Below are 57315 nucleotides of genomic sequence, written 5' to 3'. Positions count from 1 at the left end.
ATATTTTTACTTTCTCTACTTAAGCGCCCGGCTAATCATGCCAAAGTGGCGGCCGATTTAATCAATGGGTACATCCTTACTTTGGATGAGCCACACTACCAAGGGATAGCTCATTATTTATTTAATGATCTATTTGATGTCGATGATTATTCGCCTCACTTACAGCAAAATATTATTACCTATCTGACTCCGATGATTTCAAATTGGACAAGCGCACAAAAATCTCTCGCTATTCATTACTTTTTTGACCTAGATGACACAACCAAAACGGCAAAATTACTTAAACGGTCTAAAGGAGCGCACCAAATAGGGTCTCTATTAGTAATAAATAACCCCACCACGAATTCTGAGGTCCTAAATACACTGTTACACAACAACAATACTGCAACCTATCAATTGCCTACAGGTGGTGAATCTCAATTTGACGATTTCAATCTCAAATTACTCGTCATTAATGAATTGATGTATGTCCAAGAAACATTAACACCTAAGTTTATATTAAGAGATTTTGTCCAAGAATATGACCATCGAGAAATATCTCTTTCCCGAGTTTATGACATTATCCCTGAAGCAGCTAACTATATGAAAGGGATATATATTCCGCCAACACTTTTAGAAACAATTACGGAATTAACCTATGACGGCGCAAACGAGATATACGAGCACCTTATCCCATATTGGGATTGGGATGGTGAAGACGATGTCTTTGAGGTTAATTCATTGACCGATCTCGATAAACTAATTCACCTTAATAAATTACGGGGAATTGACTGGGCACTTACAGATGACGTTTGTGACTACCTCACAAAGCGGTGTATTGAAGTGGAAGATATATGGTGACAACTCGATTAGATAAAAGGCGTTGACCGCCTTCTATCATTCGCTTTTTAATTCATGATCAATGTGGAGGCATACAAATTTCATTACGACCCGAATAACAATTATCTCCTGTCATACAGCCTAAATAAATTGCAGTATCACAACCAAAAGAACAGTTACCCCATGTATCAACCTGCCCACCTGCAACCAAAGGTGTTGCCTGTTGCCCTTTAAACTCTGCCTGTTGAGACAAATTTTTTATTTTTTTCTTATTAAGTGTTATTTTCATTTTTCTATCCTTAAATAAAGTTGAGAACAATTTCTCACCTTCAAACTACCACCTGAAGTACATATTTAAAACAAAAAACACACTTAGTCACAAACAAAATTAACAATAACACCTAAATAGCTGCTTTTTAGCTACAATCATAGCCACCATACGCACAAACGGCTTTTTATTAAACGGCACAAAAAAAGGCGTACTCCCTGTACGCCTTGCTTGCTTAACATTATTCTTGGTATCAAATCATCAGATTAAATCGCCGTATGGATTCGTTGGACAAAGCTGTATGCTTTGCTCGAACCCAGGAATGGCTAACTCTTGCTGGCTTAAATTCAATTCAGACTCGTCAATCATGCCATTGCCAAAACGATAAATGAGCTCGTATTGGCCATAATCGGCCGCTTGCTGATATGCAACTTGTCTTTGTGTTGTAATGGCAAGTTGTTGCTCGTAACTTGCAAACTCAGCTTGGCTATAACGCTTGCTTAGTAGCTGCTTCGTAAACTTCGGAGAAAATACCGTTGCCGTTGCATTGTTACCACCAAAGCCCTTGGAGTTTATAAAGGCGATATCCATTGGCTCGCACTCATAGTGCTCGGTACGAATATCTAAATGCTCGGCGTGAACATCTTCTGCTACTGCATTGATTGTAGTGATCCCTGGCATAATATTGTATTCGAACACCCCAAGTGCCATCGCAAGCTGATCGCCAGACGCCGGCGCGATGGTATGACCAACATAGGCTTTTGGCGCCGCCACTTTCCAACCATTAATCGCAAAGGTTTCTGCAATTCTGTGGTAGATAAACGACTCTGTAACCCGGTTTTGTGGTGTACTTGAACCATGTGCCAAAATAAAGCTGCGTTTTGTTAATGCCTCAGTACCTGCGATTTGCTGAGCTAGCGCGACCGATTTTGCCATGGTAATGTAGTTGCCAGGTCCAGGTGCCGTAATCGACTTTTTCACGCCGTCTGCATTGACATATACGTCGGCCACAGAGCCCATGATCTGCGCGCCAAGCTCGAGTGCCAAGGCGTCATCCATCAAAATCGCCACTTGTGCGCCTTCGCCAATGGTAAAACCACAGTTTTCACCAAACGGACGGCTGGTTTTGCGATAATCTACATGCTCAGTGTTATCTAGTTTGCGCAAGCCTTCTTCGTTTGCAAGTGCGCCCATATTGCCAAAGCCTTCGATGATCTCTGGTGTAATAGCACATTCAACACTGGCTACAATCGCCACTCGAGTACAGCCAGCCTGAATATCATTCACTGCAGCGCGAAGGTTATATAGAAACGTAGCGCAGGCACCTGATGTCGTAAACGTAGTGCCAACGCTTCCGGTCACATAGGCGTTGATAAAGTCGGTGGACATAGTGTTTAAGCCTAGTGCTAACTGTTTGGTGCTTACTCTGTCGCCACGTAAACGACTACGCACTAAACCACCTAAGCCTTCATCATTCATTTGCCCTACAACCGAGGCTGAGTAAGTTCCGATCTGATCTGGGCGCACACTATTCATCACTTTATCCCACTCAAGACCCGTTGAGCGGATAGCGTCGGTGGCAGCAAAAATGGTCGCCTGTAATCCACGAGGCTGGTAGCGACTGTTATACATCAAAGATGGCTCAAAACCGGTTGGTAATTGGCCCGCAGCCTTGATGGGGTTATCTCTGTGACTATCATGCTTAACTTCAATCTGGTCCGCAATCGTTACTTCAACCGTTTTTGGATCAAGCTCAATCACTTGCCAAGCTGCAGGAACAGGCTCTGGTAAGTCACGTTTACGACAATTAAATACTATCTTGCTGTCATCATTTGCTTTCATTGTGAGCTTTTGCTGCCAAGGAGTCGCATCTACATCAAAATGGTTTTTTTCGATTTTACGGATCAACGTTCCCGCTAAGATCTGCTCACCAAAACGCAACTCAACCTCCCCCTCTTGAACGACTTGGTCGTTTTGGTCAATCAGGTGGCCATCTTCATAACGCACTAAGTTCATTAAACTCGCAAGGCCCAAATAAGTCTCTTGTCGGTCTTTAGCATTAAGTTTATCAAGTACAATACGTTTGTAGCCTTGATGGAAAGAGGTGCGCCCCGCGGCGTTAATCCCCCCCATTCCTACAATAATTGGCAATGCTGTCATGTCGTTCCTACTTCTGAACTAAGATAATGACTTGATTTTAATTGCATTCTAATTTAAGTTTTTACAAAATACGCCACATATAAATCATTTTTCGCCAAATCAAAGAGGTCGGAGCAGATGAAATCTTGTACAAAGGTCGCCATTGTGCTTTACAAGCATATGCTCGTTACCAGTGTCACCCTACCGCTAGAAATGCTCAAAGCCGGACAAGCCTTTGCTAAAGTGCATCTAAAAGAGGCTTATGTTCCTTTAGAAGTTATACTTTGCAGCAGCCAAGGCGAAGCAGTCAACGCCGATAATTACATGACACTTGAAGCACAAAGTGACTTTAGCTCATTGCCTTTGTATGACTACATTATTGTGCCAAGCATATGGCGAAATCCACGACCAATTGTAAGACAAAACCAAGCGCTGAGTGAGTCACTTGCGGATGCATGGGGGGCAGGAAGCACATTGATAGGTGTTGGCACGGGTGTTTGCTTTTTAGCAAATTCAGGCCTGATTGACGGGCATTCAGCAACGACCCATTGGCATTTTGCTAAACAGTTTTCCCATCTATATCCCAATGTTGAATTAAAACCGGATTACTTTATCACTCAATCAGAGCGGATCTACACTGTAGCCAGCTTAAATGCACTGGCCGATGTGATTGTTCATATAATTGAATTACTTTACGGAATAGATGCAGCTCACCATGTTCAACAAAACTTTTCCCATGAAATTCGTAAACCTTACGAAGAACAGCGCTACTTAGAAGGTGCTGTAGACCGTCATGCCGACGAGCAAATTGCTGCAATTCAATTTTGGCTTAAAAATAATGCCGCATCAGAAATCTCTTTACCCGCGGTCGCGGCGCAATTTGATTTGAGTTATCGCACCTTTAACCGCCGCTTTAAACAAGCGACAGGACAAACTGCCGTTGCCTACTTACAACAGGTGCGTATTGAAATGTCCAAAGAGCTGCTCGCGAGCAGTAACCTCTCCATTCAAGATATTGCCCTCGCTTCTGGATTTAATTCACAAGGGCAATTAAGCAGAGTGTTTAGGCAATTAATGGGAAAATCACCAAGCACATATCGGGCAATAGTAAGAAAGAAATTGTTCTCGTAAACAGGCCCTAGGTTAAACCACTCTACAGTATTTGCATCACAGTTAACGTTTGCTGCTGGCCATTGAAGAAAAACGAAATATCTTCGTCTACCGCTAACCCTTTTAGGCGCTTGCCAAGGGGCGCATCAAACGTTAACACCAACACTGGTGTTTCTTTATATTGGATTTTTAGCCCGCCTTCGCAAGGCGCAAAATAGAACCAATGACAATCGCCCTGCTCGTCTTCAATTTCAACTAGTGCATTATGTGTAATTGTATTGCCCACAGCTAGAGTCAATTGATTTAATATCGTTTGTTTTGCCAAATGCATGGCATCAACGCGTTCACTTTGTCCTTCGGCTAAATAGCCATACTCGATACTCAACGAGTCGTATTGCGTTTCGGCTGCACTTTGTTCATGGGTAGCGTCAGCACGTGCACTGTTTGCCGCTTCAGTGGCTTCAATCAGCTTTTGTTCAAGTGCAAATTTGAGATATTCGATAAAAACAGATTTATTCATTGGTAGTTTACAGCTATTGGGTGACTGGTAGTAACAGACAGGCCGTTAACGGTTAGCGCTAAACGTAAAATCCAACGCATAGATTTATCCGTGCATACACCGACCATGGTTTTTGCTATCAGTGTATTTTTGTCAAAGAAAACCGGGATTCTCCCCATATTCATATTTTCTCCCTCAAGCCAAGCGGAAACGACCTCTACTTTAGTCGCACTTTTTAGCCCAATGGTAAACTCTGTTTCAGGTTGAACCAGCTCTGAGCCTAGATAAATCTGCACTTGTGGAGTCAAATCACAGGGCGCTGAAAAATTACAGACATTTCTTGTTACTGAACTTTCACTTTTTTCTGAACTTTCATGTATAATGATAGTCGGGTCTGAACAGGCCACGAGGAAAACACCTAGCAACCCGATTGTTAATTGCTTTGCAATCATGAGGGATTTACCGTCACTTCTGAATCCTGCGCAGTGTACGCAAGTTTCAGGGCAAATGCTAGGTTGCTTAAGAAGCGAGCAAAAAGCGCGTGAAAACTTGATTGATGTCATAATTTTAGGCGTTTTAGGTATCTTTTCATAAGCAAAAAAATTATTATTTCCTCGCAAAAATAAAGGTTTCTCGGGCTGGTTAGGTTTTCACTCTTCTTTTGAGTTAAAACATGACGGGCTTGAAGAAATATAACTAGGGCCTGTAATTCAGGTAATTCATTTCTAATCGCAATAAATTGCAGCGGAATCCAGAAAATGAGCCAAACAGTAGCATCACAAACTGAGTACAATTATAAAGTTGTACGCCAATTCGCTATCATGACAGTGATTTGGGGCATTGTTGGCATGGGTGTAGGTGTATTTATCGCAGCGCAACTTGCGTGGCCTGCGTTAAACTTCGACATTCCATGGTTAACTTACTCTAGACTTCGTCCGTTACACACGAACGCAGTAATCTTTGCATTTGGTACAAGTGCACTATTTGCAACCTCTTACTATGTTGTTCAGCGCACATGTCAAACGCGCCTGTTCTCTGACAAACTTGCCACATTCACCTTCTGGGGTTGGCAAGCCATTATCGTAGCAGCGGCTATCACGCTTCCTCTAGGCATGACTTCTTCAAAAGAGTACGCTGAACTAGAGTGGCCGATTGATATCGCAATTGCGGTAGTATGGGTTACTTATGCTGTCGTATTCTTTGGTACTCTTATCAAGCGTAAAGTGTCACACATCTATGTAGCAAACTGGTTCTACGCTGGTTTCATTATCACTGTTGCAGTACTTCACATTGTAAACAGTATGGCTATCCCTGTATCACTTACTAAATCTTATTCAATCTACGCAGGTGCAGTAGATGCGATGGTTCAGTGGTGGTATGGCCACAACGCAGTAGGTTTCCTACTTACAGCAGGTTTCCTTGGTATGATGTACTACTTCGTACCTAAGCAAGCTGGTCGTCCGGTTTACTCTTACCGTCTATCGGTTGTTCACTTCTGGGCACTTGTTTCTCTATATATTTGGGCAGGTCCTCACCACCTTCACTACACAGCATTACCTGACTGGACACAGTCTCTAGGTATGGTGATGTCAGTTATCCTATTCGTTCCTTCTTGGGGCGGTATGATCAACGGTATCATGACGCTGTCTGGCGCTTGGCATAAATTACGTACTGACCCAGTACTTCGTTTCCTAGTTGTGTCACTATCGTTTTACGGTATGTCTACGTTTGAAGGCCCGATGATGGCTATCAAATCTGTAAATGCCCTTTCACACTATACAGACTGGACTGTAGGTCACGTTCACTCTGGTGCACTAGGCTGGGTTGCGATGATTTCTATCGGTGCAATTTATCACCTAATCCCTGCCCTATTTGGTCACGGTAATATGTACAGCATCAAGCTAGTTAACACACATTTCTGGCTACACACAGTAGGTGTTGTACTTTATATCGTTGCAATGTGGATCTCTGGTGTAATGCAAGGTCTGATGTGGCGTGCAGTAAACGCTGACGGTACATTAATGTACAGCTTTGTTCAGTCACTAGAAGCTTCTAAGCCTTTCTATATCATGCGATTCCTAGGCGGTGTGTTCATCGTAGTCGGTATGCTGGTAATGGCTTACAACGTGTTCCGTACGGTTACTGCAAAAAGTGGTCAACTTACCACTGATGCAAACCCGCAAGTGGCTTAAGGGGTATTGAGTATGAGCAACAACAACTCAACAAACAAACACGAAATCGTTGAAAAGAACGTTGGCCTGATGGCTATCTTAACGGTATTCGCGATTAGCTTCGGTGCACTAGTTGAAATTACTCCACTAATGTTCCAAAAAGATACCACTCAACCAGTAGAAGGCTTGCGCCCACTAACTGCACTTGAAATGGAAGGCCGCGACATTTATGTCCGTGAGGGTTGTTACAACTGTCACTCACAAATGGTTCGTCCATTCCGTGATGAAGTTGAACGCTATGGCCACTACTCTGTAGCGGGTGAATCAGTATGGGATCACCCATTCCAGTGGGGTTCTAAGCGTACGGGTCCTGATTTGGCACGTGTTGGTCAGCGTTATTCTGACGACTGGCACTACGCACACTTAATGGATCCTCGCTCTGTGGTACCTGAGTCAAACATGCCAGGCTATCCTTGGCTTGATAGCACGAAAGTAGATACCACTTATACTCTGAAAAAATTACAAGTGTTCCGTGATGCATTTGGTATTGATAAGTCGTCAGACCGCTACAATGGCAAAGGCTACGGTGATGATGCTGAGCTACAAGCGCAAGTGGATGAAATCCATGCAATGAACGATGGCGAAGGTGCAACAGAAATGCAAGCACTTATCGCTTACTTACAGCAACTTGGCACACATTTGAAGTAATTGTTATGGATTACGGCACATACAGAGGCATTTTAACTCTGGTAATTTTGGTACTGTTTTTAGTGATTGTTGTGTGGGCATATAGCAAGCGGTCTAAGCGCCGTTTCGACGACGCTGCTAATGCCATTTTTGAAGACGAGAAAAAACACAACAACACTATCTCTAACGAGGAAAAGGAGTCTGAAAAATGACTAGCTTTTGGAGTATTTGGGTTATTGTACTAACCCTAGCATGTCTAGCTCTGATTTTCGGCCTGCTGATTTGGAACCTGAAAAACTATGTGGGTGTCAAAGAAGGCGAAAGCTGTGGTCACGAGTTCGACGGAATTGAGGAACTAAACAATCCACTACCTAAGTGGTGGACTTACATGTTCTTCGCAACGTTTGTTTGGTCAGTATACTATCTGGCTGCTTATCCAGGTCTTGGTAACTTCGCTGGTTTCTTAAACTGGACGAGCTCTAACCAAGGTATTACTACCTTAGCTGAGTCTAAAAATGCGATAGCTGAAGCACATGAAAGTGGTCAGTGGGTACAGCTTGATAAAGAAGTTGAAGCAGCTGAAGCTCGTTTTGGTCCTATCTTCCAAGAGTTTGCAAAGCAGGATGTACTAACGCTTGCAAAAAATGAAGAAGCACTTGAAATCGGTCAGCGTTTATTCTCGCAAAACTGTGCACAATGCCACGGCTCAGATGCTCGTGGTGGTGCTGGCTTCCCTAACCTAACTGACAAAGACTGGTTATATGGTGGCACACCTGACAAGATCAAAGAAACACTACTTAAAGGTCGTGTTGCTGCGATGCCACCTTGGCAAGATGCGCTTGGTGATCAAGGTATTAAAGAGATGACCGCCTATGTGCTAAGCCTTTCCGGCCGTACGGTTAACCAGAAAGACGCTGATGCAGGTAAAGCTAAATTTGCAATGTGTGCCGCATGTCACGGTATGGATGGCAAAGGCTCTGTTGCACATAATCTGCCATTTGGTGCACCAAACTTAACCGACAATATCTGGCTATATGGTGGTTCTCAACGTGCAGTTGAAGACACACTTCGCCACGGCCGTGCAGGTGTAATGCCAGCGTGGAAAGATATCTTAGGTGAAGATAAAGTACATCTTCTAACAGCTTATGTTTATAGCCTATCACAAGACCAATAAGCTTAGCTTTTAGTATATTATTTGAGATCAAAAAAGCCTCCATTTGGAGGCTTTTTTTTAGGTATTTACTGTAACTTACGGTAGAATATGGGCAAGTTTTATAGCCATGTGAGCAACTATGAACCCTACCCCTTGGTATAAGAATTTTTGGCCTTGGTTTTTAATTTTCTTCCCACTCGTTACTGTTGTTGCCTGTATTTTCCTCATCACATTTGCAGTCGGTAATGGTCCTGATATGGTCGTTGATGACTACTACAAAAAAGGTAAAGCAATCAATCTCGAGCTGAGTAAATTTGATAAAGCAAAGGCACTCTATTTACATGGTGATCTGAAAGTAGCTGAGCAGAAAGTCACCTTTAAATTTACAAAAGGTGATGCTTCTAAAGTACATGCTTTAAAACTCTCCTTTTACCACCGCACCATAGAGAAATACGACTTTTCTGTCACTCTAACCAAAAACGCCAGTGGCGAATTTACGGGTTTATTTGATGAGCCACATAGCGGGGCATTTACCGTATTTATTGAACCTATGGATAGTAGTTGGAAAATGAAAGAGAAAATTCAACTGCCACATGATGGTATTATCGCGGTCACTCCACAGTATAAGTAAGCTGCCATGGCAAATTCGTGTTTTCATTGTTTGGAGCCTATTCCTAAGGGGTTTGTAGGCTCGGTTACCTTTGAGGGTAACGCACAACCGGTTTGCTGTATTGGCTGCCAGGCCGTTGCTGAAACCATAATTTCTCAAGGTATGAGTGACTACTACACTTACCGCACAGAAAGTGCAGGTAAAGTTGAAGAGCTCGTACCTGAGCAACTAAAAATGCTACTCAGCTATGATAATGAAGAGATCCAAGAGGACTTCGTCGAAATTAGCGGTGAGCATAAAGAAGTACTTCTCAGTGTTGAAGGGATAAGCTGCGCCGCTTGTGCTTGGCTTATCGAAAAGCAACTGCTAGCGCTTGGCGGTATCATCCGTGTTGATGTTAATACTTCTACCCATCGCGCCATGATTGTATGGCAAGATAAGCACGTTAAGCTAAGCGATATCATCAAATCCTTAATGGAAATAGGCTATAAGGCATACCCGTTTCAAGCCGATGAAGAAGCCGCACAGAAACAAGCCGTAGCAAAAGCATATATTCGTCGTTTAGGTGTTGCTGGCCTTATGACTATGCAAGTGATGATGTTTGCATTTGCCATGTACTTTGGCATGTTTTCAGGTATGGAAGAGGACTTTGAACAGTACTTTCGTTGGATAAGCCTCGTGCTTGCCTCCCCTGTTATTCTATATTCAGCAATGCCATTTTTAACCAATGCAGTTAAAGGTCTGAAAGCTAAACAACTGAATATGGATCTTCCTGTTTCACTTGCTATATTCGGGGCCTACGGCGCCAGCACTTACGCTACTTTTATGGAAGTCGGCGAAGTCTATTTTGAATCCATCTGTATGTTTACCTTCTTGCTGTTGTTAGGTAAATATCTTGAGTTCAGAGCCAGACTCAAAGCCAGTGAGTTTACAGCGAATCTACAAAAGCTGCTGCCATTAACCGCCAGAAAGGTTGATGAGAATAACAACGAACAACATATTGCCGCCAAGAAGCTAAAACTGAACGAGCTGATATTAGTTAAGGCTGGAGAAACTATTCCTGCGGATGGCTTAGTGATTAAAGGCCATACCACCGTTGATGAGTCGATGATGACAGGCGAACATTTGCCAGTTAAAAAATATCAAGGCCATCAAGTGTATGCAGGAACCGTGAATCATGACGGTGTAATTACGTTAGAGATCAATAAAATTGGGCAAAATACCCTGCTCAACCAAATTATTCGACTACAGCACAATGCACTCACCAAACGCCCTAAGTTGGTGGAAATCACCGATAAAGTTGCGCAATGGTTTGTTGCCTGTCTATTAGTTTTTGCCTCAATTACCGCCATCGGCTGGTACCCTATTTCACCAGATAAGGCGTTTTGGGTCACGATTTCGGTGTTAGTGGCAACTTGCCCTTGCGCATTGAGCCTAGCTATACCAACCGCACTTACCTGCGCCGTTGCATCACTTACGAAAAAAGGAATTTTGATTAAAGAGGCTCATGTCTTAGAAACGGCCACCAAACTGACTCGTGTTGCTTTTGACAAAACAGGTACCCTTACCGAAGGGCGTTTCTCAATTAAACACATTGAGTTACTGCAAACGGAATATAACGAGCAACAAGTCTTAGATTTCGCAGCAGCGTTAGAGCGCTTTTCTGAACACCCAATCGCTCGTGCATTTGCGCATATCACCCCAACCGAAAATCTAGTTCAAGACGTCGAAGTCGTGGCAGGCTCAGGTATTCGTGGTCACTGGCAAGGTGTCAATATTGCCCTTGGGAAGAGCCATTGGTTTGATAACCACGCGTCATTTGCTCAAGCTACCTTGTTCATTAACAACAACGCAGTTGCAGATTTTTACTTCAATGACAAAGTAAAAAACAATGCAGAAACAGTGGTTGAACAGTTACAACAAGCGGGTCTTACATGCCACATGCTAACTGGGGATAGCTCTAATGCGGGCAAAGAGTTATCGCAGCAGTTAGCCTTAAATAGCTACCAAAGTGCTTGCACACCAGAGATTAAGCAACAAGCAGTCGAAGCTTGGTCCAAACAAGGCGAGATTGTCGCTATGGTTGGTGATGGTATTAACGACAGCCCAGTATTCAATAGCGCTCACTTGTCAGTTGCGATGGATACCGGTGCTGATATCTCAAAAAATACCGCAGATGTGGTGCTGTTAAATAGCGATTTAAATGCCATTTTGGCCCTCCAACAGGTTGCTAAACAAACGCGCAGAATAGTAAAGCAAAACCTCACTATATCACTTTTATATAACGGCTCAATTTTGCCTCTCGCTGCACTCGGCCTCATTCCACCTTGGATTGCAGTCATAGGTATGTCAGCCAGCTCGATCATCGTGATCGGTAATTCATTAAGGTTATTAAAGCTATGAGTATCATCTACGTATTAATACCTATCGCCATTTTATTCGTCATTATTGCTATTGGTATTTTCTTTTGGGCAGTAAAAAGTGAACAATTTTCAGATTTGAATAAACAGGGCCACAGTATCTTATTCGATGACGATAAAACACAAACAAGTGATCAACCGTCAAAACCATCAGCAGACAAGAGCAACAACGACAACTACCATGAATGAAATAAGCTTGCTAAGCGCATTTATAATGGGACTTGCAGGAAGTGGCCACTGCTTGGTGATGTGTGGCGGTATTGCCAGCTCGCTACAACTGGCGAGCAAGCAGCTTTCTGCGGTTGTTGTTACTCTGTTTTACAATATCGGACGCGTCTCAAGCTATGCACTTGCAGGCAGCCTTGTCGCCCTACTCGGGGCAAGTCTCGCCAAGCAAAACACATCACTCGCCATTATATTACAATTGATGAGTGGTATTTTTATGGTGCTTGTCGCTATCTATGTAATGCGCTTAGCCAGCACCTTGAAATGGCTAGAGTCGTTTGCTAAAAGCTTAATTTGGCGCCATATTGTTAAGCTCAATCGCTACTTAGTTCCTGTCAATACAAAAACTAAAGCGTTTTGCTACGGAGCCTTATGGGGGTGGCTACCTTGCGGTCTAGTATATTCAGCTTTAACATGGACATTACAAGCCCAATCACCTTTCGAAGGAGCACTTATTATGCTCGCTTTTGGAGCGGGTACAATGCCTGCGCTTATCGCAATTGGACAATCAGCTCAACTGCTACAAAATTTTATAAATCATGTAGCTACTCGTATCATTATGGGTAATTTATTGATTTGGTATGGTGTTTACCTAATTATCATTGCAACTGATAAGTTAGTACATTAACCTATCCCTATCTGAGCAAACTCATCATTTAAGATTATTGGTTAACATTTTGAGATTAGGAGCTCCAATTGATAATCACATTTTCTTTCGCGTGTCATATGAGTTTGTAGCGCTCTGGAACACCAAAGTCAGTATGCTTTGATGTTCAGGTGCCTTAACGTGCGTCATAGACTTATGGAAATTTTATGGACTTAAGTAATCAAAACCGCTCAAAGAGCCAATGCACAATCAGCTGCAATAATTGCAGTATCAGTCAACTTTGTCTCCCGTTTTCGCTTAATGGCAGCGAAATGGACAAATTAGATGAAATCATTGAACGTAAGAAACCACTGCATAAAGGGGATTTCCTTTTTGAGTCAGGCACGCCATTAAATGCCATCTTTGCTGTTCGTTCTGGTTCATTTAAAAGCTACACATTGTCCGAACAAGGTGATGAGCAAATCACAGGATTTCACCTTGCAGGCGATCTCGTAGGCTTTGACGCCATCAATAAAATGCAGCATCAGAGCTTTGCGCAAGCTTTAGAAACTTCCATGGTATGCGAAATCCCTTTTGACACCCTTGATGAATTAGCGGGTAAGCTGCCTAAGTTACGTCAACAGATCATGCGGTTAATGAGTAGTGAAATCAATTACGACCAAGAGATGTTATTATTATTGAATAAAAAAACTGCTGAAGAGCGCTTAGCAACTTTTATCTATAACCTTTCCAATCGCTTTGGCGAACGTGGTTTTTCCCGTAAAGAGTTCCGCTTTACGATGACGCGCGGTGAAATTGGTAACTACTTGGGTCTTACAGTAGAAACGATTAGTCGTTTACTCAGCCGCTTCCAAAAAGCAGGAACAATAAAGGTAGAAGGCAAGTTTATTACCATTATTGATGCTGCAGCCCTAGCTGAAACAGCCGCGATTACATCTTGATTTAGAACAAACTATTTACCGTTAAGACTTTATCCTTAGATAGGATCGGTTACACTCAATAAGGTCAGAGGTGAAAAAGCTTCTGATCTTATTTGTATACCGTTTTAAGGAGATAGTCGTGGATAAAATCAAAAGTATACTCACAGTAATAGATCCAACCAAAGAGCGCCAAAATAGCTTAGAACGCGCTATCAATCTTGCCAAACGTACCGGCGCAACCATCACTGCATTCATGTCTATTTATGACTTCTCCTATGAAATGACCACAATGTTGTCTAAAGACGAGCGTGAAGCAATGCGTGAAGCGGTAATTAAAGACAGAGAAGCATGGCTCGCCGACATGATTAAGGGATTTTCCGATGTGAGTATCCAAACTAAGGTACTGTGGCATAACCGCCCCTACGAAGCAATTATCAAAACCGTGCTCACGCATGATTATGATTTGGTCATTAAATCGACGCATCAACACGATACGCTAAAGTCAGTTATCTTCACCCCGACCGACTGGCATTTAATTCGTAAATGCCCTGCACCACTATTGCTGGTTAAGGATCATGCTTGGCCAGATCAAGGAAATATTATTGCAGCTGTAAACTCTGTCAGCGATAACGAGCAACATCAACAACTCAATAAACGTATCATTACAGACGCTCAGTTTTTGTGTGAGTTGGCCAACGCCAAATTGAGCCTTGTAAATACCTACCCGGCAACACCAGTCAATATAGCGATTGAAATCCCCGAGTTTAACCCATCGCAATACAATGAAGCTGTTAAAAAGCACCATGAAGACGAAACGTTTGCACTCGCAGAAACTTATTCAATAGATAGAAGCGACTGTATCATCAAAGAAGGTCTACCAGAGGACGTTATTCCCTACGTTGCCAAAGATAAAGATGCTGAGCTGGTTGTCATTGGCACTGTCGGTCGCACTGGGCTGAGTGCAGCGCTTGTTGGCAATACTGCTGAGCATGTTATTGATAGCTTAGACTGTGATGTCTTAGCACTAAAGCCAGACGGCTATAAATCCCCATTAGAAGACTGAGCCAGCGCGCAAGTTAATTGAATGTGCGGCTATAATACATAGTCGCACATTCACTTTATGTATACCTGGCAAGCCAGAAATAAAAGTAAAATGCTGATAAGCAAAATATCGGCAATGTCGCCAGCTGTGCACTCGTTATACTTTTAGACTTAGTGCGCTTGTATGTCATCATCACACCGGTAAACGACAGTCCGGTTAATGCGAAGCCAAACACAAACCATATAAGCTTAGAAGTGATCCCCGCAAAATAACCAAAGTGTAATGGATCTGCATACTCGTTAAGATAGTTTCCCCACGCCATATTTTTAGGTTGCTGTATTGCTAAAACCTCTAACGTTGTTGCGTTTATATAAACCTTGTGCGCTCTATCTCGAAGTAAAGGGTTTGTACTCATTCCTTGAAAACGCAGTACCACATTATCTGCTCTTGGCAATTGTATCGTTGTTATCGTCCAATTAGGAATGGCATGCTCCGCCTTCTCAAAAGCGCTTTCAAATCTCTTTGCAGAGAGCATGTTAATGTTTTCTAGCGCTGTAATATGCTCAACTTTTGGAGCCGGAGGCTCCAAACTCGCACCCGCTACCCGTGCAGAAAACTCATATAGATACCAAATACCCGTGATTATTATAAGCGCAGTAAACCACAATCCCCATAAGCCAAAAACCTTATGCAGGTCACTCAAAAATACTCTTGTACCTTGTACCACTCTCAAACGCCAAAGCGCAACTTTCCAATTTCGTGTGGTTTTCAGTCCAGTGTAGACAGAGATCAGTAAAATGAATGCAAAAGCGGTAACAATTGGTAGTCCGGGCATTGCCGGCATAAATAGGTAGCGATGCAAGTCTCTAAAAAAGCGCTGTATTGTGAGTAATGGAATATCACCTGTTACTTCATGGGTCCATTGGTCGACGTGAACATACCTATCACTTTTAGCCTCGAAAGTTACCCTTGCACGATAGGTAAAGTAGTCACTTCCCATTGTGCCCAATGTAATAATTCGGCCTTCAGGATAGCGCTCAGCTATCGACGCATACATGTTTCTCCACGATGCCGCCGTTTGCTCTTTTATCTCTTCGGGCTTTTGACTCGCACGCATTTCGTCAAAAATAAGCCAATCTAATTCATTTGAAATGGTTGCAATTGTGCCCGTTGCGAGGATCACAAACATGACCGCCGCTAATTGAAAGCCTACCCAGGCATGTAAATCATATAGCTTGCGTAGCCGCTTTCTTTGTCTAGCTTTGTCTGCCATCTTGATCCTCTTAAAGGTCGACTTTCATTCCCATAAGCTCGGATAACTTACCGAGCCTCAGGTCAACTTAAGCATTACCAGTTGTAGGTAAACTCCAAGAAAGCATTTCGTGGCTCACCAGGAAAGTGTCCTGTGCGCTCTAAAAAGCCCGACTCTGCATATTCTTTATCGAATACGTTTTCAACTCTGAATAGCACACTGTAGTTATCTAGTTCCCAAATAATGGAGGTGTCAGCGACGAAATAGGAATTTAGAGTTTGACCAGATAAACTAAGTTGCTCATCCACGTAGTTACCGCCAACAGCGAAAGCCAAATTCCACTCAGGGATCTGATATCGAGTCCACACCCCGAACTGATTTTCAGGAGCGTTGGCGAATTTATCACCAACACTATTGCGGATCCCACCAGCGCCATTGTCAGCGGTGATAGTCGCATCATTATAGGCATAGGCTAGGCTTACTACCCAGTCAGGAGTCACGTCGGTGATCAACTCGATTTCTAGACCTTTACTCGTGATTTCCCCAATTGGCGCTAAATTATCAACCCCATCTTGCTCAGGATCTGTACCTGTATTCTGTAGCAAGTTTTGCCTTGTTATCTGATAACCAGCCACTTTTAGCAATGTACTTCCGTTAAATAACTCTGCGTTAAGCCCAACTTCAATGATATCACCTGTCGTTGGCTCAAATGGACCACCCGCTTTTTCATCCTGGCTGGACACGCCTTGAGGTTCGTAAGAATCAGCCCACTGTGAATACAACGAGATATCATAAGATAGCTTGTAGATACCACCAATTCTGAAGCTGACATTGGTATCATCAAACTTACTGCCATTGGCATCGTCTTCAAACTGGTCATAACGAACGCCTGCTACAAACGTTACTTTCTCCCAGGCGAGCTCGTTGAGTACATACGTGCCATTACGCTTTTGTTTTGTTGTACTTTCTGGCGCAAACTTCACATTGTATTGATTTGCCTGCGTTTCTCCATAATTAGGATTGTAGAGAGACAAAGGCAAAATATCCGAGTCTAACGAGGTACCATTTAGGTAACGTGTGACAAAGTCATTAGAGGCTGACGCTCGACCCAACAACGCATCTTCTTGCCCTGAATATATATCTAGTCCAAATGCGGTACGCTGCTCAGCACCAAACATCTGTGTTTCATAAACAAAGTTAGCAGCAAAAGATAGCTGAGACTGGGCTCTTAGTTGATCTCGGAACTCACGTGCGACCAAATCGATTTGACCATCTTTATTGCTATCGATGAGTGCTCTTGGTTCATGATAATTTTGTTCTTGTTCATTATCTATATAGCGGAGCGCAACGTTGTAGCTTAGTGATGGACTTAAATCCCCAACAACACTCGCTTGCAATACATCTGAAGTTAGATTTAAAAAGTCTGTAGGCTCATTATGGTTCCACGATGGTGTAGTTAAAAACTCACCGTCATCGCCAGCGGGGACACCGCGTAAGCGATTCGCGTCCAAGTCCTGCTTGTAATGCGTGTATTGCAAAATCAAACGAGCATCATCAAAATCATAAGCGTAACCTGCGTCTACAATTGCCACTTCGCTGGCACTATTATCACGGTAGGTATCTTGTTGCTCGTAAAAGGCTCCAAGACGAATGCTTTGCGCTTGTGCTACTTCACCTGTCACTTCACCAGAAGCACCATAGCGGCTATCTGTGCCCACAATGATACGGGTGTTTGCACTAAACTCAGATTGCGGCTTTTTAGTTATATAGTTGAATAATCCACCAGGTGCCCCGGGTCCATAAAGCATACCGGCGGGACCTTTTAAAAAGTCGACACGCTCGACATTAAATAACTGCGGGACATTAAACCCCACATATGGGTCGCCTCTTAGACCATCAAAATAGATTTCTTCTTGACGAAAGCCGCGTGCAGTTACCCCTGCGTAACTAAATTGGCTTACCCCCGCGATATTACGATAGAGATCTTTGGCATCTCTTGCTGCTAGGTCACGGATCAGATTTGCATTGAGAGAGGTCACCATTTGGGTCGAGTTAAGTGGGTCAACCGCAAGCTTTCCTGTTGAAGATTCACCATTACGATATAAATTTAATGTACGGCTAACGACGGTTATTTTTTCGATATCTTGGTCTTTAAGCTTATCTTCTGACACTAGCTGCTGAGCTGACGCATGCAAAGACGGATACATAATCGCCAAAGCGATAAGGGATAGTTTTGATATTGTTTTCATTTAGAGTCACAACTTGGTTATTATTAAAGCGCAAGCAAATGATAACAATTATTAATTACACTTAAAATAACCAAGACGCATTTAATTGCGTTTTTTGCAAAATTGAGAGCGAAATATCTCATACTGAGATCATTTCTCCGGCCGTATCTATAAATTAGGTGCGTAGAGTTAACAGGTAATTTAAAGTGAAAAGTTTTTAATCTGTTGGAGAACAAAAGTAGTTAAGTTGTAGAGTACCAATTATTGACTTTTAGACTAGGCCTATCAGACCTAGTCTGGGAAATCATTGTTGAAAATTAAATATTGGTTACATCAATAAACAATGATTCGTCAATGTTTGTCGAGGAAACCACTGCTTCATTAAAGTCATAGGCCTCACGCTCACCGTCTCTATCTAGAGGCAAACTTTCGAAGTCAAAGAGTTCCGTGTCAGCCAGTTGGCTTGGGCTAACATTCTGAATTGATTTGAAAATATTCTCTACTCGACCCGGTGTTTTCTTATCCCACTCCACCAACATAGATTTAATGTTTTGACGTTGCAGGTTTTCTTGTGAACCACATAAGTTGCACGGAATAATAGGAAAATCCTTATGTTCAGCATATTGAATAAGATCTTTTTCACGCGCATAAGTGAGCGGGCGGATCACCACATTACGACCGTCATCAGAGCGTAGCTTTGGCGGCATCGCTTTCATTCTTGCGCCGTAGAACATGTTTAAAAACAGCGTTTCAACAATATCGTCTAAATGATGACCCAGTGCGATTTTAGTTGCGCCAATCTTTTCCGCAAATGAGTACAAAGTACCACGACGCAAGCGTGAACAAAGGCCACAAGTCGTTTTACCCTCTGGTACTTTTTCTTTTACGACTGAGTAGGTATCTTTATCAATGATGTAATAAGGAATGTCTAACGTTTCGAAGTACTCTGGTAAGATATGCTCAGGAAACCCCGGCTGCTTTTGATCCAGATTAACCGCTACCACATCAAAGTGAATTGGTGCCACCTTTTTTAGGCTAAGTAAAATATCTAGCATGGCGAATGAATCCTTACCACCGCTGATACAAGCCATCACCACATCGCCTTCTTCGATCATATTATAATCTTTGATGGCGTTGCCGACATTACGGCGCAGACGCTTTTGCAGCTTATTAAACTCTAAAACTTCTTTGCGATTATCTTGCTCTGTCATGGTGTTAGGTGCCGTATTCATACTTACTCAACTGTGTACTGTGGGCGTTATCGCGCTAGTACATTACTACATCAATTATGGGGCGCCGATTATACGTGAAATTGAGATGAGGTAAAATACAAAAATGGCGCCGTCCTGAGCGCCATTGTTGGGAGCTAATAAATTAGAGGCCGAATACCACTTTTTCACTTTTTAGCATGCGACTGCTCAGGTAAGTGAAAATTGCAAACAGCCCCAGCGTGACCGCGCTCGACAATAATAGTTGCGGTACTGGTATTGCATTGCCTTTAATGATTTCAATCATGGCGTTTTGCTGCGCTGCGATCGGCATCCATTGCATAATGTCGGTAGCAATATCATAGGTCGTAGCCATGCTCATCATTACCGGAATGAACAACGCCATCGCCACATAAGATTGCGCTTCTTTAAATGATTTAGCTAAGAAAGAGATAAATATCAATAAACTGGCAGACATTAACGCAATAGGCAGGCCAATTATAATTGCTGAAATAATAAATTTAGGACCTATGACCACCGTAAAGCCCATCACCTCCCAAGGCACCATATTATATGCAAACTTAGATATTATGGTGGTTAACACTAGGGCAATAATAGAGAAACCTGCGATTGCCCCCACTTTAGCTAACACAATATGCATGGTACTGATCGGGTGGCTAAGTAAAAGCTGTAAAGAGTTGCGCTCTCGCTCCCCTGCACTACTGTCAATTGCCATACCCATCGCCGCATAAAATAGTGAAATAATAATAGATAATGTTGCGATACCTAATACGAAGCCCCCTTTAGAAGTTGGTGTCGCTTGGTCATGAGTTTGGACATCAATCGCACGGGCAATTGTCGGATCGATACCACGCGCGACTAACCGCAATGAAGCAACTTCACTGTTGTATAACATGAGGTTACGCTCAAGTCGGTTAATTGATGAACGTAACTTTTGCTCAGATTTATCAGCGATGATAAATACCGTCGCGCTCTTACCTTGCGTCATATTCTCTTGGTAATCTTCGCTGATCTCCAAGGTAATGGCTTTAACCTCTTCGCCTTCACCATGTTCAATTTCTTTACTCGCTAAAAATTGTACTAAGTTAGGCGCATTCTCTGCGTTATTAATGGTGATTTTGAGTGCATCAGGCGAAGCCATTTGCTTAAACATGACGGTAAATAATACACACATTAGAATAGGTGCACCGATGCAATAGTAGAGGCCAGCCATCACCGAACGTTTGTCACGGCTTGCGTCTAACACTTCTTTTTTAAATAAAACTGAGATTAATTTCATCATGCTGCAATTCCTTCATCTGTACCTATCAGGGTAATGAAAGCTTCCTCAAGCGACGCTTTACCTGTTTGTTCACATAGGGCCTCTGGAGAACCTTCCGCGACGACTTTGCCTTTCGCCATGACCACCACATGATCACAAAGTGCTGCAACTTCTTGCATCACATGGCTAGAAAATAAGACACAGTGACCTTGCGCCTTAAGCATCAACAACAAATCTCGTAATACTCTCGTACTCATTACATCTAAACCGCGTGTTGGCTCATCAAGTACAATGTTTGTTGGTTTATGCACGATTGCCTGCGCCAACGCCGTTTTCATTCTTTGACCTTGTGAAAAGCCTTTACAGCGTCTGTCCGCGATATCCAACATTTGTAGCTTCTCTAACACTTCTTGCGTCGCGGCAGCGGCCGATTTTGCGTCCATGCCACTTAGTTCAGCATAAAACTGGGTATATTCACGCGGTGTCATGCGCTCGTAGAGTCCACACGGGTCTGGGAACAATCCTAATTGTTGTTTTGCTCTGGTTGGCTCTTTAGCAACATCAATACTATCGATAGACGCAATACCTTGATCAGCTTGGAGCAGACCAAATACGGTCCGTAAACAAGTTGTTTTACCTGCTCCATTTGGTCCCAATAGTCCCGTAATTTGACCATCACGAGCGGTAAATGATAGCCCGTCTAGCGCGTTCACTTCACCAATCTTTTTATATAAGTTATCTACTTGGATCATGAGTTACTCCTTATCAGCGGTTGCTGGGCCGTTTATGTTCATAAAGAATTGTTTGCGTGTGTCTTCTTCAAGACAGTTAGTATCAAAGTCTCCCACTGTTTTTTCATCGTAAAACTTAGCAATGAGTTTATTAGCACAGCTTTGCCCTGCGACAATATGCGTAGCCGTTGGCGCAACTAAGTGCGTAGCATTGCTTAATTTTTCCATCGCAACTTCTGCCCACTTAGCAGGCGTTGCTGGATCTAACCCGCCAGAAAGCAGTAAGGTTGGAATATCGGACGCAACGGGTTCATAGTAACTACTTGGCACCGGACTCACATTCCAAATTGGGCACGTCGCATCCAGTCCTGTGATCATCATCTTACCCATATAGTTTTCACTATATTTGGCTTTGTCCGCAGCCGTTAATCGTGGCCAATCTTCCCCACATACAATCGCCTGATGCATCCCCATAGCCAATCCAAGACCGTCCTCACTTGGTGCCATCATGCCGACGAGTGGAGCCAGGTTACCTTTAGCCGCTTCACTAATAGCAAGCGGCACCAATGCACGGAAGGAATGAGAGTAAAGCGCCATCCTAATCGCACTATATAACTTCATTTTAGTCATCGTCATCGCAAGCGGTTTGCTGGTTCTTGGGTGAAGTACAGACGCCTCTATTGGCGTTTGCTCTACTTGATTAAGCAAGCTCTGCCATTGCTGCTTTAGATTCGGATAACTATTTGCACACTTTTTATCGGCTTCACATTGTGCAAAGAGAGCGTTCAATGAGTCTTCTATCGCGCCGCCAATCGCCATTAAACTTTGGTTATTGGGTGCAAGACCATCTAACACGGCCGATGCAACACTATCGGGGAACTGTCTCATATACTCAAGTGCGATGCGTGTTCCATATGAGCCACCATATAAGTGTAATTTGCTATAGCCAAGCGCGTCTCGTACCGCATCAAAGTCTTTTGCTGCTGCAACCGTCGTATAATCGGAAAGATCTGTGTTTAGCTTTTCTTTACACTTAAGGGCATCTTCTTTGTAAAAATCGAGACCCAACAAAGTATCATTAAGCGCAAATTGTTGCTCAAGATCATCCATATCGCATTGCAAAAGATTGGATTTTCCAGTTCCTCTTTGATCAACAAGTATAATGTCTCTATTTTCTCTCGCGTATTTCAGAATTCTTTCAAAGTTTGCTGCAATTTCGGTGGCTGACTGCCCAGGCCCCCCTGCAAACGCAATAATCGCTTCTTGTGGGTAAAGCGGCTTGATTGCTGGAATAACCATAAAATGAATATCAATTTTTTGTTCCGTTTTGCTTTCACTTAATGGTTGCGAGATTTTTCCGCATTGCGCTCTATCGCTGAGGCCTTTTGCATAACAAGCGGATAATTCTGCAGTTGATGTAGCCGCTTGTGCTGGCAATGCAGCTCCTAAAATGAGAGGAAGCAGCGCTAGCTTTACTAAGCTTTTCTTAAACTTAAATGGCTTTTTCATAGTTATTTCCTTGTTGACTCACGGTCAGTATGCTAACTTTAAGTGAGTGTATCAGTGTATTATTGTATTAATACAGTAGAATTAGAGTAATGCTAGATCTTATTCATGTCAACCCCAACAGCGCAGAGCCAATTTATAAGCAGCTATTTGATCAGATAGTGCGTTTGATTGTGTCTGGTAAAGCGCAAGCCGGAGAAGAGCTACCTTCTGTAAGAAAGCTAGCTGAGCACTTCTCGGTAAATCCGATGACCGTCTCCCGGGCTATCGGGCAACTTGTTGATCAAGGTTGGCTTGAACGAAGACGCGGCCAGCCGACACGCGTTGCACCGCAGCAAACTACACAACAGACCGATAATCTACTCCATAAAAACCTAGATATTTTAATTAGTGATGCGAAACAGCTTGGGATCAGTAAGACTGAATTAATATCATTGATTGATAAAAATTGGGGACAAGAATAATGACAAGCCCACTACTACAATTCACTAAAATCCATAAAAAATTTGCCGACAAGTCGGTTCTAGAAGACATAAACCTTATTATTGAGCCGGGCATGGTTATGGGTTTACTAGGACGAAACGGAGCCGGTAAAACGACACTTCTGCGGATTGCACTTGGGTTAATCGCACAAAATAGTGGTGAGGTTAGCTGCCTCAACAGCAGCAACCTAGAGCTGAGCCCTACATGCAAGAGCCAAATTGGCTATGTGCCACAACAGCCCTGTGGCTATCAAGGCTTTAAAGTCAAAGACGCCCTCGCACTGCATCGCAGCTTTTATCCAGATTGGGATATTACGCTTGAGCAGGAATGGTTTTCTCGCTTCGAGTTAGACGAAAACAAGCTAGTAAGTAACCTTTCAGTTGGCCAACAACAAAGCTTAGCGCTGATAATGGCGATGTCATATCGGCCTAAGTTACTGATCCTTGACGAGCCAGTGTCAAGCCTCGACCCCATTGCACGCCGGGAGTTTATGTCGGACTTATTCGAGTTAGCGCTTGAGTCCGGCTCTGGTGTACTTTTCTCCTCGCATATTACATCTGACGTTGAGCGCGTCGCGAGTCATATTGCTATTATTAAAAATGGAAAGGTCTTGGTTACTGGTGAATTAGATATACTGAAGGAACAAATTAGGCTTGTTCCGCATCACCTTACAAGCAAACTGCCATCCGGAAACGTACTTCACCAATCTGAACGGTTTAGCATTTATCAAGCTCAAGACAGTGCAAACTGGTCAGCGGACTTACAGCAAAGCCATAGCAACCTTGAGCAGCTCTTTGTGGAGCTACACGCATGAGTACATTAACTCAGCGCAATTGGTGGACAGGGTTTTCCGGATTTTGGTTGCGAGAGTGCGGCTCAGCAAATTTTTTCATTCCAGGGTTCTTAGCGTCTATCGCTTCACCTTTTTTAACCTTGATAGAAGATCAAAATATACAAGCATTTAGTTTGGTTTTCTCGATCAGTGCTTTATGGATGGCCTTTTGTTGGCAGTTAGTGAAATTACAAGCACAGGAAAGCGCCTTACTATTCCCTGCAATTAAACAGCACGTATACTTGCAAGGTACGATAATTCTAGTCATTGGCTACCTACTCAATGCGCTTGCTCTTATCAACCGCCCCGCGTCAGAAGTTGCTTATGCCATGCTGTTTGCAACGAGTTTTGGTGGTAGTTTCTTTTTACTATGTATTCGAAATAGCGTGTATTTCAAACATAATAGTTACGTTTTTATGCTCGCACTCGTGCTTGCTATGTTTTTTGGTAATAACCCCCAAATTTTAGCACTGCTTGCCGTCCCCCTTATATTAATGGGAACATACCTGTTAGTGAGGCGGACTCATCACTGCCAATGGCATCATTTGGCATATCAAACCTACTTAAATAATATTCAAACTGGGTGGCTCCCGAGCAATACCTTCGTACCAGACTTCCTCACTCGGGGGATTAGACAGTTTTTTATGCCAATGAGCTATTTCGCAGGTAATCTGTTGATACAGACCTGTCAGATATTGCTTGTCTCTGGGCTATTAGCCATTGTGGCAAGTGGCTTATTTGGTGTCACACTCGATTTTGTTATTGGCTTTACCGATATGCTTGTTCTGATGTTCGCTATTTTTGTCAGTTGGTCCAAGCTACAAACTAAAATGACATGGGATCAACTATACCTACTCCCTATCTATTCAAGCCTTAAAACGATACAGCAGGCTTACCACATCTCTGCGGTTAAACTTGGTTTTTGCCTATCCTTGTTTCAACTTCTAGTATTACTAGCTTGTAGCGCCCTTTCCACATTCGAGGCTGTGGCTTTCTACTTAGTGATATTTACGGGCTCTGTAGTCGGGTTTGTTCTTTGCATTGCGCTAGGGAGTATAATTAAAAGCGCCCTTACGTTGTCGCTTTCATGCATGTTCGTAGTCATTTTACACAGTGCATTTAAATCTTACCTGTTAAATCACGAACAATCAGCAACCACCCTATATCTATTATTAGGTTACGTTGTGATAGCCATGTCACTGCTTTTTTACAGTAATAAGAAGCTTGATTAAGAAAGGTGTAATTCGCATCGCAAAGACGTGGCGCAAAAGCGCTTAAACAACTAAAGACAGCGTTATTAAGAATAACAGAGTGATAGTGAGCATAAGTCGATTATCACTCATTTCTAACAGCTATATTTAATGGGAGTGGGTTCGACTATTAATAAAGTCGGTGACCGAAAACAACACTCCAGAGATCACGAACGTAATGTGTATGCCCACTTTCCAAGCTAGCTGCTCACTGGTTAAATCTTGAGAATGGATAAAAACCTTGAGCAGCTCTACGGCAGATATCGCTACTATGGCGCTGATCAGCTTAATTTTGAGCCCTGAGAAGCCAACTTTCCCCATCCAAGTCGGTTTATCTTCTTGTGGTTCGACATTAAGCTTAGAAACAAAATTCTCGTAGCCACTAAAAATAATGATGATCAATAACCCGGCCAGTAAAGCCGTATCAACCAATGTTAAGATGCCAATGAGTAACTCTTGATTTGTCGCTGTAAGCGCACTGATGGTCATCACATAAAGCTGTTTAAAAAACTTAAGTAATAGCAACACAATCGCGAGTAGTAGGCCAACAAAAAAAGGCGCTAGCAGCCATCGTCCTTTAAATAAGGTTCTTTCTAGTAGATATTCATAACGATTAAATTGCTCATTCGCAGACTTAGTTTCTTGCTCCATGTTTTTGATTTTCACCATGTTTAATAAGTTTGATTGAACCCATAAATGTAGCATCAACGCTTACATTTCTCACTATTTATTGACGTAAATTTGAATCAATTTTCTGCTCTTTAAGAGAAAATTAATTCGTTTTCCTTATTTTAAATTTTGCTTTAAAACATGCTTGTTCTTTCAACTAACAGGTAACACGAATGAAAACCTTAGTTTCATCATTAATCGCTCTATCTCTTTTTGCTTGTGTACAAGTACAAGCCGATGAAGAGTTACCAGTCGCGCCTGCAGATTTGGTTCAAGAGTTAACTCAAATGTGCCTTGATTGGGCAAAAGATGATGATGTGCAAGCATCTGAGATGAAAAAATATGTTTTGAATTGCGTTAACGACGAGCTAGAAGCTACTGGCTATCAACAAGTCAAAGACGTGGACATTAAGTAATACCAGTTCGCTTAATTAAGTGATGGTATTCATGATGAAAAGGCCGCTCAACACGTTGAGCGGCCTTTTATTTTCAATAACATTTTAGGCAAAACATCCAATACATCTAAAGACACTTATCGATATTTAGCTAGCCGTTACGCTTTCTTTTTCCTGGTAGTTTTCTCTTCTTCTACCCATTTACCATTGCTATACGTCGCTTTCCAACCCGTCGCTTTACCATCCACTTCTGTCATCACATATTGTGTCTTGGTTTTTCTAGAGTAACGAACAATCGCTGGATTTCCATCCGAGTCTTGCTCAGGCGCATCAGCCAGATAATAGAATTTAGGCGAAATTCTATCTCTAAAGCGTTTTAGCTCTGATACTTTCGGAGCTCTTGTCTCACGTGATTTCGGGAATGTGTGCGCCGCTAAAAAAATACCTGAAGCACCGTCTCTAAGCACGAAGTGCGCGTCAGATTTTTCGCACTCAAGTTCCGGTAGCGGAACTGGGTCTTCTTTCGGTGGTGCAGCTTCACCATTTTTCAATAACTTACGTGTATTTTTACAGTCTTCATTTGTACAACCAAAATACTTACCAAAACGGCCTGATTTAAGCTGCATATCCGAGCCACACTTGTCACACTCAATCAGTGGACCATCGTAGCCTTTTATTTTAAATGAACCTGTTTCAATGACATAGCCCTTACATGCGGGGTTATTACCGCATACATGAAGCTTTTTCGTTTCATCAATAAGGTATGAGTCCATTGCCGTTTCACAAATTGGACAACGTTTCATATGGCGGAGTGATTCAGCTTCCGCCTCTTCATCCGCATCTGCGGCAACCGCCTCATCACCTGACACTAAATTAATTGTGGTGGTACAACGCTCTTTTGGCGGCAAGTTATAGCCTGTACAGCCAAGGAATACACCAGTAGAAGCAGTACGAATACCCATCTTACGTGAACATGTGGGGCAATCTATGTCTGTTTCGACCATCACATTTTGTCGCATACCGCCTTCACTTTCATCGCCAGCTGCAATTTCTAGCTGGTTGGAAAAGTCAGCGTAAAACTTATCAAGTACCTGCGTCCATAAACGCTCGCCTTCTGCGATATCATCAAGGCGGCCCTCCATTTTTGCAGTAAAGTCAAAGTCCATTAAATCATTGAAATTCTCAACGAGTCTATCAGTAACAATTTCACCCATTTTTTCAGCGTAAAAACGGCGGTTTTCAACTCTGACATAACCACGATCCTGAATCGTTGAAATAATTGCTGCATAGGTAGACGGGCGACCAATACCACGTTTTTCTAATTCCTTAACTAAGCTTGCTTCACTGAAACGTGCTGGTGGTTTAGTAAAGTGTTGTTTAGGATCAAGCGCGATAAGATCGAGCTTATCGCCAACTGAAACACTTGGAAGCGCCTGCTCTTCTTCATTCTTTTTACGAACGGCTGGTTGTACACGTGTCCAACCATCGAAGCGTAGAACGCGGCCTTTCGCTTTTAACGTGTAATCTTCTGCTGCAACAGTCAGTGTTGTAAGGTCATATTCTGCCGGCGTCATCTGACACGCCACAAACTGACGCCAAATAAGCTCATAGAGCTTTTTAGCATCTGCCTCTACGCCCTCTAAATGACCTGATAAGATCGCAACATCAGAAGGACGAATTGCTTCGTGCGCTTCTTGGGCGTTGCCTTTTGCGGAATAACGCAGTGGTGCTTCTGGTAGATACTTACTACCAAATTCACTATCAATATAGCCACGACACATTTCTAACGCGTCGTTTGATAAATTCGTCGAGTCCGTACGCATATAGGTGATGTAACCCGCTTCGTATAGACGCTGCGCTAACATCATGGTTTTCTTTACGCCATAGCCTAAACGAGTACTTGCCGCTTGCTGCATTGTCGAGGTAATAAATGGCGCACTTGGCTTACTCTTACTTGGCTTTTCTTCGACCTTAACGACTTCATAAGCACTGCTTTCAAGCACTTGTACGGCAGTATCAGCCTGTGCTTTATTTACTGGCTTAAATGCTTCGCCTTTGTACTTAGTAACCGCTAGACGAATGTCATCTTTTGTTGCTTTAACATCAGCGTGAATGTCCCAAAACTCTTCAGGAATAAATGCTTTGATCTCACGTTCTCGCTCAACAAGCAACCTCACCGCAACGGATTGTACGCGACCTGCCGATAACCCTCTTGCTACTTTTTGCCAAAGCAACGGGGACACCATAAAGCCAACAACACGGTCAAGGAATCGTCTTGCCTGCTGTGCGTACACCATGTCAGTATTAAGATGGCCAGGTGTTTCAAACGCTTGGGTTATCGCATTTTTGGTGATCTCGTTAAAGACCACACGCTTATATTTGCTCTCATCGCCACCAATAATCTGCTCAAGGTGCCAAGCAATGGCTTCCCCTTCTCTATCCAAATCGGTTGCGAGATAGATATGGTCAGCATCTTCAGCGAGTTTTTGCAGTTCTTGAACTACTTTTTCTTTACCTGGCAAAATCTCGTAATGTGGTTCCCAACCCTTCTCAGGATCAATCCCCATCCTCGCAACTAAATTTGCATAATCTTTTTGCTTTTTATATTGCGCTTTTTCTTCAGGTGACATTTTACGCACTTCAGCTGGCGACTTAGTTGCCAAACCTTTCGTTTTACCTGCGCCTGAGGTAGGAAGATCTCGAACATGACCAACACTGGATTTAACAATGTAATCCTTGCCGAGGTATTTATTGATTGTTTTTGCCTTCGCGGGAGACTCTACAATTACTAGCGATTTGCCCATAGCTGCCTATTTTTGACCGATTCTGTCTGATGTTTGCCCTTACTTGGGCGCTAAATTACTTATAGGTATATCTACAAACACCTATTGTTACAAGCTAAAAATACTAACTTTTCCCTGATCACCGAATTATTATCCAATTTATGTACAATATTCAGCCAATTTAGGGACACGTTCATATATATAAGGTTAAGGCACGGGAATATAAAGGAATAGAAACAAAAATGCCAACCCGAAAGTTGGCATTTTTCATTTTATCCAGCGTCTGTAACGCTTATTCCTATTGATTGTGTCTTTCGTTCATCGTCACCATCCCCCAGAGCTGGGAAAGTAAATTTGATCCCTAATACACCAGAAAGCTTGTTGTTCGGCTCAGCTTCTCTCGCCAAGGTAACGTTGAAAAAGTTTGGCTTATCACTTGTATAGTTTCCTAAAGTACCAGAAACATTGCCACTGGTTAACTCACCGTTGTTTGTTGAAATCTCGACTTCTGTACCTGCAGGAAGCGGATTACCAAACTCATCAGTGAAATAAATTGTAATAGGAACCGCAGAAGGACTACCTGCTGCCGTAAAATCAACACCAGCGAGATCGCATACCCCCTCTACTCCAGATGGTTCAAGCACCAAGCCATTCCCACTTGGGCACGTGTTCGAACCCGCAAGCGCAGCCGGCACTGTAAACCGCACAAAAGCGTTATCACCAGACATTATCAATTCAAATTGTCTGTATACATTAACTAGCTCTTTCGTACATTCTCCAGCGGCTTCAGCGGCTTCTGAACAAAGCAAGCCATTATATTTGCCGTCCCCTTCAAAGACACCATTACCATCATTATCAAAATCAAAGCGACCATTGTTATTGCTATCCACCCACCAATCATCATGACCGCCATTTACTGTTCCAGTTGGAGAGCAAGGCCCTGTATTTGCAGCAGAATCACAATTCTCTTTATCAAAACGACCATTTTCATTGGTATCAAGGAATGCTTCTGTAAGGTCAAACTCTTGGCGATATTCGCCAATATCGAACCTACCATTACGGCGCTCTACTCCACCGCCTGATTGCTCATCTCTGAAATTTTCTTGGCCTTTAACAAAAGCCAACACACTTACACGCCCCCCCATAACAATTCTTCTAAGTGCTGTTTCAGTTTCATCATTCTGAGAAGCATCCTTTTGTCTTAACATGCCATTAATACATGGTGCAGCATTACCAAAATATGGGTCACAGTTCCAATTAGCTGAACTTTGCTTTTGAGTATCTGATAATGTAGCCGCTAGCCTAGGTGCTACCGCTTCAAAAGTATTCGTATTACCGTCTATATCACCAATGCGGTTACCCCAACGATATTCATAAAAAGGTCTATCTCCTTGGCTACGCCACACCACAGTACAAGCAGCATTATTCGTTCTACAGTCATAGGTGTCCTCAGACTCAGTACTACCAATGGCACCGGCTTCAGCAATCACTGTTGCAGCAACGCCATCAGCATTAAACTGATTGAATTGATCACCGAAGAACAAGGTAATATTTGTTGTTACCCCATTATAATTAAGCGAATTGGTATTGAATGTAACAGGGGAAGCATCAAACGTATCCTGATCGGTAACACCTGAGCTTAAAATTAATCCTGACGATACACCAAATATCTGCTCACTTAACGGAATAGTATGCATTACGCCTGTAGGACAGCGGGCATCGTCGTTTGATGCATCTGCATCGTTACAAGCATTAGCAATGTCCGTCCAACAAGTAATCGCATCCCCCTCAGGCAAATTCACGTAAGATTCTTCTGGGATATAACACGCACTAACGACAAGCGGCCCTGGTACAATACCAGACTTGACCGTCGTTCTTACGATGCCATTTGCGTTAGTATTGCCTGTAATTTGTGTTAGCGAGGCAAGACCTTGTTCGTCTGACAATCTAAAGTCAACTCGCGCTCTTGGAATTGCAAGGTTATCCTCATCTACCAGTTTAAAACTCACAACAGATTGGGTTGGCAGACCGCCTTCGCCGGGGGGTAAAGCAATAAACTGATTAAACCCATCTTCTTCAGGTAAAAATTGTACCGCTTGTGCAAGCGCACTATCCACTTCAATAGTTGTTTCTTGATTTATTGGAGAGCTACCATTTTGGATAGTAACAGAGATTCTATCTTCGCCTTGACAACCTTTAGCACGATATGTCGAGCGAGCGATACCATTTGAGGTATTTACCGTTTCGTCTAGCTCTGCCAACGCAGGGGTGGCTACAGCACACAACGAGCTAAATGCAACTTCAAAAGCACTATTAATTAAAGTGCCATTCTGATCTTTTAGTGTCACAGTAATAACTGTACTTCCACCTGCAGAAAGCTTTTGTTGGACACCATTGCTATCAACCAAACCGTTGTCAATTGTAACATTCAATTGAGCAACACCAACATTAAAATTGATAGCCTGAGTGACATCAACATAATCTGGAGAGTTTACAGTAATAGTACCGGCACCACCTTGGTTACCTGGCTGGAACTTTAGAATTGCAATACCAAAAGAATCTGTTAGCGCGGTACCTGTCGACGGTAAAATCGCGCCTAAGGTAGTTTCAGCACTAACTAGTGCATTTGCAATACCATCGCCAGTTTGATTGGATGTCATCTTGATGAATATATCAGCAGTCTCGTTTGAAGATACTTGATTGACACGAGTACAGCCAGCAGCTATTGGGTCTATCATTGCCTGTTCTCGACTGTCATCCCAGCCTGCCGGGCATTTACTTAGCAGCATTACCTCAAGTTTTGCTGACGTGGTTACATTACCATCATCGCCACCACCTTGAGAGGTAAAATCAAAAGTCTGCGAGACTGTATTATTACCATTAGTATAAGTAGCGGTCAGGCGGCCTGCACCAACAACATTGGTCGCTTGTAACGTAATTGTTGCTTCACCCGCATCATCAGTTAAAACTGAGCCTGAACTCGGCTCCATGGTTGCAAAATCATCGCTTTCAAAAACAACTCGGCTGTTTGCTAACGCGCTGCCATTTTTTGTTAACGTAGCGGTTACCTTCAAAGGAGCATCGGATGACAAGCTGCTAGCGCCGCCTTCTCCAGCAAGTGTAATGGCATAAGTACCATCGCCATTGCCATCATCACCGTTATTTGTGTCTTTTTGGATACTGCCACCGCCACCGCATGCGGTCAGTAAGATTGCTAGCATTATCATGCTAAAATAGCGCATTAAGGGCATTCACCTATCTCCCTAGCTAAGTTAATTTTATTATTGCTCAATAGTAACTCAATTTTAGCGATAAAATCACAATTTTTTATTAGATTAGATAGATTTTCTATCGCGAAATGCTGTTCATCTGCGTCAAGCCTGTTAAGCTTTAGCAGTTTTGAGATATATAGTGTTAGGACAATGTCAGAAAATCAAAAAATGGGCCTAACGGCGCGCATTATGATTGGTATGGTGCTAGGCGTCGCTTTAGGCCTTGCACTCCAAGCCATCTTAGGTAAAAACAAAGAAATACTTATTCCTTTAGGTCTGTTTGACCTGCCCATTAAAGGCTTTTTTGTTGACGGCCTGTTCCATATCGGCGGACAAATCTTCATTGCAAGTTTAAAAATGCTTGTCGTCCCTTTGGTCTTTATTTCTCTTGTATGCGGTACATGCAGTTTGAGTGACCCAAAAAAATTGGGCCGCTTAGGTGGAAAATCTATCGGGTTGTATCTTATCACTACGGCCGTTGCAATTACGGTAGCGATTACACTCGCACTGCTTATTGCACCAGGCGGTGGCGTTGAAATTCCAAGTAGCGCATCATTCGATGCAAAGCAAGCACCAACACTTGTGCAAGTCATAATCAACATGTTCCCGACCAACCCGATTGATGCTATGGCCAACGGCAATATGCTTCAAATAATTGTTTTTGCGTTACTCTTTGGTATTGCTATGGCGCTAAGCGGTGACGCAGGTGCTCGTCTTGCCGCTGTCTTTGAAGACCTAAATACTGTAGTACTTAAGCTTGTGACATTATTGATGAACGTCGCCCCATACGGCGTATTTTGTTTGATGGCTAAGTTGTTTACAACTATCGACATGGGGCTGATTGCCGAGCTCGGCAAATATTTTATGGTGGTGCTAGCCGCCCTGCTGATCCATGCATTTATTAACTACTCGATTTTATTTAAGCTGTTAACAGGTTTGAGCCCAGTTGTTTTCCTGAAGAAGATGAAAGACGCATGTATGTTTGCCTTCAGCACTTCAAGTTCAAGCGCAACAATGCCTGTTACACTTGAGACTGCAACTAAAAAGTTGGGTGCACATAACTCTGTTGCGTCTTTCACAATCCCTCTAGGTGCAACTATTAATATGGATGGTACCGCAATCATGCAAGGTGTTGCGACGGTTTTCATCGCTCAAGTATTCGCCGTAGACTTGACCATCAATGACTATCTTATGGTTATCTTGACCGCTACTCTTGCCTCTGTTGGGACGGCAGGCGTACCTGGTGTTGGTTTGATCATGCTTGCAATGGTGCTTAATCAAGTAGGGTTACCTGTTGAGGGTATCGCACTTATCATCGGTGTCGATAGATTGCTAGACATGACAAGGACAGCGGTTAACATCACCGGTGATTGTATGGTGACTTGTGTAGTTGCTAAGTCTGAAAATGAATTTGATGTTGACGTATTCAACGACCCAGATGCGGCAAAAGAGCTAGAAGAAACCACTTCGAAAGTAGCATATAAAAGCTAGTGCTCTTTGGTTGAAGAGCAGCCACGATGTAGTGGTTGCTCTTTAACGTGTGAGTCCACTTAATTAATTGAACCAATTTCACTAAAGTTGGAGTCATGCCAGGCTAAGCTCTACACTCAATTCAAGCAACCTAACCATACTCTCTTTAGCTCTCCAACCTTAATAACTTTCTTTTACAGTGTACTCAAAGTACGTTTTACAAAAGGTGCTTTGGCCTTACCATATTCATCTTGAGAAGCTAAACCTTGGGCTATTACTTGTCGTTTTTGAGCTTCGTACTCTAACCGTGCTTCAGGGTTTTCCAGCATATAAGCTTTAAACTTTTTCTGCTTAACATGCTCATCGCTACCTTGTTCAATCACATGTGCGTGAACTTGAAACATCTCACCTTGGTACATTACTGCAATATCTTTTCTCGGACGGGTGTCAGGAAAAGGATTATCACTGTGCTGGCTGACAAACCCAAACTGTGTTAGATGCGTCACAGCTTGAGCTAGTTTTCCGGGTTTATACAACACAGAGATATCGATTATCCCTTTACCCGCAACCATAAACGAGCTAGAACCGAAATGTAAAAGCTCAAGTTCAGGGTGCGCTAGTACTCCCATTATTTCGTCAGCAACTTCGAGGAATACCTTGCGCCATGGGTTAAAGCTTGCTGGAACTAATTGATAAGAGACGAATTCGATTTTTGACATACCTGTCCTTATTAACTTTCTGATAAGAATTATATTTGGAGCCAGTGTTTTGCGTGACTAATTATTGTACTACACAATATATCAGTGTCTCCTGAGTGCATCTAAATAATCTGCTTCATTGAGCTAATGACTGAATAGCAGACATTGCACGCTTAGCATCATTTAATGGCACAAAAATATGATCATGATAGAAGCCAGCAATTACATTCGCGCTAATATCAACATTTTTCAGTGCATTAGAAAATGCAGCAGTTAACCCCACAGCTTCCAAGCTCGAATGCACTTGCAAAGTAATTTTATTCATCACACAGCTGTAATCCAATCCGTGCTCGTCTGCCATTTGCTTGGTGACTACCAACGTTAACCCCTCGCGCTCCATAAAGGTCGCAATTGGTTCAAAAATCATGCACTCAGCAAGGCTTTTTTGCACTGTACAAAATATATAAGGTGTTTCATCAAGTGTCGGCGAAATGTCTTTTAATAATTGAGATAAATCACTAATGCCCGTCATAAGTTTCCTTTCAATGTTTTCAATAAATCGCGGCTAGGTTCAAATGCATCGTAACGAGGAAGCGGCGCATCTAAGTCATCCCAATTGGCTTTTGAGGAGACAAAATTATGTGATATTGGCCGCTCTTTGATATCCGAGTCCAAAATGCCAAGCCTCAATCTCACCCTCTTTGGATCGTTTTCGTTCGAACTAAAAATTGGACTTGCACAATGTTTGCAAAAATGGCGCTTTCTTCCAGGTTTAAACTCGAAGATATTTAGTGCCTCCTCGCCACTTAGGATCACAAAATCACTCCACAGCACAAAACCATTGGTCGCATAAGCCGTGCCTGTAGACTTACGACACAAAGAGCAATGACAATGAATGATATCGCTGATAGGCCCACGGATCTCAACCTGAACCGCTTTACACAAACAACTTGCCTTGTAAGCCATACCTACCCCTTTGTGTTTCTGGTGATCCAAGTATCCAATTGATTGGCGAAATTTTGCTTATCAGCTTGAGACAAAGGCGGTGGTCCTTGAGTTTGTACGCCGCTGGCACGCATCGTGTCCATAAAGTCACGAATATTTAAGCGAGATTTTATGTTTTCTTTCGTCAGCAGTTCACCACGCGTGTTGAGTGCGGTGCACTTTTTCTCAATGACTTCGTCTGCAAGTGGAATATCGCCGGTAATAACCAAATCACCTTCAGTAACGCGCTTCACGATTTCGTTATCCGCAATATCAAACCCCTTTGGGACTTGAAGCTTTTGAATAAAAGGAGACGGGGGCGTTTTTAGATATTGATTTGCAACCAACGTAACCGTGGTAGAAGTGCGCACAGCTGCGCGAAAGAGCATTTCTTTTATCACCACGGGACAGGCATCAGCATCAACCCATATTTGTTTTGCCATAACAACTCTTTTAAATTTAAATTGCCTAGAGAATACTAAATTTAGGGATTAGGTTCACGCCTAAAATGAAACTCATGCTCATCGTCATCAAACTGCACAAATCCCAACTTTTCGTATAAACGCTTCGCGGGATTCGCTTTAAGCACGGTCAATATCCAAGGCAATGTTGAGTGGGTTTCTATCAAGCTTTTAATGACTTGAGCACCGAGACCCTTTCCTTGTTGCTGGGGCTCTATTTGCAGCTGAAAGAGGTAATAGTCTTGTTCGCGTTGCTTAAACTTAGCCAAGCCAACACGCTTTTCATTCACGTATATCAAATGTGAACTCGAGTATTCGTATAATACTCGAGCTTTATGTTCAGCCTCAGTCAAAAATAGTCCTGCATTTTCTAAATGCGGCACCATGGTCGCTTTACGCAGCGCCACTAAATAATCAAAGTCACTTTCTTTTGCCTGTATGAAGTAAATCTTATTCTTCATCAATTTCGAATATCCCTTTTGCGTAAAGTACACCAAACCCAGACACGATGACATTCGTATCAGTCACTTCACAAAATAGCTCACCGCCACGCTTTGAAGCCTGGTGTGCATGAAGTTTTTGTTTGTTTAGCGTTTTTGCCCAGTAGGGCGCTAACCCAGCATGAATTGAGCCGGTAACCGGATCTTCATCGCCCCCATTGGCGGGCCAAAAGTAGCGCGACACAAAATCAACGTCATCGCCTTTTGCTGTCACCACAACATCAAAAGGCGCAAGAATTTTCAGTTTGTCGCTGTCGTACTCACAACTACGAACTTGCTGCTCAGTCTCAACAATCACAAAGTATGCTTGACGATTTTTAAGTACCTGCGCCGGTGTTACGTTAAGCCCTTCTAATAGAACGTCGGGAGCTTCAGCTAACTCAGGGGCTAAGCTCGGAAATTCCATCACAATGCGACCATCAGCCTCTTTCTTAACAGTGAGAGTTCCAACTTCTTGGGTTTGAAATTTTATCTCACCTGATTTTCCCTTGTGATTGAAAAGTACATACGCAGCGGCGAGCGTTGCATGACCACAAAAGTCAATTTCAGTTATTGGAGAAAACCACCGGATCTCATAATGATTGTTACCAATTGGCTTCAAAAAGGCGGTTTCGGAAAGGTTATTTTCGATGGCTATCTGCTGCATTAGAGCGTCGCTAAGCCAATTTTCAACTTCAACGATTGCAGCGTTATTGCCACCAAAACGTTTACGCGTGAATGCGTCAACCACAAAATACTCAACTTGCATCTTTTACTCCTTTCAGAAACACCTAAAAACACAGTATAATTTACTGTAATTAGAAGCGAATACAACTTAAATAAACGTGTATTGAGGTTGATCTGTGTGACCATGATGCACGTAGTTAAAATGAGTGGAACCAAGTCGAGGCTTATATGTTTACAGATGCTACCTTATCAATCTTATGTTTATATTCACTAGCAATGTTTATCACCAGCCTGCTAATGATAGCAACTGCCCCAAAAACTGATGATGAGAAACGCAAACAAACCATCACTGAGTACACAATGTTTGCACTTGCATCTGTTGCCGTATTTTTTGTATCGTTTTACACCTTATAAATACCAGCAGGGTCATCTTGATTGATGACCCATGACAATATCCTTGAAGACCTATTTCCCACTTTCAATCATCGTTTTTATCTTTAGCGCCTTTTCGAAGTGGTCTAGTTCGTGAGTTTGTATCCACCAAGTCGCCGCTTCCATAAGTAGTGTAGGGTCCGTGTTTTTATTGGCAAAAAAAGCGTAAAATGATACGCCAACGTTATCTCCTTTTTGTGCGATTTTTTTATCACATACTTCTATTATCTTACTTCTTAGTGCCGCGCGCATTTTTGGTCAAATCCATACATAATGTTCTGCGGTTAGTGTACCACCAACATCACTGCTATTCACCACATCACACAGCTCAACAAATGGTTTATGCTAAGCCCTGTAGGGTTGATTAGCAATTCATCGATGCACTAGATTAACCTTCTTCACAAGCTTCTCTCTCCCTTACGTCTAGTTCGGTGAAACTATTTCTAAACGTAAAGGCATAAGCCGAATCTCCAAAACGACGCAGGTAATCGAGTCTTTCTTTTGCCTCATCTAACGTCGGAATATGGCCCTCTTCAACCCACCACAACACGTAGGTTTCCTGTTCAGCGCGGTGAAACCATTCTTTTTTGCGAGCCAAAAATTCTTTATGCGCGGTTTTAAACATAAAATCTTTGAGCGCTTGCTCCGACTGCCACACAGACATATTCACGATTATATTTGGATCATCAAACGCCTTAATCTCTGTTGCATTACCTGTTTCATCTTTTAAGCGCCAAATAAAGCCTGGGCTTTGCTCTGCGAGTAAATTAATGCGGTCTAAACTTTCTACAAAGTATTGAATTTCTGGCGCATCCATTTGGTATTTAGCGGTGGCTATATTAAGTTGTGCTAATTGCATCGACGGCTTTTCCTTGTGGTGAGTTGCTACATTCTCCCAAACTTCACAATCATACTACTGTTTGCTCGCCGCCAAGTTAAGACAAAATTTAGCCAAATAGAGATTTTTTCACTTTCTACGTTTCTGGGAATGGATGCATATTGATGTATTGCACTATACGAGGTGCGTTTGCTGTATTCGCACTGCCACCATGGGGTAAAAACTGGTGCCAAATCACCATATCTCCTGCATTGGCTGCAATCGCTTTGGAACCCAGTTGATGTAAGTACTCTGTATTTGGTATACATGGATCCCATGGTGCAGATGCAAGCCATGACTCTAGTTTTGTATGAAATCCGGGCACAACTGTTGTAGCCCCCTGCTTTTCTTCAGTGTCTGATAGATACAAAATCCCTTGCGTGCCAAACTTAAGCTGCCTAGAGAAATCTAAATCCCAGTGTAGATCAGGACCTTGAAAACTAGATTGCACAGTTTCAGGCGGGTTGAACCCACACTGATCGGCTGAAACTATCAGTTGTTCGCTCTGCCATAACTGGCTAAAGGCCTTATGAATTCTCATCGAATTCCGATTGTCTTCCAGTGCTTTATGTTGTACCAAATGCACCATACTGCGACTCATTTTTCCTTTGTTAACTTTATACCAAGTCTTTGGATCTGCTAGCTCTATCTCTAAATAGTCTTGGATGGCGTTTCTCGCATTAGCACAGCCTTCAGCACTCACTGCATTTTTAACGATGACATAACCGTTGTCCCGCCAGCATTCCAGGTCATCCTCAGTGAGTACATCCGGCATATTCTGAACTGCAGCTATTTTTTCTTGATAACTGTCGGGACAAGGCATCTGGCAGGTGACGTGTTTTAGCAGTGCTATCTTTTCACTACTTGGCTGAGCAATTGTTACTATTGCATCAATAAAACTATCGTAATCGTGTGCATATTGAAACTGTAACTGATGTGCTTGAGATAAACTTAGGCCCAGTATGTCAAAAGTCGTTTTATATAATTCGAAACTAACTGGCTCTACCTGCTGCTGTTTATTTGTGAGAGTGTTGTTGGCTTGAAGCCAGATCTTTTTGAGTATGGATAAATGATAAAGCGCTAGATCAAGGTTTACATCACACATTATTTAACAACCATCCTTTAAAGTAGAGTTGTGTGTTCCCTCCTTAAAATTTTATTACAAAGACGTTTTTTTTCAATTTTTACCGCTTACACCTCATTACACTATACGTATCACTAAACATGAGGATTCAGAGATGAAAAGAGCAGACTACTTCAATCAGGCACCTGAGCTTATTCAGCACTTATTGGGACAAGAGGAGTTATTAAAACAGCAGGCCCACGCTACTTTTGGAGTCACAATCTGGGAGCTTGTTAAACTTAGAGCATCACAAATCAATCAATGCGCTTTTTGTATTGCAATGCACACTAAACAAGCACTAGAGTATGGTGAGACCACTAATCGTATTATTGGATTAAGTGCATGGCAAGACATGCCGCTATACTCCAATAGAGAAAAACTAGCATTAGCGCTTTGTGAAAAGCTGACAAACGCACAAATGATTGACGACGCTTTTTATCAAACACTCAATATAGAATTTGATGATAAAGAGCTGGCCACGTTAACTATCGCTATTAATGCCATCAACAGCTGGAATCGGATCGTGAAAATGTTTAAGCCAAATGTAGAGTTCAATGAGCACAGATCTAACACTTGAATTAATAAACCCAACAGGTGAAATCGCTAACTATGTGCAAGCTATCTGGCTTGCACAATCACATAAGCGCGGAGAAACTTGGCTTCCAAGCGACGGGGCAACTGGATTTATTTTCCCTCTTCGTGGGCTCGTTAGCTTCAATGACAATCCGCTCACAGCCCCCTTTTATCTGCAACCAATTGCCATTCAGTCTAGCAAAGTCAACTATTCTGAACAGGCATGTTTTTTCGGGATACGGTTTAAACCCGCGGGACTGGCATTTCTGAAAACGCTGCAACATCCTATAGCAAATCCCAATAATATATTACCCTTGTTGAACACGCTGCAAACTAGTGCCAACTTGACAGCATTACTTGGACTACTAGAGCCGATATTGAATACGCCAATTCCTCGCCACAATTCTATCCTACATACCCAAATACTCCTTGAGCATATTGTTTCAATGACCCCTTTAGAGCAAGCATATGCTCAAACTCCGATCGGAAAACGGCAATTAGAGAGACAAGTTAAAACACATTGTGGGATAACCCCTAAACATTTAGCTCGCATTTATAGAGTTCGATTGGCTAAACAAAAACTGAGAGAAACGCCTGACATTAACATCGCTCAACTCGCGCTAGATTGCGGCTACGCTGATCAATCTCATCTTATTCGCGAATTTAAAACTATCTTTCAGATCACACCAGCAAAATACACAAAGCGACTAAAAGCTGCAGACACAACGTTACCTGCAGCTCGGTAAATTTTTCAACGACCAAGAATATAAAAGCAAGGTTAATTCATTACTACTTATTCGCGCAATGTGCGACCAAGGTTTCGCTTAAAAATTGATTTACCTCAGTTTGCACTTTTTTGTTAAAGCTGTAGTGACCCGAGTTAAGTGCGATATGTTTAAATGGATGAGAAAAATTAGCTTCGCGTAAACCAGCTTCAATATATCCGGCCATTTTGTACGATGGCCAAATTTCATCGTGTTTGGCAGAGACCAGCAGCACTGGCCCATTGGTGTTTTCAACCGGGATGCGAGCGGCTGCAATTGCTTCAGGCGTTGCCTCTGCCAATGCAGCCTCAAAGGCAGGTGTAAACTCTCCCGTTACGTTCCCCTTTTGCATTTTCCATGACAACAGGGGTGCATCAATGTAGTCCAGAGCATTACCGCTAAGCGTCCAGCTCGAGCGAGAAGACAAGGTTTTAACAGCATTCCAGCTTACGTGACTAGGCATAACGGACACGACATGGTTTATCTCATCAAAGTGCGCACCGAGTAATAACGCAAGCTCCGCTCCTTTAGAAAAACCATACACCGCTACGCAATTTGGGTTTATCTTTGGGTCTGCACTCAATGCTTTTATCCGTTTGGCTATATCATCCAAAGATAATTCAGCTGCACTGCTCGATGTATTTTCGGTGCCATAATAACCAAGTGCAGCTACTGAGACACCAATATCATTAAATCCATCTAAAAATGGTTTCCACTGAGGATTAGCGAGTGTATTCCCCCCTTCGCTACCACCTAACACCACAACCAACGGATGAGCCTGACCATCATCGATAAACTGACGTTTAACATCTGGTATAGTCGTGTTTGAACAGGCCGCAAGAAGCCCTACCAAAGAAAATGGCATTATAGTTTTCATCATTTTATTACCTTTTTGAGTTAGCTGAGCCCTATGTTGCTCAGTTGTTGTTTGAGTAGTTTTGCACCGCCCCGGCTAGTCACAACTTGTAAATTGCTATCTCGCAACTTGACAAGGTAACCCCCTGTAACCCAGCGTTCAAACGCAGTTATCGCGCTTTGGTTTACAATGGCATTACGGTGAACTCTTAAGAAATGTGTTGGCAATTGCTGTTGGATCTCCTCAAGGGAGCCATCAATGGGATATTGCTGTCCATTACTAAACGCAATGGCTTGACCGTATTCTAGCTTGATAAGTTCGATACTGCTGACATCAATTAGTGAGGTTTTCCCCGCCACCTTACTCGTTAAAGTAGCGGCGAATCCTGTCGCGATAACACGATTGACTCTTGATAGCGCCAACGCTAATCGTTCGGTACTATAAGGTTTGAGCAAATAATCAACAGCGCCGAGCGTAAAGGCCTCAACCGCAAACTCACTGTACGCCGTGGTAAAAATTATCGCACCTGCAAACCCCGTCCCTTGAAGTTTCTCGACCAAAGTAACACCATTGCATTCTGGCAAGTTAATATCGACAAAGACAATATCTATCGCAAGCTCATGATGTGCGTCAAGAAATACTAATGGCGTGTTACAAGTCAGTACCAAGTTGTGCTTGGTGATCTGGCCAAGTTGTTCAGTTAATTTATCAATGGCTGGTTGCTCATCTTCCACAATGGCAATGTTCAACATTCCTTTGCTCCTCGTGTAAGTGAAAAGCTGACAACCGCACCACCTGTGTGCAGGTCGTTACCAAGCCTAAGTTCAGTATTTTCTTCTAACTTTAACCGTGAGCGCGTGATCGAAAGGCCGAGTCCCGCATCTGACGAACCCAATATGTCCTGCTCCTTAAAGCCCACCCCGTTGTCACTTATTTTAAACACTAACTGGTTCGCTAACTTTTTAATTACTACTTCAATGTGAAGCGGCCTGCTGTTGCCATGTTTTACTGCATTTTCTAAAAGCGGCTGTAATATCATTGGCGGTATTGCTTCGCTCAATAATGCATCGTCGATATCAAAGTCGATGATAAGCGCATCCCCAAACCGACTTTGCTCTATCTCGCACCATTGATTTAGTGCAATTAGCTCATCGGCAACAGACACTTTGCTCGGTATTTTTCCGCTTGTCACAGAATGCGTTAATGAATATCTTAATACCGCAGCGAGATTATGAACCAAAGACCGTGCTGCTTCTGGTTGATTTGGTACAAAGGCTGCAATTGTGTTGAGGCTATTGAACATAAAGTGCGGGTTTAACTGACTGTGTAATAACTTAATTTCAGCTAGTTGGCGAAGCTGTTTTTCTTGTTTTAACAACTTTTGGGAAAGGTAGAACTTAATCACCACAAAAATACCGCTAGACCAAGGCAGTGCGATGGTTAGCGCCTCAAACAGTGAAAATGCATAGGTATTTAACATTCCACTTCTGAGTACACCCCAACATAAACAGCCCATTACCATCAGTCCATAAAAGCCGATATATTGCAGCGGCCAATTGCCTATCTTGAAACGGATGATGAGTACGTAACTTATCACCATCGGTAACCAGTAGAGGAACACAACCGCCAAAATAGAAGAAAGCGCGATATTTGCCGACAACAACATGCCCCGCTGCACCCAATCGGTAAGACTGATAGCAAAACTTATTGCGGCAACGATGGCTAAAATTGCGAATTGTTCATTTCGCTGCAATGTGAGATTGACCATAATCAATACAAATAGTGACTGAATACGTTCATGGTACGCATTTAGCGTCGAAAAGCACTCTGAATATTGCTGAATGGTCGCTTTTCAATGCTAAATGGTTATCTGTATTAGTTCACACTTTTACATCCAAGTTAAAGTACTAAGAAATAGATTAACTTGCTTTAAATCTTAAACACTTGAGGCTGCTTTGCTCATCAATGTCTTTAAATTCAGGTGGGTTTTGTAAACGTTCAACAAACGTGAGCGTTGGCGCCTCTCTGGTCATTTCATCAATCAGAAATTGGCTTGAAACATCGGGAGAATTCACACACGCCAACACTTGGGCATTTGGCGTAAGTAACTCAGGAAGCTTTCTTAAAATACGTTGATAGTCTTTGGTCAGTGCAAAGCTGCCTTTTTGAAAGCTTGGCGGATCAATTACGATTAGGTCGTACGGCCCATATTTACGTATTTTTCCCCAAGATTTAAATAAATCATGGCCTAAAAAAGATACCTTGCTGAGGTCGTGTTCATTGAGTTGATGGTTGACTCGGCCTTGCTTGAGCGCCGCTTTTGCCATATCTAGATTCACAACATGGGCAGCACCGCCCGCAATCGCCGCGACGGAAAACCCACAAGTATAAGAAAACAGATTAAGTACCCGAGCCCCCGCAGACTGAGCTTTTACAAACTCACGACCCAAACGCATATCTAAAAACAGTCCCATGTTCTGCTTTACGCCAAGCTTTAAGCCATATTTAAGTCCATTTTCTTCAACGATAGGCATAGCGGTTAATTCACCATACAAGACCTCGAGATCTGAATCAGGCAAATAACGATGTTGCAGCAAAATAGCAGAGAGTTTTTCGCTAAATGCTTCAGTCTCCACAAGTGATAATAATGCCTGCTTTAACGACGCTATAAAGTCAACGTCGTGCTCCTTGAATAAAGAGATTAAGAGCTGACCTTGTAACCAATCTACGGTGATTTGTTCAAGCCCTTCATAGCAACGACCACGTCCATGAAATAGACGCCTCAGCTCGTTTGGTACTGCTTGGGTTTGCAAATGATTAAGGAGGGTCGATACAGGGTTTATTGCTGTCATGTCGATGTCTGGTTATGCGTAAAGTTCGGCATTTTACTTGTTACTTCATAGCAAAAGCAAATGTCTAAGGCCTGCTTATCTTTCACGTTTATTTTTTGCAGCAAAGGAAACCAGTCTTATGGGCGCCACAACATCGTTGTTGCCCCGCTAAAACCAATTAACCAATTGAGATAAGAAAAATCCTCATGATGGGAGGCAACAAAGCCCATTCTCATGTAAAGCTTTTTTGCTTGGGGGTTAGAATCAATTACATCAAGTCGTAATGCGTGAAACCCGCTTTGTTTGGTATAGCGCTGCAGTGCCACTAGAAGCGCAGTGCCAACACCTCGTCCTCTGACCGATTCAGCAACAGCGATACCATCCATCACTACTTCATTGGGCGCAGGCTTTCGCTCAAATAGGGTAAACACCGCTGCGGCTTTAACCCCGCCTAGCAAACCTAATTCGTCAATAAGTCCAGAAAAGCCCATATTCGATGTAAAACCGCTTTTGCCATATTGAAAGCCCGCAATCCCCACTAACTTGCCGTCTGCAAAGGCAGCGAAAGAGTATTCTGAGATGAAGCTCTTCGCGATAATAGTGATCAGCTTATTGCGATCCGGCACTGCGGCTTTGAATTTGCTACCAAACGCGTCAACATAAAGCTCAGCAGCCGCTTGCGCATACTCTATATCCCATCCTTGTGTTATTTCTATTTCCATACCTTACCTCAAGCTAACGTGCCAACTTCAATAGTAGGTCAAAACTAGCTTAGGAATGAAGTTCGAATTTGTAAAAAATTCAAGTCGATTATGCATATAACTTAATTGTTAGTTTGCGCCATACACGTTCAACGGGTCCCACCTTAAAGAATCGCCCATAGATCACATTTAATAGCAGCTGCACTGCCATAATAGCAAGCCATAAGAACAAGAGCTCACTGCGACTTAGCGTATTATGTAATCCAAAGCCATAAAATATGACCACCAATAACAGTGACTGTCCAATGTAATTACTCAGCGCAAATCTCCCCACTTGATTTATCGCCTCAAGGGGTTTGAACCGATGCAACCAACGGTTATATAGCAAAGATAACAAAACCAAGTAAACAATCGCTTGCAGCTCCCGGTTAAGTACGATGACCATTTGTTTAGCGTAAGACAACACTGGGATATGTGAACTGTGTAGCCAATGAAAATAGCGAGCTTGAGTGGCATAACACGACACCGCAATCAAGCAAAGTAGCGCTACAACCGTGAGTGGGCTAAGCTTAGTCTTTGAGAACAATCCCCATTGAAACAGCTGCGAGCCTATCAGCATCATCATTAGCGTGGACCAAAAAATACTTGAATAAAACAGCTTACCTTTGTGGACTTGTGAGCTGTCAAAGTTTTTCTGCCAATACTCAGTTAAGCTTGGCGTTTCTTCCAAAGTACGATGAGTGGGTGTCCGTGGTTCGGTTTTATTCTGCCACCGGTTAATCGCTTTTTGCTGGTCTCGTGTGCGAGACACTTCGTCCACATTGAGTGCAGCTTGGTAAGCATCGTATTGGGCGTTGGTGCGCTCTGCTCTGCCAAAACCTGCAACTAACATAAACGCCAAACAAATTACTATGCTGACTTTGATGGCCCGGGTGCCAAGTAATATGACGGTGGTGGCAATCATTCCTATCACGGCATAGTGATAGAGAATGTCGCCACTCCAAATACAATAGGCATGAACAAGGCCGAGTATAAATAAAGCCACTAGCCTTGCCGCACTTAATTTAATCGCAAATTCAAATGGCTGTTTTTGAAGAATGATGGTGAGACCTGCGCCAAATAACATCGCCAGCAGTCCGTAAAATTTGCCCTGAGCAAATACATAAACCCAGTACCTTACCTCACTGTCTATATCCGTCATAAAGCCATATTGGTAAATGCCCCATGGATTGGGATAGGCAAAACTTTCGATGTTGATAAGTAAAATACATAGGATTGCTACCCCGCGAATAAAGTCGAGGCTGTTAATGCGATTTCTTTCAGGGCTAGTCATCGGCATTACCCATGCTGCCCGACTGTCCATCATTGTGAGCTAGCTTTGTGTTTTCGCTATCGAGTAGTGTGGTAATTTGTGCAACCTGCGCGCTAAATTCATCAAATTGCGTGTCATTTAGCTTAGTATTTTTTGGTTGTTTTAGGGTGAGTGGATTGATGGCTTTTCCGTCTTTATGCACTTCATAATGTAAGTGACGCGCCTGCGACAGGCCGGTATTACCAAGATAACCTATCACATCGCCTTGCTTTACTCGCATCCCAGCCTTGAGGCCGCTCGCAAAGCCATTTAAGTGAGCATAAAGTGTTTGATAGCCTTTACCGTGATCTAACACTACGCGATTACCAAAGCTGCCGCCCCACCCAGCTTTGAGTACTTTTCCAGAACCCGCAGCCATAATAGGCGTACCAACAGGCGCACCAAAATCGATCCCTTTGTGCATTCGGGTGTAGCCCAATACTGGGTGATGACGTTTACCGAAGTTTGACGATAATCGAGCACCGTTAAGGGGCGTTTTCATTAAAAAACTTTGTGCGAGGGTACCGTCTAAGTGGTAAAAAGCGGTCGTTCCGCCATTATCAGTAAACCGGTATAAGCGGTATTTTTCTTTTCCTGAAAGTAGCGCAACATGTTGTAATTCTATAGGTTTGGAGATTTGCTTGAGTAACTCTTTGGCTGCCACAAGCTGCTGTTCTTGAAATACAAAATCAATTTGATCGCCGGCATATACTTCTCTTTGAAAATCGACAAGGTGAGATAAGGCCACAATACTTTGATTGATAATGTCATTGGGTACCCCGATTTTGCTGGCGTCTACAAAAAAGCTAGAATCTATGCTTGTCGATAAGCGCTTTGTTTGCGTGACGGTTTCAAGCTCACTTAGCGATGCATGCCAGTGTTCATCTACTCTTTTAATCTCAATAACCTGTGCAAATGCATATTCAAAGCAGATCTGCTGTACTTGTCCGTCTACAAGCTCTGCTTCTATTAACTGTCCAGCCTTGAGTTTAGTCAGTGATGTCCACGTACTCACGGCTTGTTCCACCAGCCAACTATCGCGGTCACTGAATGCAAACTCACTTAAAAGATTCGCTAAACTCTCACCCGATTTAAGTTCAAGTAAACGAATATCTTGAACAGGTTTTAACTCCTCTGTGATTTGGGTTTGGGCCGCGACTGAGTCTTCAGCGGATCCATTAAGTACAACAGCTTGGCCTTGTTCTGCTTGCGCCAAAACAAAGGTGTTCTCTTGCGCTTTATTGACCGAATGAGTCTGCTCTGGTTGTTTCGAGCAGCCAAAAGTTGCCATCATTGCAATGGCGATAGAAAGCTTTTTAATCATGTTAATTTTCCAATAAGGTCAGCGGATCAATGCGCGTGTTGTTATGCAGAGCTTCTAGATGTAGATGTGGACCAGTGACTCGACCGGTTTCACCTATGGTACCGATCACTTCTCCTTGCGATACTTGCTCACCCACTGCAACATCAATGCTATCAAGGTGTGCGTAGAGACTTTGATAACCATTGTCATGATGGATCAACACCACTTTACCGTAATTCTCAGGCAGGGTTTTATCATCAGCAATCGTGACCATACCGCTGGCAACCGCCATCGCCGGTTCACCAACGCCGCCAGCTAAATCCAGTCCTTGATGTGCTTTATTGTGACGAAAGTTCGATACATGTCCAAACCTTGATGTTATTTCAGGGGTGACGACCGGGTATGTCCATGTTTTACTCACCATTGCCGTTCCCATTGTCCATTGAATATTGCCATAGGCTAAACCTGAACTAAGCAACACAAAAACCCCTATCAACACAAGATTACTTGGCTTCTTTTTAGATTTAAGAATAACGCTAAAACGCTTTTTATAGTCATCTAAGGTCAATGAGTTAGACGCAAAACTTGCTGTCATATTCATCGTTTCCGGCGGAGCAGCAGCTCGTTTTAAAGAGTTCATTAATGCTTTGCTATAAGCCAAGGGCTCTAGGCTGTGCTTCGCTATCGTCACCTCATCACAGCGATATTCCATCGCTCGAATAAAGCCCAGTTCCATTTTTGCAATAAATGGATTAAACCAAGCAAGCGTCGTGAGTATTCGCCAAATTACGACAGCAATATGATCGCCTTTATCTATATGAGTTAACTCATGCAGAATAAGCGCCTGCTGCTCGGCCTCTGGCAGCGTGTCAAATTCCACCGGCAAATACACTTTGGGTTGCCACAGTCCGAACACAAAAGGAGAGCAAGTAATTGGCAATTGATAGCAACTCCGTGTTCCGAGTTTTATTTTTGAAGCAGTACTACAAAGGCGTTTTACTCGCCAAAACTGTCGCCCAAGTACCAAAAGATGAGTGATGAGACCAACGCAATAGACCATAAATACAGCCATAAGCGTCAGGTTTAGCCAGTCAGACGCAACTTGAGTGCGCTTCGTCATTGCCAGCAGCGGCTCTGCAAATTGTTGTAAATTGGCATTAAACAATACGGCTGGAATGGCGTTGTGTTGCTCCATGTGTTCAAGTGGGATCCAAGGCACAAAAGTCACTGCCAGCACGCCCCACCAAAGTCCTTTATTCTGTATATACCGAGCGGAAAATTTCACTCCAAGTGCGTACGTTAAGCCACTAAGCGCCACCCACAGCAAGACCGAAAGTAATATCAGTTCCATACTTTACTCTTCATCACCTTGCGTCTTAGCTAACTCATCTAACATGGCTTCTAATTCATCTAATTCATCCGCTGCAATTAACTTACTATCTGAAAACATAGCGATTGGAAGAGGCTCATCCAACTCCATGATTTGCTTTGCAAACTCTTGGGCATAAAGTGCGAGAGTCGGTACCTTAGCAAGGACAGCTGAGTATATTTTTTTATTGCCTTGCATTTGCTCGGCGAGATAACCCTTTTCACACATTCTCTCAAGAGTTTTTCGAGTTGATGAGTAGCTCCAACTGAGCTTTGATCCTATTTCTGTGTGAATTTCTTTACCCGTTTTTGGCTGTTCACGCCAAAGGATTTTTAAAACGATTAGTTCGGTTGAGTTAGGTTTCATTGTTTTTCTCACAACTGCGACATATGTCACACATTAACAAACAAAAAAGTGCGACACAAGTCGCACATTATGCTTTTTTAATTTTCACCACGAAAAATGGCGACATTATCAACAGCACTTATACTTCAAGTTGATATGCAAAAAATGAGTTATCTGTAGTGCTAGAGCTAATTAATATTCGCCATAAATTATGGCTGCTAATTGTGTTTCCCGTCATTGCGCTTGCCTTACTGCTCGGATATGCTTTTAACCGTTACGCTCACCTTGAGTCAGAAGTAGAATCTCTATACGCCGATCGTGTTGTGCCGCTTATTCAAATAAAAAAAGTATCAGATCACGGTGCGATTCAGATTGTCGACATACTTCATAAGTATCGTGCAGGGTTGGTCTCCAAAGACGAGGTGCTGCTGCAAATAGCAGATGCAACTCGGGTCATGAACGACGCGTGGCAAAGCTATCTAAACACATATTTGGTGACTGCGGAGCAAGTCAAAGTTGAACTCATTGAGTTCCAAATGCAGGCCGTATTTACGCATATTGCCTCGCTCCAAAGCGCGATAAATCAAGGGACATTTTTAGCAATTCCACAACATCAGTTTGTTACTGCACTCTATGAAAAGTTCGATCCGTTAACTGCATCACTACAAGCACTCACCGAGGTACAAAATGACGTCGCACTCGGTATTGTGGAGCAAACTGAGCAACAATTTAGCCAACTGAAGTTGTTGCTCATTATTTTTTCTGTGATTGTATTGGTGAGCTTAATCGCCGTTGGCTTCGCTTTATATCGCTCTATTCAACATCCAATCAATCATATTCGCTCGCAAATCAATCACATTATTGAGAGCTCGAGTCTCGAAAAACGTATCGACATTGATAACCACAATGAATTGACTGATGTTAGCCTTGCCATCAACCAGCTCCTTAGCCACATCCATGTGATCCACCAGCAACTGGTAGAGGCGGAAAAATTATCAAGCCTAGGTAGTTTAGTTTCAGGATTGGCTCACGAGGTAAATACTCCACTTGGTGTCTCGATTACCGCAGTGTCATCCTGCCAAGAGCAAGTGGATGCGATGGAAACCGGCATGAAAGCGCAGCGTTTGTCGCACGCTGAGTTTTTAGAAATTATGGCAGCATTGGATTCTGGTTTGTCTATCGCAGAGCGAAATCTCGGCAAAACGGCAAAGCTAGTGCAAGAGTTCAAGAATATCTCCGCAGAGCAAGAAACTGACGTCGAGCAACTTGTCGACCTAGAAGCCGTTATTCGCAATTATTGCGAACAAACGGCCCGTTTTCAGTTAAAGATGCGCGTTGAATTTAGCGCAACAGGAAAACTGGAACAACTGGTCAAAATCAACGTTAAGGCGCTACAGCAAATTTTGTTGCAGCTGCTTGAGAATGCCCGAGTGCATGGTTTTAGTAATGATAGCGACACCCAGCCATTTGCTGCTGTTCGTTTAGAGATCACTGACAACAAAATATTTATTCGAGTCAAAGACGAAGGCGTCGGTATGAGTAATGAGGTCCTAAATCGGATCTTTGAGCCCTTTTACACCACAGCTCGCCAACATGGTCATGCTGGGCTTGGACTTTCCGTCACCTATAATCTCGTCAAAAAACATTTAGAAGGTGACTTAAAAGTTAATTCCAAAGCCGGAAATGGCACCACTTTTACCATCTTGTTGGCGAACAAAACGTTGGCACAAACCGCCTAACCAACTTGTGCCCTAATAGCATACTTAACGAGTGACAAAGCCTCCGTTAACAAACAAGGTTTGTCCAGTCGTCCAGCGTGATTGCTCCGACGCAAGATAAAGCACTGCAGGGGTAATATCGTCTACTTGCCCTAGTCGGTTCATTACACTTGCAGACTGCAAATAATTAACGGTTTGCTCGTTTTCTTCGCCATGGAAAAAGTCAGTGTCAATTGGACCTGGTGCAATCGTATTGACGGTCACACCTCGATGTCCGACTTCCTTTGCCAGCGCACGAGTGAAGTGCTCAAGTGGTGCTTTTGAGCCAGCGTAGAGCGCATAATTTCCAGTAAATGCTGCCAATAGCGAAGTGCCCATATTAATGATCCGACCGTTATCACGAATATGTTTAGCGGCTTCTTGCATCACAAAAAATGCCCCTTTACAGTTGATCCCAAATAGCCTGTCAAAATCTTCCTCGCTATATTCAGCAAACGGTTTCTTGCTGATAGTACCGGCATTATTGATAACGATATCCACGGCGCCAAACTCACTAATAATATGCTCAAATATATTCATTACCTGCGCTTTATTGCTGACATCTCCGTGTACTAGCGTCGTCCTAACACCCAGCGCTTCAACTTCCTTCTGGGTTTCAAGTGCTTGTGGTTTAGAATGGGCACTATGATAGTGAATGACAAGATCAGCGCCTTGCTTTGCCAACGCAATAGCAAAATCCTTCCCCATATTTTTGGCTGACCCAGTGATAAACGCAACCTTACCTGTTAACTGCTTAGACATACCTATTTCTCCTACTTGCAATATTCAATCGACTTTTAGTGTAGCTAGGTGAAAGGGATACAGGTATAGTGATTTTAGTCATTTACTAATTGCATTTTTTACATCCGCTATGAAATCGATTACTGAAGAAGATTTGTTTGTTCTTACCGTTGAATCTGGCAGCCTCAAATCTGCGGCTGAAGTGATAGGTACCGATCCCTCCTCGGTAAGCCGAAAACTCGCAAACTTAGAAAGTCGATTAGGAGTAAAACTTTTACAGCGCTCCACTAAGCAAACGGCCGCAACTGAAGTTGGGCTTGAGTACTATAAAGGCGTAAAACAATTACTAGATGAAAAAAGAGAATTGGAAGAGTCGATTTCAGGCACCTCCACACTGCCTTCTGGTACATTAAGAGTTGCAGCGCCACACGACTTCGCCGAGCGCTTCATTGCTCCTGTGATACAAACCATGATAACCACCTATCCAGACCTCAATATTGAGTTACTACTCGGCAGTCATTTTGAAGATCTCAAGGCTAAACAAATCGATATTGCAATTAGGATTGGCAAACTGGATGACTCCTCCTTGATCTGCCGACAACTTGGCCATGTACCACGGGTCTTGGTGGCCTCTAAAGCGTATATTGAGCGCATGGGACAACCACAACGCTTTAGCGATTTAAGCAAACTGGATTTTATCTTTTACAATAAACCTAAGCTTGGTGATCAGCTCATTCTCGGTAAAGGCCTGCATCGTGAAGCCGTTGCGGTAAGTGGTAAACTCGTCGCCAACAGTGTTGCTGTACTAAAAAATTGGGTAAACGCTGGCCTTGGTGTGCATTACGGGCCGCTATGGGCATTTAAAGATGAATTAACTATGGGCAGTTGTGTGCAGCTACTACCTGAACTACACGATGAAAGTTATCCTATCCACGCACTGTACTTGTCGAAGCAATATACTCCCGCAAAGGTACGGGAGTTTGTTGAGCTATTGACTTCAACCTATCAGCAATACCGCTTCGATTAACTCAGTTTTATAGTAAACAAGTATTAAGGCTAACTGATATAAGCTCAAGCCCAGCTTTTACTGTAACGGCAAAGCATGAGCTTAAAAGAAATTTACTTCATCAAGTTTTCGAATGCTACGCAAAAAAAGCCCTACAGATTGTAGGGCCTTGACTATAAAGAAGTTAATCTTATTTTATTTGCGTCTACGACGAAGTGCCGCAAATGGTGCTGCCAGTAAAGCTAACCAGCCAAATGAACCCGACGAACCAGTACCAACTTCAACTGGCTCTTCCACTACTGGTGGTGTCGTAGCCTCTGCAACATCAGCAACATTCACAGTTACCTTGGTTGGTGCAAGCATCAACGTACTTTCACCAGCGGCCTTCGCTGTGTATGTGAAGCTATCTACGCCGTTAAAGTCTGCTTCAGGGGTATAGATGACTTTACCTTCTTTGATTTCAACAGCACCATTAGCAGGAGCATCAACAACCGCTAGTGTTGCAGCATCAAAGCCACCTTCAGGATTGGCAAACGATACGCTTTGTACCGCGCGCTGATTTTCGCTGCCTTTCACCGTTAGCGTCACAGGAATAAGGTCAATATGTTGAGCATCATCATTCGCTAAAACATCAATAGCTTCAGATGACGTGTCTTCATCCATCTCTATTGTATCTGCTACACCTGCTTTGATATGTGCATTTTCAGCAAGCTTAACTTTAACACCAAGATTTACCGCACCACCCTTGTTATATTCATAAGCGATAACTTGTCCAGCAACTGGCGCAGTACCTTCACCATTGTGATACGTCTGAAGACCAACAATACCATTTGAATCCTCTATACCAACCGTTGCTTTACTTGGCATTTTTGGCACTTTTACATAGTTGAAGAAGTGCTCTTCTTCACCATTTAGACGGATCCAAGATTGGAAAGTGTATTCATCACCCGAAGTGTCTTCGAATAATCTCGCGTCAGCCCATTCAGTTACAAAGTAGTGTGTTAGGTTTTCAGGATCGTCCCCAAACGACAGAAGTGCAACATAAACTGCACCGCCAACAGCTTCATCAGGCCCTTGAAGATCAAAGTCAGCCCAAAGCGGGGCGATCAAACCGTTTTGTCCATTAACTGATGGTATCGCTTCATTAGAGCCTGTACCACTAGCTGAACCATTGCCGGCAACAATCAAGCCATTTGAGGTGATCGTAATATAACTATATTCAACACCACCTAACTTGAACGTATAGCCATCACCAATGTTTGCTAAGTTAAATTTAAAATCTGAATCATCACACGAATCTTCACAGGTTGGTCGATATTCCTTTCGAGCTTTAAGGTCAATATTTATTCCAGCCTCAATTGCGCTTTTTATAGATGATTTGTCAAGCTTTCCTGTCCAAGCAATGTGGCGAGTTGGAATATCTGCACCAGCAAGGATTTGGTTGCCATTATCCATAGAAACCTTAAAGCTGTCTGGGATTACTTCAAGTGAACTAGGCAATACTGAGTCAAGAGTAACTTGACCGTCAATAACATCATTCACAAAACCTAAATTCACATCAAATTCTGCTGAATTTGAAGCCCCTGATGTAGACACAGCTAAACCAGGAAGAGACGTTGATGATGCAAATGCAGCAAGCGGTACGTGACCGACACGCTCTCCCGCATCATTGTACGCTTCAATACGACCAAACTGCCATGCATCCAGATCGGAACCCGTAATGCTAAGTGTTATTGATGCTGACTTAGCATCGCCTTCCTCACCACGAGGTGCTAATTCGACAGAAGACGTTAGATCCTTAACAGCAACACCACCACCTATCGCAACGCCCTTAAAGTGTAGGTTCATTGCTTCAGCAGTCATGTTTTTCACAGTAACGCTGTAATCACAGCTTTCAATACATTGAGTTTCAGACAATCCCATCTCAGAGAAAGTCACTTTTGCGTTAAATGCTTTATCTAAATCAAAGCGTCCTGCACCAACATCAAAGCCGTCAGCCGGAGTCACTTCATCTTCTTTCTTCAAACCTTCAGTAACACTGGTATTGGCCAATGCTGATTTGATTTCTTCAGGGCTCCAGTCCGGATATTGCTGCTTAAGAAGTGCTGCAGCACCGGCAATGTGTGGACCTGCCATTGACGTACCAGAAAGCTCAGCGAAATTCGCAACACCGTCTACCGCCAAGTGCGCAGATAGAATATTAGTGCCTGGCGCTGCAACGTTTGGCTTAAAGATAGATGGATCGCCGTTAGGGCCTCGTGACGAAGACTCACGCATTGAATCACGAGCAGCTTCACTAATCGCGGTACGATTTACACCGTCAACGGCAAGCTTACCATCAAATCCGTCTGCAGAAGCGGCTGCAATAATCGCTTCACCATCTTCTTGGCTAACCATGAATGCAGGAAGGGTTTCGCCTGCGGTCGCCATCACAAAAGGTGTACCTACGCGATTATTATAAACAACAATAGCTTTAGCACCGGCATCAGCAGCATTTTTAACTTTAACTGAGAAATTACAATCGCCTCGAGACACTACAGCAAAAGCATCGGTGAAAGAGCCAGCTGGGAAAGGCTGACAACCAGTTACATTCTCTGCATCAACTTTTTCCGCTGCTACTGGTTTAGCAGAGATAACCGTACTATGTTCTGTATCTGAACTCGTTACGTGAAGAATATTTTCTCCACCGTCTAATGACATGCCAGTAGTGAAGATACGGCCGTGCTGAGTGTTTGCCACCGAAATAACTGATTCAAGGTTAGCTGGACCACCAATGGTGCTAGCGCCAGCACCGCCATTACCAGCAGAAACAACTGCAACAACACCCGCTGCTCTGATATTTTCAAAAACTTCAGCATAAGCACTATTTTCAGGGTGTGAACCATAGCCACCACCCCAAGAGTTGTTGATTACATCAGCACCGTCTTCTAATGCGTGCTCCAACGCCTCAATTAACATAATATTAGAGCCGCCCTCTTCATATAGAGCTTTGTAGCTCATGAGGTACGCGCCTGGTGCGACGCCACTCAACTCAACGGTATTACCGTTATAGTCAGCAGTTACCGCTGAACCTACCGCAGTACCCGCAACGTGAGTACCGTGACCGTCAAGGTCTAATGGGCTAAAAGTTTGAAAGTCAGGTTGTTCAAAAGTAGGTACAGAGTAACGGGCTACAATTAGTTTGTTGTTACAGAATGAGGTATCCACTTTTCGGCAGTAATCGTCTGATGGTAAGCCGTCTGTAGGCGCTTCCATACCAGTGTCGTCAAACATAGGATTAGTCGGAGTAATCCCAGAGTCAATAACTGCTACTCGAATACCTTTACCAACATTTCGGTCACCACCAAGCTTTTCCCACACTACAGGTGCATTGATTAAAGAAAGCGATGAGTCCATCTGAGCGTGATAGCGCTCTTCTTTAAATACGCGCGTTACACCAGGTAATGATTTAAGTTGTTCAAATATATCCTTTTCTGATTTAACAACAACCGCATTCATCGTTGCATCATAATGACGATCGATTTGAGCTCCAGGAATAGTTTGAGAAAGTTTTTGCGAGAATGAATTACGTTCCTGAGCAAGGGCTTGCCTCTGCGTCTTAACGGCTTGAGATTGCATCATCAGACCGTTGCCGCTTCGTTCTGAATTGATTGCGCCTTTGGTTTTCGCCAAAGCATTGCCTTCTAATCGAACGATATAATAGTGCTTACTTTCTGCTTTAATGGGGTTTGTTGGTTTAGCGTGGTTAGTTGATTTGTACTCAAACCCGTTAATCCCTGTTTTCACTTCTGAGCTTAGGTTTACACTAGCATGAGCGCTTGTCATCGCTAATGCGCCACACACTGATGCGGCAACCACTGATAGTTTTAGTTTATTGGACATTTTTACCCCTGAATTTTTTCTTATAGTAATATCATTGCAATCAATGCAAAAGAAAAATCAATAT

General features: G+C 42.9%; 55 protein-coding genes. 22 read left to right on the top strand and 33 right to left on the bottom strand.

Annotation, left to right across the window (positions count from 1 at the left end; genetic code table 11):
• The coding region (locus L1D50_RS01775) for a hypothetical protein (protein WP_239965386.1) at nucleotides 1-840 on the top strand (840 nt) is incomplete at its 5' end.
• Nucleotides 841-898: 58 nt separating this feature from the next.
• Here L1D50_RS01775 and L1D50_RS01770 read toward each other — a convergent pair.
• The gene (locus L1D50_RS01770; RefSeq protein WP_128726346.1) at nucleotides 899-1108 is read right to left on the bottom strand and encodes a hypothetical protein; all 210 of its coding nucleotides are present in this window, start codon (nucleotides 1106-1108) and stop codon (nucleotides 899-901) included.
• A 240-nt stretch (nucleotides 1109-1348) separates the two neighbouring features.
• Nucleotides 1349-3247, bottom strand: a complete 1899-nt coding sequence (locus tag L1D50_RS01765; RefSeq protein WP_128726345.1) for a beta-ketoacyl synthase — start codon at nucleotides 3245-3247, stop codon at nucleotides 1349-1351.
• 117 nt (nucleotides 3248-3364) lie between these two features.
• On the opposite strand from L1D50_RS01765, the gene L1D50_RS01760 reads away from it, so the two are divergent.
• Entirely contained in the window at nucleotides 3365-4357 is a 993-nt protein-coding gene (locus L1D50_RS01760) for a helix-turn-helix domain-containing protein (RefSeq protein ID WP_239965385.1), read from the top strand.
• Nucleotides 4358-4379: 22 nt separating this feature from the next.
• On the opposite strand, the gene L1D50_RS01755 is transcribed toward L1D50_RS01760, so the two are convergent.
• Both L1D50_RS01755 and L1D50_RS01750 read right to left on the bottom strand, forming a co-directional pair.
• Complete coding sequence (locus L1D50_RS01755; protein ID WP_128726343.1) at nucleotides 4380-4856, bottom strand: transcription elongation factor GreAB; 477 nt, start codon at nucleotides 4854-4856, stop codon at nucleotides 4380-4382.
• Complete coding sequence (locus tag L1D50_RS01750; protein WP_239965384.1) at nucleotides 4853-5287, bottom strand: hypothetical protein; 435 nt, start codon at nucleotides 5285-5287, stop codon at nucleotides 4853-4855. The genes L1D50_RS01755 and L1D50_RS01750 overlap by 4 nt, the downstream gene beginning before the upstream one ends.
• 306 nt (nucleotides 5288-5593) lie before the next feature.
• Between L1D50_RS01750 and ccoN the strand changes: the two genes are divergently transcribed.
• The 10 genes from ccoN to uspE all read left to right on the top strand — a co-directional run bounded on the left by ccoN (nucleotide 5594) and on the right by uspE (nucleotide 14691).
• A complete protein-coding gene (gene ccoN, locus L1D50_RS01745) occupies nucleotides 5594-7027 on the top strand; it encodes a cytochrome-c oxidase, cbb3-type subunit I (RefSeq protein ID WP_128726341.1) in 1434 nt (477 codons plus the stop codon).
• 12 nt (nucleotides 7028-7039) lie between these two features.
• On the top strand, nucleotides 7040-7714 hold the full coding sequence (ccoO, locus tag L1D50_RS01740) for a cytochrome-c oxidase, cbb3-type subunit II (RefSeq protein ID WP_128726340.1): 675 nt from the start codon (nucleotides 7040-7042) through the stop codon (nucleotides 7712-7714).
• 5 nt (nucleotides 7715-7719) lie between these two features.
• Entirely contained in the window at nucleotides 7720-7905 is a 186-nt protein-coding gene (locus tag L1D50_RS01735; RefSeq protein WP_099028747.1) for a cbb3-type cytochrome c oxidase subunit 3, read from the top strand.
• A complete protein-coding gene (gene ccoP / locus L1D50_RS01730) occupies nucleotides 7902-8867 on the top strand; it encodes a cytochrome-c oxidase, cbb3-type subunit III (protein WP_239965383.1) in 966 nt (321 codons plus the stop codon). Before L1D50_RS01735 ends, ccoP begins: the two co-directional genes overlap by 4 nt.
• Nucleotides 8868-8985: 118 nt before the next feature.
• Nucleotides 8986-9477 (top strand): FixH family protein, encoded by a 492-nt coding sequence (locus L1D50_RS01725; RefSeq protein WP_128726338.1) that lies wholly within the window; start codon nucleotides 8986-8988, stop codon nucleotides 9475-9477.
• Nucleotides 9478-9483: 6 nt separating this feature from the next.
• Nucleotides 9484-11859 (top strand): heavy metal translocating P-type ATPase, encoded by a 2376-nt coding sequence (locus L1D50_RS01720; RefSeq protein ID WP_239965382.1) that lies wholly within the window; start codon nucleotides 9484-9486, stop codon nucleotides 11857-11859.
• Entirely contained in the window at nucleotides 11856-12065 is a 210-nt protein-coding gene (gene ccoS / locus L1D50_RS01715; protein ID WP_128726336.1) for a cbb3-type cytochrome oxidase assembly protein CcoS, read from the top strand. Before L1D50_RS01720 ends, ccoS begins: the two co-directional genes overlap by 4 nt.
• Complete coding sequence (locus tag L1D50_RS01710; RefSeq protein WP_128726335.1) at nucleotides 12058-12729, top strand: sulfite exporter TauE/SafE family protein; 672 nt, start codon at nucleotides 12058-12060, stop codon at nucleotides 12727-12729. Before ccoS ends, L1D50_RS01710 begins: the two co-directional genes overlap by 8 nt.
• 185 nt (nucleotides 12730-12914) lie before the next feature.
• The gene (locus L1D50_RS01705) at nucleotides 12915-13649 is read left to right on the top strand and encodes an FNR family transcription factor (protein ID WP_138521541.1); all 735 of its coding nucleotides are present in this window, start codon (nucleotides 12915-12917) and stop codon (nucleotides 13647-13649) included.
• A 118-nt stretch (nucleotides 13650-13767) separates the two neighbouring features.
• Complete coding sequence (gene uspE, locus L1D50_RS01700) at nucleotides 13768-14691, top strand: universal stress protein UspE (protein WP_128726333.1); 924 nt, start codon at nucleotides 13768-13770, stop codon at nucleotides 14689-14691.
• A gap of 55 nt (nucleotides 14692-14746) precedes the next feature.
• Here uspE and L1D50_RS01695 read toward each other — a convergent pair whose 3' ends face one another.
• The 6 genes from L1D50_RS01695 to L1D50_RS01670 form a co-directional block, all read right to left on the bottom strand.
• Nucleotides 14747-15943, bottom strand: coding sequence for a PepSY-associated TM helix domain-containing protein (locus L1D50_RS01695; RefSeq protein ID WP_128726332.1), 1197 nt, complete (start codon nucleotides 15941-15943; stop codon nucleotides 14747-14749).
• A 74-nt stretch (nucleotides 15944-16017) separates the two neighbouring features.
• Complete coding sequence (locus tag L1D50_RS01690; protein WP_239965381.1) at nucleotides 16018-18171, bottom strand: TonB-dependent siderophore receptor; 2154 nt, start codon at nucleotides 18169-18171, stop codon at nucleotides 16018-16020.
• 296 nt (nucleotides 18172-18467) lie between these two features.
• Nucleotides 18468-19361 carry a tRNA 2-thiocytidine(32) synthetase TtcA gene (gene ttcA / locus L1D50_RS01685; protein ID WP_239965387.1) on the bottom strand — a complete coding sequence of 298 codons (894 nt, stop codon included), beginning with the start codon at nucleotides 19359-19361 and terminating at the stop codon, nucleotides 18468-18470.
• Between the two features lie 163 nt (nucleotides 19362-19524).
• Nucleotides 19525-20661, bottom strand: coding sequence for an ABC transporter permease (locus L1D50_RS01680; RefSeq protein WP_128726330.1), 1137 nt, complete (start codon nucleotides 20659-20661; stop codon nucleotides 19525-19527).
• The gene (locus L1D50_RS01675; RefSeq protein ID WP_128726329.1) at nucleotides 20658-21392 is read right to left on the bottom strand and encodes an ATP-binding cassette domain-containing protein; all 735 of its coding nucleotides are present in this window, start codon (nucleotides 21390-21392) and stop codon (nucleotides 20658-20660) included. The genes L1D50_RS01680 and L1D50_RS01675 overlap by 4 nt, the downstream gene beginning before the upstream one ends.
• A gap of 3 nt (nucleotides 21393-21395) precedes the next feature.
• The gene (locus tag L1D50_RS01670; RefSeq protein ID WP_138521533.1) at nucleotides 21396-22880 is read right to left on the bottom strand and encodes an alpha/beta fold hydrolase; all 1485 of its coding nucleotides are present in this window, start codon (nucleotides 22878-22880) and stop codon (nucleotides 21396-21398) included.
• A gap of 89 nt (nucleotides 22881-22969) precedes the next feature.
• Between L1D50_RS01670 and L1D50_RS01665 the strand changes: the two genes are divergently transcribed.
• From L1D50_RS01665 to L1D50_RS01655, 3 genes are read left to right on the top strand one after another with little or no spacing between them, the layout of a single operon-like run.
• The gene (locus L1D50_RS01665) at nucleotides 22970-23341 is read left to right on the top strand and encodes a GntR family transcriptional regulator (RefSeq protein ID WP_128726327.1); all 372 of its coding nucleotides are present in this window, start codon (nucleotides 22970-22972) and stop codon (nucleotides 23339-23341) included.
• Nucleotides 23341-24174, top strand: coding sequence for an ABC transporter ATP-binding protein (locus tag L1D50_RS01660; RefSeq protein WP_239965380.1), 834 nt, complete (start codon nucleotides 23341-23343; stop codon nucleotides 24172-24174). The genes L1D50_RS01665 and L1D50_RS01660 overlap by 1 nt, the downstream gene beginning before the upstream one ends.
• Complete coding sequence (locus L1D50_RS01655; protein ID WP_239965379.1) at nucleotides 24171-25424, top strand: hypothetical protein; 1254 nt, start codon at nucleotides 24171-24173, stop codon at nucleotides 25422-25424. Before L1D50_RS01660 ends, L1D50_RS01655 begins: the two co-directional genes overlap by 4 nt.
• Nucleotides 25425-25550: 126 nt before the next feature.
• On the opposite strand, the gene L1D50_RS01650 is transcribed toward L1D50_RS01655, so the two are convergent.
• Nucleotides 25551-26111, bottom strand: coding sequence for a TIGR00645 family protein (locus tag L1D50_RS01650; RefSeq protein ID WP_010605024.1), 561 nt, complete (start codon nucleotides 26109-26111; stop codon nucleotides 25551-25553).
• Nucleotides 26112-26284: 173 nt separating this feature from the next.
• On the opposite strand from L1D50_RS01650, the gene L1D50_RS01645 reads away from it, so the two are divergent.
• Complete coding sequence (locus tag L1D50_RS01645) at nucleotides 26285-26527, top strand: hypothetical protein (RefSeq protein WP_128726324.1); 243 nt, start codon at nucleotides 26285-26287, stop codon at nucleotides 26525-26527.
• Nucleotides 26528-26664: 137 nt separating this feature from the next.
• Here L1D50_RS01645 and topA read toward each other — a convergent pair whose 3' ends face one another.
• Together topA and L1D50_RS01635 are read right to left on the bottom strand one after the other, a co-directional pair.
• Nucleotides 26665-29310 carry a type I DNA topoisomerase gene (topA, locus tag L1D50_RS01640; protein WP_128726323.1) on the bottom strand — a complete coding sequence of 882 codons (2646 nt, stop codon included), beginning with the start codon at nucleotides 29308-29310 and terminating at the stop codon, nucleotides 26665-26667.
• Nucleotides 29311-29561: 251 nt separating this feature from the next.
• On the bottom strand, nucleotides 29562-32540 hold the full coding sequence (locus L1D50_RS01635) for a hypothetical protein (RefSeq protein WP_239965378.1): 2979 nt from the start codon (nucleotides 32538-32540) through the stop codon (nucleotides 29562-29564).
• Between the two features lie 171 nt (nucleotides 32541-32711).
• Between L1D50_RS01635 and L1D50_RS01630 the strand changes: the two genes are divergently transcribed.
• The gene (locus tag L1D50_RS01630; RefSeq protein WP_128726321.1) at nucleotides 32712-34052 is read left to right on the top strand and encodes a dicarboxylate/amino acid:cation symporter; all 1341 of its coding nucleotides are present in this window, start codon (nucleotides 32712-32714) and stop codon (nucleotides 34050-34052) included.
• A gap of 173 nt (nucleotides 34053-34225) precedes the next feature.
• Here the strand turns inward: L1D50_RS01630 and L1D50_RS01625 are convergent, their stop codons facing one another.
• From L1D50_RS01625 to L1D50_RS01600, 6 genes are all read right to left on the bottom strand, one after another.
• A complete protein-coding gene (locus L1D50_RS01625) occupies nucleotides 34226-34750 on the bottom strand; it encodes a GrpB family protein (protein WP_239965377.1) in 525 nt (174 codons plus the stop codon).
• Nucleotides 34751-34865: 115 nt separating this feature from the next.
• Nucleotides 34866-35261 carry an ACT domain-containing protein gene (locus tag L1D50_RS01620; RefSeq protein ID WP_128726319.1) on the bottom strand — a complete coding sequence of 132 codons (396 nt, stop codon included), beginning with the start codon at nucleotides 35259-35261 and terminating at the stop codon, nucleotides 34866-34868.
• A complete protein-coding gene (locus L1D50_RS01615) occupies nucleotides 35258-35695 on the bottom strand; it encodes a GFA family protein (protein WP_128726318.1) in 438 nt (145 codons plus the stop codon). Before L1D50_RS01615 ends, L1D50_RS01620 begins: the two co-directional genes overlap by 4 nt.
• A 2-nt stretch (nucleotides 35696-35697) precedes the next feature.
• Nucleotides 35698-36156, bottom strand: coding sequence for a YaiI/YqxD family protein (locus L1D50_RS01610; protein WP_128726317.1), 459 nt, complete (start codon nucleotides 36154-36156; stop codon nucleotides 35698-35700).
• Between the two features lie 41 nt (nucleotides 36157-36197).
• Nucleotides 36198-36635, bottom strand: a complete 438-nt coding sequence (locus L1D50_RS01605) for a GNAT family N-acetyltransferase (protein WP_239965375.1) — start codon at nucleotides 36633-36635, stop codon at nucleotides 36198-36200.
• Nucleotides 36625-37422: a PhzF family phenazine biosynthesis protein gene (locus tag L1D50_RS01600; protein ID WP_239965373.1), complete on the bottom strand. Its 798-nt coding sequence runs from the start codon at nucleotides 37420-37422 to the stop codon at nucleotides 36625-36627. The genes L1D50_RS01605 and L1D50_RS01600 overlap by 11 nt, the downstream gene beginning before the upstream one ends.
• Nucleotides 37423-37568: 146 nt before the next feature.
• Between L1D50_RS01600 and L1D50_RS01595 the strand changes: the two genes are divergently transcribed.
• Nucleotides 37569-37754 carry a hypothetical protein gene (locus tag L1D50_RS01595; protein ID WP_239965371.1) on the top strand — a complete coding sequence of 62 codons (186 nt, stop codon included), beginning with the start codon at nucleotides 37569-37571 and terminating at the stop codon, nucleotides 37752-37754.
• Between the two features lie 51 nt (nucleotides 37755-37805).
• Here the strand turns inward: L1D50_RS01595 and L1D50_RS01590 are convergent, their stop codons facing one another.
• From L1D50_RS01590 to L1D50_RS01580, 3 genes are all read right to left on the bottom strand, one after another.
• Nucleotides 37806-38024 carry a DUF6500 family protein gene (locus tag L1D50_RS01590; RefSeq protein ID WP_128726314.1) on the bottom strand — a complete coding sequence of 73 codons (219 nt, stop codon included), beginning with the start codon at nucleotides 38022-38024 and terminating at the stop codon, nucleotides 37806-37808.
• Between the two features lie 136 nt (nucleotides 38025-38160).
• On the bottom strand, nucleotides 38161-38631 hold the full coding sequence (locus L1D50_RS01585) for a DUF3291 domain-containing protein (RefSeq protein WP_128726313.1): 471 nt from the start codon (nucleotides 38629-38631) through the stop codon (nucleotides 38161-38163).
• Nucleotides 38632-38746: 115 nt separating this feature from the next.
• Nucleotides 38747-39754, bottom strand: a complete 1008-nt coding sequence (locus L1D50_RS01580) for a phytanoyl-CoA dioxygenase family protein (protein ID WP_239965369.1) — start codon at nucleotides 39752-39754, stop codon at nucleotides 38747-38749.
• A 133-nt stretch (nucleotides 39755-39887) separates the two neighbouring features.
• On the opposite strand from L1D50_RS01580, the gene L1D50_RS01575 reads away from it, so the two are divergent.
• Both L1D50_RS01575 and L1D50_RS01570 read left to right on the top strand, forming a co-directional pair.
• A complete protein-coding gene (locus L1D50_RS01575) occupies nucleotides 39888-40349 on the top strand; it encodes a carboxymuconolactone decarboxylase family protein (RefSeq protein ID WP_138521523.1) in 462 nt (153 codons plus the stop codon).
• Nucleotides 40327-41091 carry a helix-turn-helix domain-containing protein gene (locus tag L1D50_RS01570; protein ID WP_128726310.1) on the top strand — a complete coding sequence of 255 codons (765 nt, stop codon included), beginning with the start codon at nucleotides 40327-40329 and terminating at the stop codon, nucleotides 41089-41091. The genes L1D50_RS01575 and L1D50_RS01570 overlap by 23 nt, the downstream gene beginning before the upstream one ends.
• Before the next feature lie 43 nt (nucleotides 41092-41134).
• Here L1D50_RS01570 and L1D50_RS01565 read toward each other — a convergent pair whose 3' ends face one another.
• The 9 genes from L1D50_RS01565 to L1D50_RS01525 form a co-directional block, all read right to left on the bottom strand.
• Nucleotides 41135-41989, bottom strand: a complete 855-nt coding sequence (locus tag L1D50_RS01565) for an acyl-CoA thioester hydrolase/BAAT C-terminal domain-containing protein (RefSeq protein ID WP_128726309.1) — start codon at nucleotides 41987-41989, stop codon at nucleotides 41135-41137.
• Between the two features lie 17 nt (nucleotides 41990-42006).
• Nucleotides 42007-42717 carry a LytTR family DNA-binding domain-containing protein gene (locus L1D50_RS01560; protein WP_128726308.1) on the bottom strand — a complete coding sequence of 237 codons (711 nt, stop codon included), beginning with the start codon at nucleotides 42715-42717 and terminating at the stop codon, nucleotides 42007-42009.
• On the bottom strand, nucleotides 42711-43733 hold the full coding sequence (locus tag L1D50_RS01555; protein WP_128726307.1) for a histidine kinase: 1023 nt from the start codon (nucleotides 43731-43733) through the stop codon (nucleotides 42711-42713). The genes L1D50_RS01560 and L1D50_RS01555 overlap by 7 nt, the downstream gene beginning before the upstream one ends.
• A gap of 151 nt (nucleotides 43734-43884) precedes the next feature.
• The gene (locus L1D50_RS01550) at nucleotides 43885-44817 is read right to left on the bottom strand and encodes a class I SAM-dependent methyltransferase (RefSeq protein WP_128726306.1); all 933 of its coding nucleotides are present in this window, start codon (nucleotides 44815-44817) and stop codon (nucleotides 43885-43887) included.
• A 116-nt stretch (nucleotides 44818-44933) separates the two neighbouring features.
• Entirely contained in the window at nucleotides 44934-45518 is a 585-nt protein-coding gene (locus L1D50_RS01545; RefSeq protein ID WP_128726305.1) for a GNAT family N-acetyltransferase, read from the bottom strand.
• 88 nt (nucleotides 45519-45606) lie between these two features.
• Nucleotides 45607-46863, bottom strand: a complete 1257-nt coding sequence (locus L1D50_RS01540; protein ID WP_235956551.1) for a DUF418 domain-containing protein — start codon at nucleotides 46861-46863, stop codon at nucleotides 45607-45609.
• The gene (locus tag L1D50_RS01535) at nucleotides 46823-48172 is read right to left on the bottom strand and encodes a peptidoglycan DD-metalloendopeptidase family protein (protein WP_128726304.1); all 1350 of its coding nucleotides are present in this window, start codon (nucleotides 48170-48172) and stop codon (nucleotides 46823-46825) included. The genes L1D50_RS01540 and L1D50_RS01535 overlap by 41 nt, the downstream gene beginning before the upstream one ends.
• A 1-nt stretch (nucleotide 48173) precedes the next feature.
• Nucleotides 48174-49502, bottom strand: a complete 1329-nt coding sequence (locus L1D50_RS01530) for a M23/M56 family metallopeptidase (protein ID WP_239965367.1) — start codon at nucleotides 49500-49502, stop codon at nucleotides 48174-48176.
• Between the two features lie 3 nt (nucleotides 49503-49505).
• Nucleotides 49506-49886 carry a BlaI/MecI/CopY family transcriptional regulator gene (locus L1D50_RS01525; RefSeq protein WP_128726302.1) on the bottom strand — a complete coding sequence of 127 codons (381 nt, stop codon included), beginning with the start codon at nucleotides 49884-49886 and terminating at the stop codon, nucleotides 49506-49508.
• 158 nt (nucleotides 49887-50044) lie between these two features.
• Between L1D50_RS01525 and L1D50_RS23520 the strand changes: the two genes are divergently transcribed.
• Complete coding sequence (locus tag L1D50_RS23520) at nucleotides 50045-51604, top strand: ATP-binding protein (protein ID WP_128726301.1); 1560 nt, start codon at nucleotides 50045-50047, stop codon at nucleotides 51602-51604.
• A gap of 24 nt (nucleotides 51605-51628) precedes the next feature.
• On the opposite strand, the gene L1D50_RS01515 is transcribed toward L1D50_RS23520, so the two are convergent.
• Complete coding sequence (locus L1D50_RS01515) at nucleotides 51629-52384, bottom strand: SDR family oxidoreductase (protein WP_128726300.1); 756 nt, start codon at nucleotides 52382-52384, stop codon at nucleotides 51629-51631.
• A gap of 109 nt (nucleotides 52385-52493) precedes the next feature.
• On the opposite strand from L1D50_RS01515, the gene L1D50_RS01510 reads away from it, so the two are divergent.
• Nucleotides 52494-53390, top strand: coding sequence for a LysR family transcriptional regulator (locus L1D50_RS01510; protein WP_128726299.1), 897 nt, complete (start codon nucleotides 52494-52496; stop codon nucleotides 53388-53390).
• Between the two features lie 174 nt (nucleotides 53391-53564).
• Here the strand turns inward: L1D50_RS01510 and L1D50_RS01505 are convergent, their stop codons facing one another.
• The gene (locus L1D50_RS01505) at nucleotides 53565-57251 is read right to left on the bottom strand and encodes a S8 family serine peptidase (RefSeq protein WP_239965365.1); all 3687 of its coding nucleotides are present in this window, start codon (nucleotides 57249-57251) and stop codon (nucleotides 53565-53567) included.
• Nucleotides 57252-57315: the final 64 nt, after the last annotated feature.

Source organism: Pseudoalteromonas sp. Isolate6 (genome assembly GCF_022398435.1).
GTDB lineage: Bacteria > Pseudomonadota > Gammaproteobacteria > Enterobacterales > Alteromonadaceae > Pseudoalteromonas > Pseudoalteromonas galatheae.
This window is presented reverse-complemented; position numbering and strand designations above follow the sequence as displayed.

Bases quoted from the DNA above. Each gene is read 5' to 3' on its own strand.
- L1D50_RS01630 (WP_128726321.1), top strand. From the start codon at position 32,712: ATGTCAGAAAATCAAAAAATGGGCCTAACGGCGCGCATTATGATTGGT.
- L1D50_RS01555 (WP_128726307.1), bottom strand. From the start codon at position 43,733: ATGGTCAATCTCACATTGCAGCGAAATGAACAATTCGCAATTTTAGCC.
- L1D50_RS01590 (WP_128726314.1), bottom strand. From the start codon at position 38,024: ATGCGCGCGGCACTAAGAAGTAAGATAATAGAAGTATGTGATAAAAAA.
- L1D50_RS01605 (WP_239965375.1), bottom strand. From the start codon at position 36,635: ATGAAGAATAAGATTTACTTCATACAGGCAAAAGAAAGTGACTTTGAT.
- L1D50_RS01560 (WP_128726308.1), bottom strand. From the start codon at position 42,717: ATGTTGAACATTGCCATTGTGGAAGATGAGCAACCAGCCATTGATAAA.
- L1D50_RS01725 (WP_128726338.1), top strand. From the start codon at position 8,986: ATGAACCCTACCCCTTGGTATAAGAATTTTTGGCCTTGGTTTTTAATT.
- L1D50_RS01505 (WP_239965365.1), bottom strand. From the start codon at position 57,251: ATGTCCAATAAACTAAAACTATCAGTGGTTGCCGCATCAGTGTGTGGC.
- L1D50_RS01540 (WP_235956551.1), bottom strand. From the start codon at position 46,863: ATGATGGACAGTCGGGCAGCATGGGTAATGCCGATGACTAGCCCTGAA.
- L1D50_RS01660 (WP_239965380.1), top strand. From the start codon at position 23,341: ATGACAAGCCCACTACTACAATTCACTAAAATCCATAAAAAATTTGCC.
- L1D50_RS01675 (WP_128726329.1), bottom strand. From the start codon at position 21,392: ATGATCCAAGTAGATAACTTATATAAAAAGATTGGTGAAGTGAACGCG.
- L1D50_RS01535 (WP_128726304.1), bottom strand. From the start codon at position 48,172: ATGATTAAAAAGCTTTCTATCGCCATTGCAATGATGGCAACTTTTGGC.
- L1D50_RS01760 (WP_239965385.1), top strand. From the start codon at position 3,365: ATGAAATCTTGTACAAAGGTCGCCATTGTGCTTTACAAGCATATGCTC.
- L1D50_RS01510 (WP_128726299.1), top strand. From the start codon at position 52,494: ATGAAATCGATTACTGAAGAAGATTTGTTTGTTCTTACCGTTGAATCT.
- L1D50_RS01690 (WP_239965381.1), bottom strand. From the start codon at position 18,171: ATGAAAACAATATCAAAACTATCCCTTATCGCTTTGGCGATTATGTAT.
- ccoN (WP_128726341.1), top strand. From the start codon at position 5,594: ATGAGCCAAACAGTAGCATCACAAACTGAGTACAATTATAAAGTTGTA.
- L1D50_RS01595 (WP_239965371.1), top strand. From the start codon at position 37,569: ATGTTTACAGATGCTACCTTATCAATCTTATGTTTATATTCACTAGCA.
- L1D50_RS01735 (WP_099028747.1), top strand. From the start codon at position 7,720: ATGGATTACGGCACATACAGAGGCATTTTAACTCTGGTAATTTTGGTA.
- ccoO (WP_128726340.1), top strand. From the start codon at position 7,040: ATGAGCAACAACAACTCAACAAACAAACACGAAATCGTTGAAAAGAAC.
- L1D50_RS01620 (WP_128726319.1), bottom strand. From the start codon at position 35,261: ATGACGGGCATTAGTGATTTATCTCAATTATTAAAAGACATTTCGCCG.
- L1D50_RS01695 (WP_128726332.1), bottom strand. From the start codon at position 15,943: ATGGCAGACAAAGCTAGACAAAGAAAGCGGCTACGCAAGCTATATGAT.
- L1D50_RS01635 (WP_239965378.1), bottom strand. From the start codon at position 32,540: ATGCCCTTAATGCGCTATTTTAGCATGATAATGCTAGCAATCTTACTG.
- topA (WP_128726323.1), bottom strand. From the start codon at position 29,310: ATGGGCAAATCGCTAGTAATTGTAGAGTCTCCCGCGAAGGCAAAAACA.
- ttcA (WP_239965387.1), bottom strand. From the start codon at position 19,361: ATGACAGAGCAAGATAATCGCAAAGAAGTTTTAGAGTTTAATAAGCTG.
- L1D50_RS01645 (WP_128726324.1), top strand. From the start codon at position 26,285: ATGAAAACCTTAGTTTCATCATTAATCGCTCTATCTCTTTTTGCTTGT.
- L1D50_RS01585 (WP_128726313.1), bottom strand. From the start codon at position 38,631: ATGCAATTAGCACAACTTAATATAGCCACCGCTAAATACCAAATGGAT.
- L1D50_RS01670 (WP_138521533.1), bottom strand. From the start codon at position 22,880: ATGAAAAAGCCATTTAAGTTTAAGAAAAGCTTAGTAAAGCTAGCGCTG.
- L1D50_RS01755 (WP_128726343.1), bottom strand. From the start codon at position 4,856: ATGAATAAATCTGTTTTTATCGAATATCTCAAATTTGCACTTGAACAA.
- L1D50_RS01565 (WP_128726309.1), bottom strand. From the start codon at position 41,989: ATGATGAAAACTATAATGCCATTTTCTTTGGTAGGGCTTCTTGCGGCC.
- L1D50_RS01650 (WP_010605024.1), bottom strand. From the start codon at position 26,111: ATGGTGAAAATCAAAAACATGGAGCAAGAAACTAAGTCTGCGAATGAG.
- L1D50_RS01575 (WP_138521523.1), top strand. From the start codon at position 39,888: ATGAAAAGAGCAGACTACTTCAATCAGGCACCTGAGCTTATTCAGCAC.
- L1D50_RS01770 (WP_128726346.1), bottom strand. From the start codon at position 1,108: ATGAAAATAACACTTAATAAGAAAAAAATAAAAAATTTGTCTCAACAG.
- L1D50_RS01530 (WP_239965367.1), bottom strand. From the start codon at position 49,502: ATGGAACTGATATTACTTTCGGTCTTGCTGTGGGTGGCGCTTAGTGGC.
- L1D50_RS01655 (WP_239965379.1), top strand. From the start codon at position 24,171: ATGAGTACATTAACTCAGCGCAATTGGTGGACAGGGTTTTCCGGATTT.
- L1D50_RS01610 (WP_128726317.1), bottom strand. From the start codon at position 36,156: ATGGCAAAACAAATATGGGTTGATGCTGATGCCTGTCCCGTGGTGATA.
- L1D50_RS01710 (WP_128726335.1), top strand. From the start codon at position 12,058: ATGAATGAAATAAGCTTGCTAAGCGCATTTATAATGGGACTTGCAGGA.
- L1D50_RS01600 (WP_239965373.1), bottom strand. From the start codon at position 37,422: ATGCAAGTTGAGTATTTTGTGGTTGACGCATTCACGCGTAAACGTTTT.
- L1D50_RS01665 (WP_128726327.1), top strand. From the start codon at position 22,970: ATGCTAGATCTTATTCATGTCAACCCCAACAGCGCAGAGCCAATTTAT.
- L1D50_RS01550 (WP_128726306.1), bottom strand. From the start codon at position 44,817: ATGACAGCAATAAACCCTGTATCGACCCTCCTTAATCATTTGCAAACC.
- L1D50_RS01750 (WP_239965384.1), bottom strand. From the start codon at position 5,287: ATGATTGCAAAGCAATTAACAATCGGGTTGCTAGGTGTTTTCCTCGTG.
- L1D50_RS01570 (WP_128726310.1), top strand. From the start codon at position 40,327: ATGAGCACAGATCTAACACTTGAATTAATAAACCCAACAGGTGAAATC.
- L1D50_RS01515 (WP_128726300.1), bottom strand. From the start codon at position 52,384: ATGTCTAAGCAGTTAACAGGTAAGGTTGCGTTTATCACTGGGTCAGCC.
- L1D50_RS01765 (WP_128726345.1), bottom strand. From the start codon at position 3,247: ATGACAGCATTGCCAATTATTGTAGGAATGGGGGGGATTAACGCCGCG.
- L1D50_RS01625 (WP_239965377.1), bottom strand. From the start codon at position 34,750: ATGTCAAAAATCGAATTCGTCTCTTATCAATTAGTTCCAGCAAGCTTT.
- L1D50_RS01545 (WP_128726305.1), bottom strand. From the start codon at position 45,518: ATGGAAATAGAAATAACACAAGGATGGGATATAGAGTATGCGCAAGCG.
- L1D50_RS01720 (WP_239965382.1), top strand. From the start codon at position 9,484: ATGGCAAATTCGTGTTTTCATTGTTTGGAGCCTATTCCTAAGGGGTTT.
- L1D50_RS01580 (WP_239965369.1), bottom strand. From the start codon at position 39,754: ATGTGTGATGTAAACCTTGATCTAGCGCTTTATCATTTATCCATACTC.
- L1D50_RS01680 (WP_128726330.1), bottom strand. From the start codon at position 20,661: ATGATGAAATTAATCTCAGTTTTATTTAAAAAAGAAGTGTTAGACGCA.
- L1D50_RS01705 (WP_138521541.1), top strand. From the start codon at position 12,915: ATGGACTTAAGTAATCAAAACCGCTCAAAGAGCCAATGCACAATCAGC.
- ccoS (WP_128726336.1), top strand. From the start codon at position 11,856: ATGAGTATCATCTACGTATTAATACCTATCGCCATTTTATTCGTCATT.
- ccoP (WP_239965383.1), top strand. From the start codon at position 7,902: ATGACTAGCTTTTGGAGTATTTGGGTTATTGTACTAACCCTAGCATGT.
- L1D50_RS01525 (WP_128726302.1), bottom strand. From the start codon at position 49,886: ATGAAACCTAACTCAACCGAACTAATCGTTTTAAAAATCCTTTGGCGT.
- L1D50_RS01615 (WP_128726318.1), bottom strand. From the start codon at position 35,695: ATGGCTTACAAGGCAAGTTGTTTGTGTAAAGCGGTTCAGGTTGAGATC.